The 57671-nt window shown below is 49.4% G+C and carries 46 protein-coding genes (2 of these 46 running past the window's edge); 27 read left to right on the top strand and 19 right to left on the bottom strand.

Translation table 11 applies throughout. From position 1 onward, the window contains the following. Positions 1–455, top strand: partial view of a patatin-like phospholipase family protein gene (locus tag UF06_RS15175; RefSeq protein ID WP_045571276.1) — the final stretch only. Its footprint begins 1825 nt before the window's first position; 455 of the gene's 2280 nt are visible here — the last part of the coding sequence; its start codon lies off the left edge, out of view; the stop codon is at positions 453–455. A gap of 268 nt (positions 456–723) precedes the next feature. After that, the gene (gene acnB, locus UF06_RS15170; RefSeq protein ID WP_045571184.1) at positions 724–3321 is read left to right on the top strand and encodes a bifunctional aconitate hydratase 2/2-methylisocitrate dehydratase; all 2598 of its coding nucleotides are present in this window, start codon (positions 724–726) and stop codon (positions 3319–3321) included. Between the two features lie 58 nt (positions 3322–3379). Here acnB and UF06_RS15165 read toward each other — a convergent pair whose 3' ends face one another. Next, a complete protein-coding gene (locus tag UF06_RS15165) occupies positions 3380–4516 on the bottom strand; it encodes a glycerate kinase (RefSeq protein WP_045571275.1) in 1137 nt (378 codons plus the stop codon). 114 nt (positions 4517–4630) lie between these two features. On the opposite strand from UF06_RS15165, the gene UF06_RS15160 reads away from it, so the two are divergent. The 18 genes from UF06_RS15160 to UF06_RS15075 all read left to right on the top strand — a co-directional run bounded on the left by UF06_RS15160 (position 4631) and on the right by UF06_RS15075 (position 21972). After that, the gene (locus tag UF06_RS15160) at positions 4631–4996 is read left to right on the top strand and encodes a YacL family protein (RefSeq protein WP_045571183.1); all 366 of its coding nucleotides are present in this window, start codon (positions 4631–4633) and stop codon (positions 4994–4996) included. A gap of 200 nt (positions 4997–5196) precedes the next feature. Beyond that, the gene (locus UF06_RS15155) at positions 5197–5823 is read left to right on the top strand and encodes a PepSY-associated TM helix domain-containing protein (protein ID WP_045571182.1); all 627 of its coding nucleotides are present in this window, start codon (positions 5197–5199) and stop codon (positions 5821–5823) included. 28 nt (positions 5824–5851) lie between these two features. Beyond that, complete coding sequence (locus UF06_RS15150; RefSeq protein ID WP_045571181.1) at positions 5852–6361, top strand: DUF2271 domain-containing protein; 510 nt, start codon at positions 5852–5854, stop codon at positions 6359–6361. Between the two features lie 48 nt (positions 6362–6409). Then, positions 6410–7231, top strand: a complete 822-nt coding sequence (locus UF06_RS15145) for a DUF4198 domain-containing protein (protein WP_045571180.1) — start codon at positions 6410–6412, stop codon at positions 7229–7231. Continuing rightward, positions 7231–7527: a hypothetical protein gene (locus tag UF06_RS15140; protein WP_045571179.1), complete on the top strand. Its 297-nt coding sequence runs from the start codon at positions 7231–7233 to the stop codon at positions 7525–7527. The genes UF06_RS15145 and UF06_RS15140 overlap by 1 nt, the downstream gene beginning before the upstream one ends. Beyond that, positions 7511–8098: a hypothetical protein gene (locus UF06_RS15135; RefSeq protein ID WP_045571178.1), complete on the top strand. Its 588-nt coding sequence runs from the start codon at positions 7511–7513 to the stop codon at positions 8096–8098. The genes UF06_RS15140 and UF06_RS15135 overlap by 17 nt, the downstream gene beginning before the upstream one ends. Positions 8099–8130: 32 nt before the next feature. Then, the gene (locus tag UF06_RS15130; RefSeq protein ID WP_226972195.1) at positions 8131–9039 is read left to right on the top strand and encodes a zinc ABC transporter substrate-binding protein; all 909 of its coding nucleotides are present in this window, start codon (positions 8131–8133) and stop codon (positions 9037–9039) included. Beyond that, a complete protein-coding gene (locus tag UF06_RS15125) occupies positions 9036–9800 on the top strand; it encodes a metal ABC transporter ATP-binding protein (RefSeq protein WP_045571176.1) in 765 nt (254 codons plus the stop codon). The genes UF06_RS15130 and UF06_RS15125 overlap by 4 nt, the downstream gene beginning before the upstream one ends. Beyond that, on the top strand, positions 9797–10675 hold the full coding sequence (locus tag UF06_RS15120; RefSeq protein ID WP_045571175.1) for a metal ABC transporter permease: 879 nt from the start codon (positions 9797–9799) through the stop codon (positions 10673–10675). Before UF06_RS15125 ends, UF06_RS15120 begins: the two co-directional genes overlap by 4 nt. Positions 10676–10679: 4 nt before the next feature. Further along, complete coding sequence (locus UF06_RS15115; protein ID WP_193157528.1) at positions 10680–11594, top strand: zinc ABC transporter substrate-binding protein; 915 nt, start codon at positions 10680–10682, stop codon at positions 11592–11594. A gap of 90 nt (positions 11595–11684) precedes the next feature. Continuing rightward, complete coding sequence (locus tag UF06_RS15110) at positions 11685–12365, top strand: response regulator transcription factor (RefSeq protein ID WP_045571174.1); 681 nt, start codon at positions 11685–11687, stop codon at positions 12363–12365. Further along, positions 12358–13737, top strand: a complete 1380-nt coding sequence (locus UF06_RS15105; RefSeq protein WP_045571173.1) for a sensor histidine kinase — start codon at positions 12358–12360, stop codon at positions 13735–13737. Before UF06_RS15110 ends, UF06_RS15105 begins: the two co-directional genes overlap by 8 nt. Before the next feature lie 124 nt (positions 13738–13861). Then, positions 13862–16126, top strand: a complete 2265-nt coding sequence (locus UF06_RS15100; protein WP_045571172.1) for a TonB-dependent receptor — start codon at positions 13862–13864, stop codon at positions 16124–16126. A gap of 329 nt (positions 16127–16455) precedes the next feature. Next, a complete protein-coding gene (glnK, locus tag UF06_RS15095) occupies positions 16456–16794 on the top strand; it encodes a P-II family nitrogen regulator (protein WP_039430416.1) in 339 nt (112 codons plus the stop codon). A 26-nt stretch (positions 16795–16820) separates the two neighbouring features. Then, positions 16821–18050, top strand: a complete 1230-nt coding sequence (locus UF06_RS15090) for an ammonium transporter (protein WP_045571171.1) — start codon at positions 16821–16823, stop codon at positions 18048–18050. A gap of 154 nt (positions 18051–18204) precedes the next feature. Next, the gene (locus UF06_RS15085; protein WP_045571170.1) at positions 18205–19218 is read left to right on the top strand and encodes a Fe(3+) ABC transporter substrate-binding protein; all 1014 of its coding nucleotides are present in this window, start codon (positions 18205–18207) and stop codon (positions 19216–19218) included. 100 nt (positions 19219–19318) lie between these two features. Beyond that, a complete protein-coding gene (locus UF06_RS15080; protein ID WP_045571169.1) occupies positions 19319–20944 on the top strand; it encodes an iron ABC transporter permease in 1626 nt (541 codons plus the stop codon). Continuing rightward, a complete protein-coding gene (locus UF06_RS15075) occupies positions 20944–21972 on the top strand; it encodes an ABC transporter ATP-binding protein (protein ID WP_045571168.1) in 1029 nt (342 codons plus the stop codon). The genes UF06_RS15080 and UF06_RS15075 overlap by 1 nt, the downstream gene beginning before the upstream one ends. Before the next feature lie 63 nt (positions 21973–22035). Here the strand turns inward: UF06_RS15075 and UF06_RS15070 are convergent, their stop codons facing one another. The 14 genes from UF06_RS15070 to hemL form a co-directional block, all read right to left on the bottom strand. Then, positions 22036–23451 carry a phosphoglucomutase/phosphomannomutase family protein gene (locus UF06_RS15070; RefSeq protein ID WP_045571273.1) on the bottom strand — a complete coding sequence of 472 codons (1416 nt, stop codon included), beginning with the start codon at positions 23449–23451 and terminating at the stop codon, positions 22036–22038. 70 nt (positions 23452–23521) lie between these two features. Further along, entirely contained in the window at positions 23522–25927 is a 2406-nt protein-coding gene (locus tag UF06_RS15065; RefSeq protein WP_045571167.1) for a N,N'-diacetylchitobiose phosphorylase, read from the bottom strand. Positions 25928–26016: 89 nt separating this feature from the next. Further along, on the bottom strand, positions 26017–27936 hold the full coding sequence (locus UF06_RS15060) for a family 20 glycosylhydrolase (RefSeq protein ID WP_045571166.1): 1920 nt from the start codon (positions 27934–27936) through the stop codon (positions 26017–26019). A gap of 9 nt (positions 27937–27945) precedes the next feature. Next, the gene (locus UF06_RS15055) at positions 27946–28836 is read right to left on the bottom strand and encodes an N-acetylglucosamine kinase (RefSeq protein ID WP_045571165.1); all 891 of its coding nucleotides are present in this window, start codon (positions 28834–28836) and stop codon (positions 27946–27948) included. A 4-nt stretch (positions 28837–28840) separates the two neighbouring features. Next, a complete protein-coding gene (locus UF06_RS15050) occupies positions 28841–30562 on the bottom strand; it encodes a glycoside hydrolase family 9 protein (RefSeq protein WP_045571164.1) in 1722 nt (573 codons plus the stop codon). A gap of 66 nt (positions 30563–30628) precedes the next feature. Continuing rightward, positions 30629–31624, bottom strand: coding sequence for an ABC transporter ATP-binding protein (locus UF06_RS15045; protein ID WP_045571163.1), 996 nt, complete (start codon positions 31622–31624; stop codon positions 30629–30631). A gap of 38 nt (positions 31625–31662) precedes the next feature. After that, positions 31663–32646 (bottom strand): ABC transporter ATP-binding protein, encoded by a 984-nt coding sequence (locus tag UF06_RS15040; RefSeq protein ID WP_045571162.1) that lies wholly within the window; start codon positions 32644–32646, stop codon positions 31663–31665. A 2-nt stretch (positions 32647–32648) separates the two neighbouring features. Next, positions 32649–33674: an ABC transporter permease gene (locus UF06_RS15035; protein ID WP_045571161.1), complete on the bottom strand. Its 1026-nt coding sequence runs from the start codon at positions 33672–33674 to the stop codon at positions 32649–32651. Between the two features lie 2 nt (positions 33675–33676). After that, positions 33677–34663 carry an ABC transporter permease gene (locus UF06_RS15030; RefSeq protein WP_045571160.1) on the bottom strand — a complete coding sequence of 329 codons (987 nt, stop codon included), beginning with the start codon at positions 34661–34663 and terminating at the stop codon, positions 33677–33679. A 166-nt stretch (positions 34664–34829) separates the two neighbouring features. Then, positions 34830–36503, bottom strand: a complete 1674-nt coding sequence (locus UF06_RS15025) for an ABC transporter substrate-binding protein (RefSeq protein ID WP_045571159.1) — start codon at positions 36501–36503, stop codon at positions 34830–34832. Between the two features lie 771 nt (positions 36504–37274). Further along, entirely contained in the window at positions 37275–40664 is a 3390-nt protein-coding gene (locus UF06_RS15020; RefSeq protein WP_045571158.1) for a response regulator, read from the bottom strand. Between the two features lie 252 nt (positions 40665–40916). Continuing rightward, positions 40917–41939: a 16S rRNA (guanine(1207)-N(2))-methyltransferase RsmC gene (rsmC, locus tag UF06_RS15015; protein ID WP_045571157.1), complete on the bottom strand. Its 1023-nt coding sequence runs from the start codon at positions 41937–41939 to the stop codon at positions 40917–40919. A gap of 71 nt (positions 41940–42010) precedes the next feature. After that, a complete protein-coding gene (locus UF06_RS15010; protein WP_045571272.1) occupies positions 42011–43096 on the bottom strand; it encodes an AI-2E family transporter in 1086 nt (361 codons plus the stop codon). A gap of 241 nt (positions 43097–43337) precedes the next feature. Then, positions 43338–44633, bottom strand: coding sequence for a glutamate-1-semialdehyde 2,1-aminomutase (gene hemL / locus UF06_RS15005; RefSeq protein WP_045571156.1), 1296 nt, complete (start codon positions 44631–44633; stop codon positions 43338–43340). A 281-nt stretch (positions 44634–44914) separates the two neighbouring features. On the opposite strand from hemL, the gene erpA reads away from it, so the two are divergent. The 3 genes from erpA (at position 44915) to UF06_RS14990 (ending at position 49627) form a co-directional block, all read left to right on the top strand. Continuing rightward, positions 44915–45256 (top strand): iron-sulfur cluster insertion protein ErpA, encoded by a 342-nt coding sequence (gene erpA / locus UF06_RS15000; protein ID WP_045571155.1) that lies wholly within the window; start codon positions 44915–44917, stop codon positions 45254–45256. 117 nt (positions 45257–45373) lie between these two features. Further along, the gene (locus tag UF06_RS14995) at positions 45374–46468 is read left to right on the top strand and encodes an efflux RND transporter periplasmic adaptor subunit (protein ID WP_045571154.1); all 1095 of its coding nucleotides are present in this window, start codon (positions 45374–45376) and stop codon (positions 46466–46468) included. 9 nt (positions 46469–46477) lie between these two features. Further along, on the top strand, positions 46478–49627 hold the full coding sequence (locus UF06_RS14990; protein ID WP_045571153.1) for an efflux RND transporter permease subunit: 3150 nt from the start codon (positions 46478–46480) through the stop codon (positions 49625–49627). Between the two features lie 68 nt (positions 49628–49695). Here the strand turns inward: UF06_RS14990 and UF06_RS14985 are convergent, their stop codons facing one another. Continuing rightward, entirely contained in the window at positions 49696–50988 is a 1293-nt protein-coding gene (locus tag UF06_RS14985; protein ID WP_045571152.1) for a peptidoglycan DD-metalloendopeptidase family protein, read from the bottom strand. A gap of 129 nt (positions 50989–51117) precedes the next feature. Here UF06_RS14985 and tyrS point away from each other — a divergent pair, with 129 nt between their 5' ends. Continuing rightward, positions 51118–52305, top strand: a complete 1188-nt coding sequence (gene tyrS, locus UF06_RS14980) for a tyrosine--tRNA ligase (protein WP_045571151.1) — start codon at positions 51118–51120, stop codon at positions 52303–52305. A gap of 114 nt (positions 52306–52419) precedes the next feature. Here the strand turns inward: tyrS and dacB are convergent, their stop codons facing one another. Both dacB and UF06_RS14970 read right to left on the bottom strand, forming a co-directional pair. Next, positions 52420–53853 carry a serine-type D-Ala-D-Ala carboxypeptidase gene (gene dacB / locus UF06_RS14975; RefSeq protein ID WP_045571150.1) on the bottom strand — a complete coding sequence of 478 codons (1434 nt, stop codon included), beginning with the start codon at positions 53851–53853 and terminating at the stop codon, positions 52420–52422. Between the two features lie 101 nt (positions 53854–53954). Further along, complete coding sequence (locus tag UF06_RS14970; protein WP_045571149.1) at positions 53955–54986, bottom strand: porin; 1032 nt, start codon at positions 54984–54986, stop codon at positions 53955–53957. Positions 54987–55534: 548 nt separating this feature from the next. Here UF06_RS14970 and greA point away from each other — a divergent pair. Beyond that, entirely contained in the window at positions 55535–56008 is a 474-nt protein-coding gene (gene greA / locus UF06_RS14965; RefSeq protein WP_039430391.1) for a transcription elongation factor GreA, read from the top strand. Between the two features lie 78 nt (positions 56009–56086). Here the strand turns inward: greA and yhbY are convergent, their stop codons facing one another. After that, positions 56087–56383 carry a ribosome assembly RNA-binding protein YhbY gene (gene yhbY, locus UF06_RS14960; protein ID WP_045571148.1) on the bottom strand — a complete coding sequence of 99 codons (297 nt, stop codon included), beginning with the start codon at positions 56381–56383 and terminating at the stop codon, positions 56087–56089. Between the two features lie 138 nt (positions 56384–56521). On the opposite strand from yhbY, the gene rlmE reads away from it, so the two are divergent. Continuing rightward, positions 56522–57151: a 23S rRNA (uridine(2552)-2'-O)-methyltransferase RlmE gene (gene rlmE, locus UF06_RS14955; protein ID WP_045571147.1), complete on the top strand. Its 630-nt coding sequence runs from the start codon at positions 56522–56524 to the stop codon at positions 57149–57151. Positions 57152–57250: 99 nt separating this feature from the next. Next, positions 57251–57671, top strand: the start of a protein-coding gene (gene ftsH / locus UF06_RS14950) for an ATP-dependent zinc metalloprotease FtsH (RefSeq protein WP_082069714.1). Its footprint extends 1538 nt past the window's final position; the window shows 421 of its 1959 coding nt (coding positions 1–421); its start codon is at positions 57251–57253; the stop codon falls past the right edge of the window.

Raw genomic sequence — 57671 nt, 5'->3', positions numbered from 1 at the left:
GCGACACTGTGTATGAACTGTCGCTGCTAGGTAAGGTAGCGCAGAGTTATCAGCGTCATACTTTGGTCGCAAGCGCCGAATATGAGATTGTCGAAAGCAAAAATGACTACACACCGCTGGATCCGAAAAGTATTGGCGGCTTCTTGAATCTGTCGGGTATTCCGCGTAATAGCTTGATTGGTCAGAACAAGTTTTTTACCAGCTTGATTTATCGTTATCGCTGGTTTGACAATGATTTTGGTTTATTTGAAGCGCCTGTCTACCTCGGCGCGTCGCTGGAATATGGTGGCGTCTGGTCGGATACCACACTCAAACTTAATGAGGCACCACTGTACAATGCCGCATCGATTTTTGCAGGGATCGATTCGCCGATAGGTCCAATTGTGCTTGCTTATGCAAGGACTGAAGAGCAACTGGATGCTGTCTATTTTATCATCGGTACGTCGTATCGTTGATCAGCCATCTGCGAAAACAGGGCAAATAAATAGTTAAAAATTATGGGACTTTAGTCTTAACTTGCTATGTTGGTCAAAGTGAGGAGATTTTAATTTCTCGTTAAATTTGCTATTCTGCTGCCCACAGTTTGGCCTCTGCGGCGCTGTTTCTCAATCAGAATTGAATGAAAACATGGGCAATAGGGAGCCAAGTTTCCATGGATGTTCACTCCTTTACTTTGGACAAATAGTATTAATAAAGGAGGAACCGCAATGAGAGGAAAAAGTCGTGCTTGAAGCCTACCGTAAACACGTCGAAGAGCGTGCCGCAGAAGGAGTTGTTCCTAAACCTCTGGACGCAGAACAAGTTGCCGGACTTGTTGAACTTCTAAAAAATCCCCCACAAGGTGAGGAAGAATGTCTTCTCGACCTGCTGGAAAACCGCATCCCACCCGGTGTTGACGAAGCGGCTTATGTGAAAGCCGGTTTCCTTGCGGCCATTACTCGTGGTGAAGCGAGTTCTCCTCTGGTGAGCCGTGAGCACGCTGCGAAGCTTCTCGGCACCATGCAAGGTGGTTACAACATCGAGCCGCTAGTGGCGCTGCTTGATGACGAGGCGCTGGCGCCAATCGCGGTTGAAGCGCTGTCTCATACACTGTTGATGTTTGACGTGTTCTACGACGTTGAAGAAAAAGCTAAAGCGGGTAACCAATACGCACAGCAAGTGCTGCAATCTTGGGCCGATGCAGAGTGGTTCCTATCTAAGCCACAATTGGCAGAGAAAGTGACCCTTACCGTCTTTAAAGTCACTGGTGAAACCAACACCGATGACCTATCACCAGCACCAGATGCGTGGTCTCGCCCTGATATTCCAGTGCACGCGTTAGCGATGCTGAAAAACGAACGTGATGGCATTGTGCCAGATCAGCCAGGCAGCATCGGTCCAATCAAGCAAATCGAAGCACTGAAAGAACAAGGCCATCAATTGGTTTATGTTGGTGATGTTGTGGGGACCGGTTCATCGCGTAAATCGGCAACCAACTCCGTGCTTTGGTTTATGGGTGATGACATTCCTTACGTACCCAACAAACGCGCTGGCGGATATGTGTTGGGTGGCAAAATCGCTCCTATCTTCTTCAACACCATGGAAGATGCTGGCGCACTGCCAATTGAAGTGGATGTCTCCAAGCTCAACATGGGCGATGTGATCGATGTCTACCCATATCAAGGTAAAGTGACCAACCATGCAACAGGTGATGTTCTCGCTGAATTCTCACTAAAAACCGATGTACTGGTTGATGAAGTACGCGCTGGTGGCCGTATTCCGCTAATCATTGGTCGTGGTTTGACTGAGAAAGCGCGTCAATCTCTAGGTCTCGCGCCTTCAGATGTGTTCCGCAAACCCGCAGACGTTGCCGATTCGGGTAAAGGCTACACGCTTGCTCAGAAGATGGTCGGTAAAGCATGTGGCGTGACAGGCATTCGCCCTGGGACTTACTGTGAACCTAAAATGACCACAGTGGGTTCGCAAGACACTACTGGCCCAATGACGCGTGATGAGCTCAAAGACTTGGCGTGTCTTGGCTTCTCGGCAGACCTTGTGATGCAGTCTTTCTGTCACACCTCAGCGTATCCAAAACCTGTCGACGTGAATACGCACCACACCTTGCCTGATTTCATCATGAACCGTGGCGGTGTGTCACTGCGCCCTGGCGATGGTGTTATTCACTCTTGGTTAAACCGCATGCTACTGCCTGATACTGTAGGTACCGGTGGTGACTCGCATACTCGTTTCCCATTGGGCATTTCATTCCCTGCAGGCTCTGGTCTTGTGGCGTTTGCCGCAGCGACCGGTGTGATGCCACTGGATATGCCAGAGTCTATCTTGGTGCGCTTTAAAGGCGAAATGCAGCCAGGTATCACACTGCGTGATTTGGTCCATGCAATTCCTTACTACGGCATCAAGCAAGGCCTGCTGACCGTAGAAAAAGCGGGTAAGATCAACGAGTTCTCTGGTCGTATTCTAGAGATCGAAGGGGTTGAACATCTGACGGTGGAACAAGCATTTGAACTGTCTGATGCGTCAGCTGAGCGCTCTGCAGCAGGCTGTACGGTGAAACTGTCTCAAGCGTCGATCGAAGAATATCTCAACTCGAACATCGTGATGTTGAAGTGGATGATTTCAGAAGGTTACGGCGACCGCCGTACCATCGAGCGCCGCATCGTTGCGATGCAAGAGTGGTTAGCAAGCCCAGAATTGATGTCAGCAGACAGCGATGCAGAATACGCTCACGTGATTGAAATCGACTTAGCAGAGATCAAAGAGCCAATTCTTTGTGCGCCAAACGATCCGGATGATGCTCGTTTACTCTCTGATGTTCAAGGCACGCAAATCGACGAAGTGTTCATCGGTTCGTGTATGACCAACATTGGCCACTTCCGCGCTGCGGGCAAGTTGCTAGAGAAGTTCAAAGGCCAACTGGATACGCGTCTGTGGATTGCACCACCTACCAAGATGGATCGTGACCAACTGACTGAAGAAGGTTACTACGGTATTTACGGTCGTGCTGGGGTGCGTATTGAAACGCCGGGATGTTCTCTATGTATGGGCAACCAAGCCCGCGTAGCAGACAAAGCGACGGTGATGTCAACGTCGACACGTAACTTCCCGAACCGTTTAGGTACGGGTGCGAACGTGTATCTATCCTCAGCAGAATTGGCTGCGGTCGGCGCGATTCTTGGCCGTATCCCAACGGTGGAAGAGTACATGGAGTACGCGAAGCAGTTGGATGCAACGGCGGCAGATACCTACCGTTACCTCAACTTCCACCTGATGGGGCAGTACACCAAAAAAGCCGACACGGTGATTTTCCAACAGCCGGCTTAAGTGTCACTGATAAAAAAACCGCTGAATCTTCAGCGGTTTTTTTTACGTTAAGCAAAGTTCAACGGCGCGACATACAAAAAGCAGCGGCAACGTTTCTGGCCGTCAGCTCTACGTTTTCCGCCGCTTCTGCCAGCGCGGTAGGTAAATCGACTGGGCTATTGACCACGGCAAAAACGGCATCGAGGCCATGTTCATGCACCACACCGCAATCGGCCGAGAGACACCCCGCGATGCCAATAACCGGTAAGCCGTGCTTCTTCGCCGTGCGAGCGACTCCGATTGGCGTTTTGCCGTGAATGGTTTGATTGTCAATACGGCCTTCTCCGGTGATCACCAGATCCGCATCAGTAACGATCTCATCTAAGCGAACCGCATCCATCACAATCTCAATACCCGGGCGAAGATCTGCGTCGAGCAAGCCTAGCAGCGCCGCACCCATGCCACCGGCTGCACCTGCGCCCGCCATATCGCGAACATCCTTGCCCAATTGCTGTTTGATGATCGCAGCGTAGTGTGCCAAGTTTTCATCCAAGATCGTAACCATCTCAGGGGTTGCGCCTTTTTGCGGGCCAAATACTGCAGACGCGCCTTTTTCGCCGCACAGTGGGTTATCAACATCGCACGCCACTTCTATGTGAACCTCAGCTAAACGCGGATCGAGATCGCTGCAATCGATTGTCGCCAATCTAGCCAGTTCACCACCACCATAGCCAAGCGCTTTCCCTTGAGCATCAAGCAGTTTGGTGCCCAGCGCTTGCGCCATGCCGATGCCACCATCGTTGGTCGCGCTGCCGCCGATGCCAACAATAATGTGTTCTACACCGTGATCGAGTGCGGCTTTGATCAGCTCTCCCGTACCATAGCTGGTGGTGATGAGCGGGTTGCGTTGCTCAGGCGTAACAAGATGAAGGCCAGAAGCCGCCGCCATCTCAATCACCGCAGTCTTTCCCTCACCGAGTAAGCCGAAAAAGCCACCAACAGGGTGACCAAGTGGGCCGATTACTGTGTGCTTGATGATGGTGCCGCCAGTGGCATCAACCAAGGATTGCACGGTGCCTTCACCACCATCGGCCATGGGCAGTTTGATGTATTGGGCATCGGGTAAGACTTGCTGAAACCCTTTTTCAATCGCGATGGCGACCTGCATTGCCGTTAAGCTTTCTTTGTAGGAGTCCGGCGCAATGACGATTTTCAGCGTATTTTTTACCCTCTGCTGAAGGGGCGGATGGTTTTGCTTCATCTTGGCAGTGGCGTCTTGTGGGCAATTTCCCGATAATATCACCCGAGATCGTCATCAATAGAGAAAAAGATGGATTACGAATTTAAGAAAAACGTGCTGGATGGTAGCTACTACTGCCATTGTTCAATGGGTCATGAAATCCTCGGCCGCTGGGTGCAAGAGGAGATGGGGAAAGATCAGGCTAAAGTTCGAGAGGTACTGGCTTTGCTTGATCAAGCCCGAGTCAACAGCGCGAAAGAGTGGAGCAGAACAGGCCCTGAGATCAGTTTGCTCATCTGCGGTGATGAAGTGACCATTCAAGACAACGCTTTGCTGATGGCGTACGACGACGAAGAGAGCGAGTTTGAGTTGTATGAGAGCGAAAGTATCGCCTGTTGCGGCTTAGAAGATTTTGAACAACTAATGCTGCAATGGCTGGAATTTATTCAACGCTAACCTTTTCGGTGCTCTATCTCTGTATCTGAGGTAGAGCGCCTTTTCTCTTCTTTTCCGGTTTTTTCCTCCCCGCTCGTTGTTAGCAGCTATTGCTCTCCTTCGCTGCGAACAGTACAGCAAACGTAAATAATGTAAATTAAATACAAGTGATAGTGATTATCATATAGCTTTTGACCAATTATGTTTGTTGCTCGCCGATTATGTTTTATAAACACCGCGCTTTTCAGCTGTGGGCTCGCCGCCTGCACATCTACGTTTCCATGGCCTTGCTTGGCTTGATGCTGTTTTTTGCGCTGACGGGCATTACCTTGAATCGCCCAGATTTGTTCGTTTCCAGCCAACCTCAATCTTCTTCTGTTCAGTTGAGCATTCCACAGGAACTGCTGTTTCAAAATGGCAAAGTGGCCGTCGATAAACGCACCTTAGCGCAATTTCTGACCGAGCAGACGTTTATTCCGGGCGCGATGTCGGATCTGGATATCTATAGCCGATACGAAGGTGAAACGCTTAAACAGGGCGAGGTGAGTGCCAGCTTTAATGCGCCCGGTTACAGCGCGGCGCTGTTTATCGATTTGGTGAGCGCGCAGGCAGAGCTTGACGTCACCGACTATGGCTGGGTTGCACGTTTGAACGATCTGCACAAAGGCCGTCACAGCGGTGAAGCTTGGAAGTGGTTGATCGATGCGTCGGCGCTGCTGATGTTGGTGTTTATCCTCTCTGGCGTGGCGCTGCTGCTCCCGAAAAAAAGCACCTTGAGCTACGCACTGCGCTGGTGCTCGGCTGGGTTGCTATTGACGGTCGCTGTTTACCTTTGGCTGGTGCCATAACGCACTCAAATAATGCAATAGGAAAAATATGAAAGGATTAATCAAGCAAGGCTGCGCCTTGTTTCTGCTGGCGGCGTTTTGCTCACCACTACAGGCCAAAACTCTTGGCACGTTGGAGATTGAGTTTAGCTTGCCGAAAATCGAGGGTGGCATGTACGCCAGACCTTATGTCGCGGTGTGGATTGAAGACGACCAAGGCCAGCCAGTGCGCACCGTCGCGCTATGGCAAAAAGACGATACCTGGCTGAAAGACTTGCGTCAGTGGTGGCGAAAAGTGGGCCGCTACGATCGTGATCTGGTGGATGCCATCACTTCAGCCACTCGACCAGCAGGGCAATATCGCCTGCAATGGGACGGCAAAGATCAGCAAGGCAACGAGCTTGCGCACGGCCAGTATCATTTCTTTGCCGAAGTGGTGCGCGAACATGGCGGGCGAGATGTGATTCGCCAGCCGATGAACCTAAGCCAAGCGCCAGTCAACTATCAACTTGATGCGACGCATGAAACGGGCCAAGTTCGGCTCTCTTACCAGCCTTAAGCCGCAACCAGCGGCTCGTGAGCAACCATTCATCAATAGGAAAGGATTATGTTTAACCGTAAATTTTCGACCGGTTTACTACTACTTGCTGCGCTGACCTCTGGCGCGGCTTCGGCTCATCCTCGCTGGCTGCTGCCGAGCGAGTTCAGCATCTCTTCACAAGAGGGCGACTGGATCACCACCGATGCGACGGCTTCGCATGGCACGTTTGTGTTTGACAAGCCGCTGAGTGTGGATTCCGGCTACGTGCTCACCCCCTCTGGCAAGCGTGAACGTTTTGCCTTTAGCGCCAAATTTAAGCGTAAATCCAGCTTTGATTTTTTCTTTAGCGAAGCCGGTACACACAAGCTGGCGCTGACGGGCGAACCGATGTACTTCACCAGTTACACCATCGGCAAACGTGAAACCGCGCGCCGCATTCGTGCCAGTAAAGCTGACCGCGCCGCGCAGTTACCTGAAGGGGCAGAAAATGTCAAAAGTACCTTGATGTTTAATCGCACCGAAGCGTATGTGACGGTCAATCAGCCTTCAACGCAAGTGTTCGCCTTGGAGAATCGCTATCTAGAACTGGTGCCTGTGACTCACCCGGCTGACATGATTGAAGGCGAGCCAATCGAGATGCAATTCTTCTTCAATGGTCAACCACAAGCTGGGGTGGAAGCGGAAATTCGTCAAGACGGCACTTTATACCGTAACCAGCAAGAAGCGGTGATGCTGCGCAGCGATCAAGACGGAAAAGTGCGTTTTACCCCAAGCAAAGCGGGGCGTTATCTGCTGATTGCTGGACACACCAGCCCACTGAGCAATGATGCCATGGCCGATGAAGCGCGCTCTAGCATTCATCTGACCTTTGAAGTGGTGTTGAAGTGATGCGTGTTGGCTTCACGTTCGCCACGGCAATGTTCAGTGCCAGCGCATTAGCGCACTTTCCTCTGATGGAGTGCAGCAAGCAAGGCAATGAAATTCACTGCCAAGCGGGTTACAGCGATGGCAGCACCGCCAGTAACGAAACCATTCGCCTGTTTAGCTACGACGATGTGCTGCTTGAAAGCCAAAAGACGGACGAGAAATCAAACGTGATTTTCACCCTACCAAGCGGCGATTATTACATCGTCTTTGATCCGGGGCATGAGTCCGCGGTTGAGGTTGATGGCGTTGAGCTTTGAGATAGAAAAGCCACAGAGCAAGGCCATTAGTGTGCCAGTGCGCGCAAACCGCGGCGACCAAGAGACGCGCTGGGTTGTTGCTGCGATAGCGCTGATCTTACTCTGCGCGTGGTTGGCTCTGCGCGTTTTTTACCCGGCAGAGGGGGCGCTTTCAGTCAATGCGCCCACTTGGCAGTTGCCTAATGAGGCCTTGAATGAAAAGCAGAAAAGCGTGGTGACGGAACTGTCACTGGCCGACTATGAGCTGCGCGACTACTGGCAAAGCCATGGGCAACTGCCTGAAGTCAAGTGGCTTGCCGAGCAAGCCATCGCCCCTTTTGTCGCTGATGCCAGTTGGCAATTTCTCGGCGCGCACCAATGGCAGCGGTTGAGTCAGGGGTATCTCGGCCAATCGACTCGTGCTCAGGGCACCGGGCATGTGCTGATCTGGTATGACGATGAGCTGCAAGTGCAAATCTGGTTTTTGCCCGACGAAAGTGCCCCTAATCGCGCTGATTTTGCCACTCACGCACCTTTGCAATGGATCTCGACTGGCTGGAAACGCTGGGCCCCGCAACCGCATATTCACTGAGGAGAAATGACTCGATGCGATATCTTCCACTAATGCGCCGAGCGATGACGTTTTGTCTTGGCCTGCTGCTCATCGGCACTGCCACGGCCAGTGACAAGCTGACCATCGGCATCACTTTGCACCCTTACTACAGCTATGTCTCGACCATAGTTCAAGATAAAGCGCAGGTTCTGCCGCTGGTGGACGAAGGCTTTAACGCGCACAACTATCAACCTCAGCCAGCGGATCTACTGCGCTTGCAGCAAATGGACGTGATTGTCGTCAATGGCATTGGTCATGATGACTATGCGATCAAAGTGCTTGATGCGGCGCAGCGTAGCGACTTGGCGGTCATCTATGCCAATCAAAATGTGCCACTGCTGGCGGCAATGGGGGCGAGTATCGGCAGTGGGGCGAAAAATCCGCACACATTCGTTGGCATCGCAACCTCGATTCAAAAGGTTTACACCATCGCGCAAGAGCTGGCGAAGTTAGACTCCGCCAACGGCGCGTTTTATCTTGCCAACGCGCGCCAGTTTGCCAAGCAGATGAGACAAATGAAGTTTCAGGCGATGCAGCAACTGAGCGATGACAATGTGCAGGCGCTGAAAGTGGCCACCACGCACAACGCCTACAACTACTTCCTGCAAGAGTTTGGGATTGAAGTGAGTGCGGTGATCGAGCCTGCTCACGGTGTCGAGCCGAGCGCCAGTCAACTGCAAGAGACGATCGAAAAGATCCGCCGCTCTGGCATCAACGTGCTTTTTTACGAACTTGAAATGCCCAATCGCTTTGTCGAAACCATTGAGCGCGAGACCGGGGTGAAACTGTACCGTTTTTCTCATATGACTCACGGCGCTTTTGAGCGCGACAAGGTGCAACGAGAGATGGCGGAAAACACCGCGACATTAGTCGAAGCGATTCGCTACGCCAGTCGCTTGGCCGCCGGAGAGTCGGCATGAAACACGGGCCAGAGATTGAACTGTGTGGCGTAGCGCTGCGTTATGGCCAGCAGCCTGTGCTGAGCGAGATGAATCATCGTTTTGCCGCCGGGCAGTGCCATCTGATTATGGGGCCGAACGGCGGGGGTAAAACCTCGTTGCTGCGCTCCATCATGGGGTTAACTCCGTTTGATGGCAAGATCACCCTGCATTGGCCCTCAGAGGCTAAGCAGCGTATTGGTTATGTGCCACAAAAAGCGCTGTTTGAATCCAGCCTGCCGATCAGCGTGCTCGATTTTATGCTGTTGAACATCAGCCGCGCGCCGCTGTTTTTGCAAAAATGGCTGCCTAGCTACGCCAGTCATCAAGCCTTGGTCTACCGAACGCTCGCTCGGGTGGGGATGGAGCAACGCGCCCATTTACGCCTTGGTCAGCTTTCGGGCGGCGAGCTACAGCGGGTGATGTTTGCCCAAGCCTTGTGGCACGAGCCAGAGCTGTTGATCTTGGATGAACCTGCGACCGGAATGGACGAGCAAGGGGTGCAATATTTAGAGCAGTTGATGGCCCAATTAGTCGCACAAGGGGTGACCTTGCTCGCGGTTCACCATGATATCTCCGCTGTAAAGCGCATTTTGCAACATACACCCGGTCAGGTGCATGTGGTCAATCGTGCCATGGTCGATTCTGGCAGTGTGCAGCAGGTGTTGAGTGTCGATAAGCTGGAGCGCTTGTTTCAACACCACTCGCAACAGCGCTTGCTCGAAAGAGGAAAAGCGGCATGAGCAGTCTGCAAACTTGGCTGATGGAAGCGGTGCAACAGGGGTGGTTGGCCGAGAGCTTTCAGTACGCCTTTATGCTCAACGCGCTGATTGCCGCCGTGATTTTGGGTCCGCTGCTGGGCGGCTTAGGCACCTTGGTGATTGCCAAACGCTTGGCGTTTTTTTCCGAAGCGGTCGGGCACGCGGCCATTACTGGTATTGCCATCGGTATCTTGCTCGGGGAAGATCCGCAATCGCCGATGATCGGTTTGTTCAGCTTCTGCCTGATTTTTGCTTTGATGCTGCACTATGTGCGCAGCCGCACTCAGGTCCCATATGACACCTTGGTTGGGGTGTTTTTGTCTTGCGCGCTGGCGCTCGGAGCGGCGCTGCTGATGTACGTGGCGCGTAAAATCAACATCCACTTGCTGGAAAATGTGCTGTTTGGCTCGATTCTGACCGTGACCGAGCAGGATATCGCGCTGCTGGCTCTGGTCTGCTTTACTGTGTTACTGGTATTGTTTTTTACCTACAACCGCATTTTGCTTTGCTGCCTCAGCCCAGATGTGGCGAAAGTGCGCGGCCACAGTGTCGCCTTTTATGACTATTTGTTTGTGCTGATGATCACCTTAGTGACGATTGTGGCGGTGAAAGTGATTGGCGCTGTGCTGGTTGGCGCGCTGCTGCTCATCCCCGGTGCAACGGCGCGCCTGATAGCGCGAGATAACCGCCGCTTTGTGCTGCTGTCGGCACTGTTAGCGACCTTAGCCTGCTTGGGCGGTACGCTGCTGCCTGTGCTCTATCAATGGCCGCTACCTTCCGGCGCTGCAATTATTTTACTCTCCTCCTGCTTCTTTGTGCTCGCTACTCTGTGGCGCGTGATGAGGCCCAATGGATAATACGATGAAACAATTATTGCCAGCGCGTATGACGCGCCTTCTTTCGCCAATTTTGTTGCTTGGTTGTGCTTTGGCGAGCTTGTCTGTGCCTGCCTTTGCTAAGGAAAGCGTGCTCACGTCACTGCCCGTCAATTATTGGCTGGCGAGCGATTTGCTTAAGCATACTGAGGTGGAGGTGCGTTACCTGCCGTCACCGCGTTTTAGCATGTCGCGCCATCAAGCCTGGTTCGAGGCCGAGCAAGAGGCAGTGGCTCAGGCCGCGAAAGACGCCAAAGCGGTGGTGACGATTCGTTCGGTGTGGCCACAAGACCCGATCTTCCCGCAGGTGCGTCAGCACAATATTGGCGTGATCCAGATTGATTCTGCCCAGTCGCTGTTACCAAGGGCGCAATCGGTGGCGTTGGTGCAGTACCAACAGCAGGTCTCTCCGTATGTGTGGCTCAATCCAGCCAACTTAGTCACCATGCTTGGCATCCTCAGTGATGACCTACAACGTGTTTTCCCCAAGTGGCAAACACAGATCCGCCACAATCAGCGCGAAATTGCGCTGGCAGTTCAGCAACTGATTTTGACCAATCAGCAGCGATTGATGGCACAAGATATTGAAAGTGTGCTGCTGCTGGATGAAGCCTTGATTGATTTTGCTGCCGGGTACAGTTTGCATGTGCAAGGCGTACAGGCAAAATCGGAGTTGGAATGGGATGCGCAAGATGTGGCGCAGATCAGAGCTTGGATCGCGCTCAACCCCAATCTCTGGATCGCGACAACTCGCCCAGTGAGCCCCAAATTGCGCGAGCTGTTACCTGAATTTTCGCACTATTTGCAGGTAGATGCCGTCTCGCGTCTTGGTTCGAGTAAAAGCGGCGTCACGATTGAGCGCTGGCGGATTAAAGCGCTTGAGCAAGAGGCTGCAAGATAAACTCATCGATAATATTAATGATTTTCCACTATTGCATCGGTCAAGGTTGTTGATAAAATGATAACCATTATCATTTATTCAGTTTAAACTATGCCCACGATTTTGATTGCCGATGACGATCCCCTCATGTGCGAGCTCATTGACTCTGTCTTGCAGCAAGAAGGCTATCAGGTTAGCTGTGCCCACGATGGCGAGCAGGCGCTCAACTGGCTCGCCCGTGAGCCTTTTGATCTGGTGCTATTGGATGTGATGATGCCCAACCTCAATGGACTGCAAGCGGCGCGCCGTATTTGCCAGCGTTTCTCTACACCGATCATCATGATCAGCGCCTTTGCTGAAGAAGCCGATAAGATTGAAGGTTATGACTCAGGTGCCGATCACTACCTTGCCAAACCTTTTAGTATTGCCAAGCTTTTGACCCTGATTAAAGCGACCTTGCGCCGTGTTGCTTTGGAAAAGCAGCGCCATACTCATGTCAACACTTTAAGCGGTAGCGAGGCGGTGAGCGATGTTCTGACCACTCTCGGGCGTTTTCCCTTCACCCAAACGGAGCAGGAACTGCTGGTTTATTTGGCCAACCATCATCAGCAAGCCATCACCAAAGCGGAGTTGCAACACCAAGTGTTGAAACGCGAGTTGTGCCCGTTTGATCGCAATCTCGACATGCATATCAGCAATATTCGCCGCAAACTGACCCAAGCTGGCTGGTCAAAAAATACCATTCGTACCGTGCGAGGGATTGGTTATCAGTTTGAACTTACCCATGGCTAAACTGCGCCGTTGGCTCGCCTTGCCAAAAAAACTGGCTGTGCGGCTGTTTGTCGCACTCGCGCTTGGAGTGGTGTTGGTAGTGAGTGCGTTTAGCTGCGTGGAAATGTTGCTCTACCAGCGTCTACTCAATCTTTCCAAACAGCAGCACCAAGAATTTGTTGATTTGGCACACCAGGCGGGGCAGTGGGTCGCACGTAAAGAGTGGTCGCAACTGGCGCAATGGGAAGCCAAGCAGCGTTACGTACTGTATGTGGTTGATCAACATTTTCATCCGCTCAGTGGCCGAGATGTTCATCCGCATGTGTTGAAAAAAATGCACTTTTATCGCCGTTTAGATCAGCCGATGGGCGATCGTGTTTCTCGCCCTATGATTGGCATTCGTCTTGATCAAGAACATCAACTGATGATTCAACTGCCTTGGCAGCAGCACCCGGCCGCCAAGGCGAGCTACTATTTGTGGGCAGTGAATGCGATTGTCGGCGTGTGTATTCTTGCCTTTATCTCTTGGGTGCTGACGCGCTATCTGCAAAATCCGCTCACCCAGTTGCAGGCGGCAACGCGCGCATTGGCGCAAGAAAAAACCGACACCCGCGTCGCGCATACCCTTGGTCACAGCGTGAGCGAATTTCGTGAATTAGCGCTGGATTTTGACCGTATGGCCGAGCGCATCCAAATTTTGGTGGAAGAGCAGCGACAGTTGGTGCGTACTTTGTCGCATGAGCTCAAAACGCCGCTCACCCGCCAGTTGTTGGCCACGCACCTTTGTCAGCGAGCCAAAGAGCCTGAGCAGCGCACACTCTGGCTCGATAGGGTCGAGCAGGAAGCGCAATTGATGAACTCGATGATTGAAAAAATTCTTGAGTTGAGCCAGTTAGAGAGCAGCCAGTTTTCTGTATCGCTCAAGCCTTTGGACATCAATGCCTATCTCACCGAGCAAGCGGCTCTATTTGAGCCTCATCTTTTGTCTGGGCAACAGATTGAATTAGCCTTGTGTCAGCAAGCGGCTTGGATTGAAGCGGATCCTGTACTGCTGGGCAGTGTGCTCAACAATCTTCTCACCAATTGCGTGAAATACGCAGGCGAGGCGTGTACTATCTGTTTGTCCACCTTCGTTGAACAAGAGATGTTGATGATTGAAGTTGCCGACGATGGTCCGGGCGTTGGCGAGCAAGAGCTAGCCAAGTTGTTTACGCCATTTTATCAAGTCAAGCAGTCGCCAAGCTCAGCGAGTGGCTATGGGCTTGGCCTCTCGATTGTCGCGCAAGCGGTGAAAAAAATGGCGGGCAGCCTAAGTGCGCATAGTGAGAATGGCTTACAAGTTCGCCTGCAATTTGCTTGTTGGCAGCAAGCAGCAAAAAGTTCCGTAAAGTAATGTAAAGATTGTAAATCGAATACAATTGATAATTATTATCATATAAATTCCATTCCCAGTAAAACCAAGGCCGCCATTGATTGAAGCAGGCCAAGGGAGACTGACTAGGAAAGGAATAAAAACCATGTTGTTAACACGTAAGACAAACTTGGCGATGGCCGTTGCATCGCTCTGCGCGATTTCTACTTCTGCCCAAGCAGAAAGCAAAGCCGATGAAGTGATGGTAGTAACTGCTTCTGGATTTGAACAAAAACTGGTTGATGCGCCTGCCAGCGTAACGGTGATTACCGAGGAAGATCTCCGTGCCCGCCCGTACACCAATTTGCTTGATGCGCTGCGCAATATCGAAGGGGTTGACGTTGGTGAAAGCCAAGACAAAAGCGGCCAGAGCACCATCAGTATCCGCGGAATGGGGGCGGACTATACCTTGGTTTTAATTGATGGTAAGCGTCAAAACAACAATGGTGACCTCTATCCGAACAACTTTGTCGGTTTCCAATCGGCACACATTCCGCCACTGGATATGATTGAGCGTATTGAAGTGGTGCGCGGTCCTATGTCAACTCTGTACGGTGCAGATGCGATGGGCGGCGTGGTCAACATCATCACCAAGCGCGCCAGCACAGAGTGGCACGGCTCGATTTCAACCAGCCGCACCTTCCAAGAGAACTCAAAGCTGGGTGATGTTAACACTACCGATTTCTATGCCTCTGGCGCCCTGATTGAAGACAAACTCGCGCTGTCGTTGCGCGGAAGCTACTACGACAAAGCGGAATCCAACCCGACTTATGCGGCAGAACTTGGCCCGGATGGACAAATGCATACGCCTCCAACCACTTTTGGTGGCGGTGGCAAAACCTCAGACAACCAGAACTGGACTGCGGGCTTTGGCCTAGCTTGGTATCTCTCTCAAGATCATGAGCTGTTGTTTGATTACGACGTGTCACGCCAAAAGTACGACAACAGCGAATCGCAATTCGGCACCACCGATAGTGCCGCAACCATCTATAAAAATGCCCGTGTAGGCTATGCTCCGACTCAGCGCACGCTGCGTGACCAATGGTCTTTGACGCACAAAGGCAAGTGGGAGTTTGGCCGCAGTGAAGTCTCGCTATCGCATGTTAAAACAGAAAATTTAGGCCGTTCACTGCCGCTCTCGCTACAGCAGCGTCAAGAGTTGGCGGATAAAAAAGCCAATTTGAGCCAAGCCGAAGTGATAGCCTGGATCGAATCTGAATTGATGTCTCGTCCTAAACGTGAACTGCGCAACGAAAGCACTACGTTGGATGCCAAACTCGAGCTGCCTTTGGGCGATCACTTTGTGGTTGTGGGCGGACAACTGATTGATTCCGAAATGGAAGATGGCGTGTTTGGCATGCAAGGCTCGGGCTATCAAGCGGGAGCGATGCAAGAGCAAACCCAATATTCGCTGTTTGTCGAAGACAGCTGGCGAATCATTGAACCATTGACGCTGACCGCGGGTGTGCGCTACGACGATCACGACACTTTTGGTAGCCATGTTTCACCGCGTCTGTACGGTGTCTACACCTTTAACTCAAACTGGACAGTGAAAGGCGGTGTTTCAACGGGCTATAAAACGCCGAAAACCACCGATCTTTACTCCGGCATTACCGGTTTTGGCGGCCAAGGCACCAGCCCGTGGGTCGGCAATGAAAACCTGAAACCGGAAGAATCGGTCAACAGCGAAGTGGCGGTGTACTACACCCATGAAAAAGGCCATACCTTTAACGCGACCTTCTTCCATAACGATTTTAAAAACAAGATCGAAAGCAAATACAACTGTATCGCCAATCCAAACAATCGCGCGTGTGCCAATGCCGATGCCGCAGGTTGGAATGCGTTAAATAGCCGCTATGTGTTGACTTACAAAGACAACGTTGGTGATGCAAGAGTGCAAGGGATCGAACTGGCCGGAAAATTGGTGTTGCCTTACGACTTATCGCTGAGTGCTAACTACACTTACACCGATTCTGAGATCACCAGTGGGGCAAACAAAGGTGAGCCGCTGACCAGTAATCCAGTGAAGCACATGCTCAACACGACCTTGAACTGGTACGCGACCAACGATATTTCGCTCTACTTGACTATGGAGGCCAATTCCGATCGTTACAATGGTCAAGATGACAGTGGTAAGGATCAATACTACAAAGATTTCGAGATCTTCCATTTAGGTGGCAGTTGGATGCTGTCAGAGGATTTGACTCTTTCTGCTCGCGTGAACAACTTATTTGACAAAGACTTTACCACCTACGATGTCACCAACTGGCAAGATAACGGCGATGGTACCTACGACATGTCTAAAGAAGATCACTACAACGTGAAACACGCGTCGCGTAACTTCTGGATCTCGGCCAACATGCGCTTTTAAGCGGCTAATGGCAGATTAACGGATTCACAGTCCGGTTATGCTAGAAACATAAAAAATCCCCAGATGAAAGTCTGGGGATTTTTCTTATCTTCACAATAATGTCACAAGTCTTGGTGGTAAATAAGCTTATTGTTGAACGGTTGCACTGAATTAGGCCGAAATTGGGCCGATGCTTTATTTTTGTGAATGCGATGCACCAAGCTGGTGCTATCAATTTTATTTTTAGTGCTATTTTTCTAACAAGTACTTTAAAAACAATAAGATAAAAAGTTGGCACGTACCTTGGATTACTTGGTATGTAACAGGATGACGTTTTCAGAGAGGATGCAATGAAACTAATCAACGCCATAATTAAACCATTTAAACTGGATGATGTTCGTGAAGCGCTGGCGGATGTCGGCATTGAAGGGATGACGGTTTCAGAAGTGAAAGGATTCGGCCGCCAGAAAGGGCATACCGAGCTGTATCGCGGTGCCGAGTATCAGGTTGATTTTCTGCCGAAGGTAAAACTTGAGATTGCCACTCAAGCAGACAATGTGGACCGAGTGATTGAAGCGATCACCAAAGCGGCGCATACCGGAAAAATTGGTGACGGCAAAATTTTTGTGTACGACTTAAGTCACGCGGTACGTATTCGTACTGGCGAGACTGATATTGAAGCACTGTAACGATTCAAAGGACTGGAGAACTTACTATGGAATTAACAACAACCGTGACTGAGTTACGCTACGCGCTCGATACCTTTTTCTTTCTCATTTCCGGCGCGCTTGTGATGTGGATGGCGGCTGGTTTCGCCATGTTGGAAGCGGGGCTGGTGCGTTCAAAAAACACCACTGAAATTCTAACCAAAAACTTCTGTTTGTACGCTATCGCCTGTACGACCTACTTGGTGGTTGGTTATAACATCATGTACGTCGACAACAGCGAAGGCGGTTGGCTACCTTCGCTTGGTGCGCTGATTGGCAGTCAATCGGAAGGGGCGGATCACTCGCTTGAATCTGACTTCTTCTTCCAAGTGGTCTTCGTTGCCACCGCGATGTCTGTGGTATCGGGTGCTGTCGCTGAGCGTATGAAACTGTGGTCTTTCCTTGTGTTTTCGGCCATTTTGACCGCGTTTATCTACCCAATGGAAGGTTACTGGACTTGGGGTGGTGGCTTCCTGTCTGCGGCTGGATTTAGCGACTTTGCGGGTTCGGGTATTGTGCATATGGCGGGTGCGTCTGCGGCTCTAGCGGGTGTGTTATTGCTCGGTGCACGTAAAGGCAAATACGGTAAAAACGGTGAAATCTACCCAATTCCGGGTTCTAACATGCCACTAGCCACCTTAGGTACCTTCATCTTGTGGTTTGGTTGGTTCGGTTTCAACGGCGGCTCACAATTAATGCTGTCGGATTTTGAAAACGCGACAGCGGTAGGTCAAATCTTCCTTAACACCAACGCGGCTGCGGCTGCGGGTGCTATCGCTGCACTGCTCGTGTGTAAAACCACTTGGGGTAAAGCAGACCTGACCATGATTCTCAACGGCGCGTTGGCTGGTCTAGTGGCGATTACCGCAGATCCTCTTTCTCCATCGCCAGTTTACTCGGTGGCGATCGGTGCGGTAGCAGGTGCGCTGGTGGTGTTCAGCATCATCGGTCTGGATAAAGTGAAGATTGACGATCCAGTGGGTGCTATCTCTGTTCACGGCGTGTGTGGCTTCTTTGGCCTGATGGTGGTTCCGCTAAGCAATGCCAACGCGACTTTCTCAGCTCAGCTTCTCGGCGCTGCGGTCATCTTTGCTTGGGTGTTTGGCGCAAGCTTAGTGGTGTGGGGCATCTTGAAAGCGACCATGGGTATCCGTGTTAGTGAAGAAGAAGAGATGGAAGGCATGGACATGCACGATTGTGGTGTCGGCGCTTACCCAGAGTTCGTTACCGTCAAATAAGACACAAATCCTTACAAATAAAGCTATCAAAAACCCGCCGTTGTTGGCGGGTTTTTTATCATTTAAGCGTTGTTTTAAAAATCGACATGCTTATAATGACGCAACTGATAAACGTTATCATTCTAGTTCAAATCTGGCTCAAAGGACTCTCTTGATGAAAAAACTGCTTACTCTGTCTGCGCTGGCGTGCGCGACACTGGCACCGACAGCCATGGCTGCTGAAGAAGTGAACGTCTACTCTTACCGCCAACCTTTCCTGGTTGAACCCATGTTTAAAGAGTTCACCAAAGAGACGGGTATTAAAGTGAACGTGATGTTTGCGAAAACCGGTATTGCAGAGAAGCTAGCGCAAGAGGGCGAATACAGCCCGGCAGATGTGATTCTTACCGTAGACATCAGCCGTCTTGCTGAACTGACCGACAAAGGGCTAGTTCAGCCTGTAAACAGTGACATTATTGAAAAAAATGTCCCAGCACAGTACCAAGATAAGCAAAACGAGTGGTTCGCTTTGACCACCCGTACGCGCAGTGTTTACTCATCACGCGATCGCGTTGGTCTGCTGGGTGAAGATTTTGACTACGAAGATCTGGCGAAACCAGAATTCAAAGGCAAAATTTGTACTCGCAGCGGTAAACATCCTTACAACGTTTCTCTGGTATCAGCAATGATTGCTCATCACGGTGAAGCGGAAACCAAAAAATGGCTGGAAGGTGTGAAAGCGAACCTAGCGCGTAAACCGCAAGGCAACGATCGCGGTCAAGTGAAAGCGATCAAAGAAGGCCTTTGTGATGTTTCTCTCGGCAACAGCTACTACCTTGGCGCAATGATCAACGATCCTGAGCAAAAAGCGTGGGCGGACTCGGTGTATATCAACTTCCCGAACCAGAAAACTCAAGGTACACATGTCAACATCTCTGGCATGGCGATGGCTAAATACGCGCCAAACAAAGCCAATGCGCAGAAGTTGATGGAGTTCTTGACCGACGACGTAGCACAGCAAATGTATGCCGAGGTGAACTTTGAGTACCCAGTTAAAGAAGGCGTGAAACGCTCTGAGCTGGTGGCATCTTGGGGTGACTTTAAAGCCGATACGCTTTCTCTAGATGACATTGCATCTCACCATGCAGCGGCAATTAAGCTTCTCGACGAAGTGAAATTTGACCTTTAAATGAAACAAGGGGTATAACTGTACCCCTTGTAAATTAAAGTGATATGAGATGTATTTGCGAGCGCAACTGTATTTCATACAGCCTTGCAGTAATTAGGCGATGAAAGAACAAAAATACACCTGGAAAACCAGCAGTGGGGCATTAGCCGTACTGCTGGTTTTGCCGATCTTAGCGATCTTCTACACGGCGGTTGGCTCAAGCGACGAGCTGTTTGCTCACTTGTTGGCAACCGTGATGCCTTCCTACATTGTTAACACCATTACTTTGACCTTGGGCGTGATGCTGCTCTCGTTGTTGCTTGGCATTCCGAGTGCTTGGCTCATGGCGATGTGCAAACTGCCTAGTGAAAAGTGGCTGCAGTGGGCGTTGGTGCTGCCATTGGCGATGCCCGGTTACATCATCGGCTACATTTTTACCGATTGGTTTGACTACGCTGGCCCAGTACAGATTTTGCTGCGTGACATCACGGGCTGGGGCGCTGGGGAATATTGGTTTCCCGATATTCGAACTGTCCCGGGGGCGGTTTTCGTCCTGTCGCTGGTGCTCTATCCTTATGTCTATCTGCTGTGTCGCGCCGCCTTTATGGAGCAAAATGTCTCTTTGCTGCAAAGTGCGCGCCTGCTTAAATGCAGCCCGTGGGAGAGTTTTTGGCGTATTTCGATGCCGCTGGCGCGTCCTTCCATCGCCGTAGCCTTGTCACTGGTTGCGATGGAAACCATCGGTGATTTTGGCACGGTGAGCTATTTCGCGGTCAATACCTTAACTACCGCGGTTTACGACACTTGGCTGGGCTATTCCAATCTCAATGCGGCGGCGAAAATCTCCGCGTTGATGCTGGTGATCGTCATCTTACTGCTCAGCGCTGAGCGCTACAGTCGTCGTCGGCAAAAGCTGTTTCAAGCGCAGTTTAATAGCCATGAAGATTTTCGCTATCAACTGCATGGCTGGAAAAAATGGGCGGCACTGTGTTGGTGCTGGGGGCTGGTGGCCGTGGCGTTCCTGTTTCCACTGTTGCAACTGCTTGACTACTCGCTGACCTATTTCGCGCAAAGCTGGACCGAAGAGTTTCGCCGTTTTGCACTTAACAGCTTGCAAGTCTCTTTATCTGCGGCGATTGTCGCGGTATTGGTCGCGTTGGTGGTGAACTTCAATTATCGACTTCACAGCCAGCGCTCGAGCTTAGTGTGGATGCGCATGTCGTCGCTCGGCTATGCCGTGCCGGGAACGGTTTTGGCCATTGGTGTGATGGTGCCGGTGTTGTCGCTCGATCATTTGGTCAACGACTTGGCCAAGCAGTTTGCATGGGGAAGGCCGGGGCTGATTTTTTCCGGTTCTATGTTTGCCATGATTTTTGCTATGGTGGTGCGTTTTGCCGCGGTGGCGATTGGCAGTATTGAAAGTCATCTCAACAAGGTTTCCCCTTCGCTCGACATGGCGGCCAGAACCATGGGCTGTAATGCCAATCGCATGTTGTGGCGGGTGCATTTCCCTTTGATCAAACGTGGCATGCTCATAGCGGCCTTATTGGTGTTTATTGAGTCGATGAAAGAGCTCAATGCGGCTTTGCTTTTGCGACCCTTTAACTTCGAAACCCTTGCGACCTACGTTTATAGCTACGCCTCCGACGAGCGCTTGGAGATCGCAGCGATGCCTGCGGTACTGTTGGTGCTGGTCGGTTTGATCCCTCTTGTCATTGTTAACCGTTCACTGGAGCAGAGTCACTAATGAGCTGTGCGTTATCTATCCGAAATTTGACCTGCCAATATGATCAACAGACGATTTTAGAATCGCTCTCTTTGCACGTTGAACCGGGGCAAATTGTCTGTTTGCTTGGCGCGAGTGGTTGTGGCAAAACCACTTTGCTCAAGGCCATTGCTGGCCTCTTGCCGCTCAGCGCGGGCGAGATGTGCCTCAATGGTGTGACGATCGACAATGGCCAGCATTGGCTGCCACCTGAGCTGCGTAATATTGGCATGATCTTTCAAGACTATGCACTCTTCCCGCATTTGACGGTAGCGGACAACGTTGCATTTGGTTTGAAAGGGAGTAGTCAGCAAGACAAACAGCGTCGAGTGGCCGAAATGTTGGATTTGGTGCATCTGAGCGCCTTTGCCCAGCGCTACCCGCACCAGCTTTCAGGTGGTCAGCAGCAGCGAGTCGCCATTGCGCGCTCATTGGCTTACAAGCCAGATTTACTGCTGTTGGATGAACCGTTTTCCAATATCGACACCCAAGTGCGCCATGAGCTGATTGGTGAAATTCGCAAATTGTTCAAAGCGCAAGGGGTAACGGCGATTTTTGTTACTCATTCTCGCGAAGAGGCGTTTGCCTTTGCCGATAAAATGGCGGTGATGAACCACGGCGTAATTGAGCAATATGGCACGGCGTCGGAGCTTTACTATCAACCATCAAGCAAGTTTGTGGCGGATTTTCTTGGCGGGGGGGGTTATTTGCCCGCAACGCGTCTGTCTGAGAGCGAGTTCGAAACGCAGCTTGGTGTGGTAGAAGCCCAAGCGCAGCAGCCAATAGAACTCAACGCTCGCTGCGAACTGTTGCTGCGCCCGCAGCACATTCAAATCAGTGCCGCCGCAGAGAGCAGTATTTGCATTTTAGAACAGCAGTTTATGGGCGATCACTGTCGCTATGTGATTGAAAGCAATGGCAGTCAGCTGTTAGCCAGTTCCTCGCAAGCGCTGAGTGTCGGACAGAGCGTGAGTGTCAAAGTGGATACGCAAGGGATCTTGGCATTTTAAGAGCAAAAAAAAGCCCGACTTGGTGTCGGGCAATCGTTCTTCAGGTGAATCCTCTTGGCAGGATCAGTTTAAAGCCAAAAATTCTTTAAACTGTTGAAGAACAAGCTCAGCAGTCTCTTTATCCTGCATCTCGGCAAAAATTCTCAGCAGTGGCTCTGTGCCGGAGAAGCGGGCAATCACCCAGCCGCCATTTTTGAAGTAGACTTTGGCCCCGTCGTGATAACTCACTTTGTCGATGGCAAAATCAAACTCAGGTAGCTGCTTCTCAACATAAATTTTGTTGTACAAGGCCTCTTTCTGCGCGGCTTTAAATTTGCAATCGCCTTCGGCCATGTAAGCGTAGCCGTATTTGCTGTAGATCTCATCGAGTAGCTCAGAGAGCTTTTTACCGGTCACAGATAACATTTCCACCAAAAGGCTAGAAGCGAACACGCCATCTTTGCCCTTGATGTGACCACGAATGGTTAAGCCGCCAGAGCTTTCACCGCCAATCAAAGAGTCGTCGGCTTCCATTTGCGAGCTGATGTGTTTAAAGCCAACAGGAACTTCAAAGCACACTTCACCATGATCGGCGGCGATCTTGTCGAGAATATGCGTCGTGGCGATATTGCGTACCACCGAACCTTTCCAGCCTTTATATTCAAGCAGGTAGTAGTAAAGCAGCATCAACACTTCGTTAGGGTGAATGAAGTTGCCTTTCTCATCAATGATGCCTAACCGGTCGGCATCACCGTCAGTGCCGATGCCAATGTCGTAGCCCTCTGCGGCCACTAAGTGCTTGAGACGATAGAGCGTCGCGGCACTTGGCGAAGGCATTAGCCCGCCAAAGTCTGGGTTTTTGCCATCGTTGATCACGTCGACATCGCAGCGGCCATTAATCAGGACGGTTTGCAGTGCGTTTTTCGCCACGCCAAACATAGGGTCAATCAACACGCGCAGATTGGCACGTTTAATCGCTTCAATATCGATAAAATCGATGATCGAATCGACAAACTCATTCATCGGATTGATGATATTGATCTGTTTGTCTTGCACCGCTTGTTCGAAATCGACGCTTTTCACTTGAGCTAAGGTAAGATGCGCAATCTGTGTTTCGATTTTTTGCGTGATCACTTCATCGGCATCGCGTCCGCCTTCAATGAAGATTTTCACGCCATTGTAATCGGCAGGGTTGTGTGATGCCGTGATACAGGCAGAGTAAGCACAGCCCATTTCTTTGGCTTTGAACATCACAATCGGCGTTGGGACAAACTTGTTGATGAAGCTCACCACAACACCATTTGCCGCCAATACTTCGGCAAACCATGCCCCCGCTTTGTCTGACAAGAAACGGCGGTCATAGCCAATCACGAAACCACGCTCGGCAACCTTTTCGTTGTTGATGATATTGGCCACGGCTTGAGCAACTAAACGAACGTTATCTTTGGTGAACTCTTCGCCAATAAAAGCGCGCCAGCCACCCGTTCCAAATTTGATCATAACTTGATCTCCAATCGGAAGTGGCAACTCGGCCACTTCCAAAATTTTTGCTAGCGATACCGTGATGGGGTTATCCCAACACGACCACAACCTCATTCACCGTACCTTGCGCTTGCGCAGGAACCGCACCTGCGATCGCTTGACCGTTTAAAGTGATCGATTTCACTCCTTTTGAAACGCCTTGCGGGTTTTCTACCTTGATTTGGTAAGTGGCGCCGCGCCATTGACGAGTCACTTCAAAGCCAGGCCATGACGTTGGGATACAAGGATCGATCTCCAGTGCATCGAAGCCCGCTTTGATACCCAAGATATAGTTGGTGGTCGCGTGGTATGCCCAGCCAGAAGTACCGGTTAACCATGGGTGGTTTGCGCGGCCGTGATCTTGGTGGTCACGTCCCATGATGAACTGTACGTAAGAGTAAGGTTCAGCAATACGGGTTTCGATGATGTCGTTTTGGTTGTATGGGTTGAGCGCGTCGTAAAGCTCTATCGCGCGATCGCCGCGGCCGAGCTTCGCTTCTGCCACCCATGCCCATGGGTTTGGATGCGAGAAGATCGCGCCGTTTTCTTTCACGCCTTGGTAAACGCGAGTGACGAAACCGATGTCATCATTTGGTGTGGCAAACGATGGTGCGTTTAGGTGTAGGCCATATTTCGAGAACAAGTACTCGTAGACTGCATCCATCGCCTTGATACCGCGCTCGTGGCTGACGGCACCAGAAAGGACCGCCAGTGAGTTGGACTCAAGGTGTACTTTACCTTCCACTTGGTCGAAGGTGCCGATCTTGTCGCCATCTTTGGTCAGGCCGCGGATGTACCATTCGCCTTTCTCATCCCATAGGTGGGTTTCACATGCTTCACGAACGCCGTTTGCCATCGCTTGGTACTTATCGGTTGCGGCGTCATCGTTGCGGAAACGAGACAGTTCCAAGAAGGCTTCCAGTGCCCAGAAGTGCAGGAACGACACCATGGATGACTCACCGCCGCCGAGGTTTAGACAGTCGTTCCAGTCGGCACGTAGCCCTTTACAGATACCGGTTTGACCGACGTATTCTGCGGAGAAATCCAGCGCCGCCATCATGTGTTCGTAAACGGTCGCGTTGCCGCCGTCTGCGTAAGGGATCAGTTCGTCAATAAAGCCGATATCGCCCGTCTCTTTCACATAGTTCAAGATGGTTGGCACGATCCACAGGTGGTCGTCTGAACAGGTGTCTTTAATACCGTGGATCTTATCGTCGTCAGACGGTGTTGGAACAACGGTGGGTGATTTCGATGGTTTAACATCGGCTTTTTCTGGATCAAACCAGTCAGGATCGAAGAGGTGCAAACCGTAGCCTGCTTTCACTTGGCCGCGCAGCAGATCAACTAGGCGTTTGCGCGTCATTGCTGGGTTGGTGTGCGGAACTGAGATCGCATCTTGTGCGGTATCACGATAACCCAAACCGGTACGGCCACCGACTTCTATGAACGAGGCAAAGCGCGACCATACCACACAGGTTTCTGCTTGGTAGAGTGTCCATGCGTTGATCATGGTATCCAAACCAGCGTTTGGTGATTTCACCTGGAACTTCTCACAGCGCTCGTCCCAGTGTGCTTTGATACCGGCAAACGCTTGATCCACTTGGTTAAGATCTTGGTATTTTTCACGCAGTTTTGCGCCGTTGCCTTTACCTACACCTAAGATCACCGCAAAGCGCACTTTCTCGCCCGGTTGTAGCACAAATTGCTTATGCAGCGCACCACAGTGGTTGTAACAAGTTTGCGCGCTGTTCGAGCACTGACCTTGCGCGACTGCAATTGGGTTGGCTTCGTCGCGGTACATGCCGAGGAACGTATCGCGCTGGCCATCGTAGCTGTCGGCATCAAATGTGGCCGTCAGATAATAGAAACCAAGGAAGTCGTCGGTGTTGTAGTATAAGTCATACTCAATCACGCCATCTTTGAATTCGGTGCCCGCAGAGTAGAGTGACATCTGGTGGTTTTGGTTATCTGATTTGATGTGGCTGAAAGAAAACTCAACATAGTTGAATGCACTGATGGTGCGCACTTCATTTGACGTGTTTTCGATCTCAACATCCCAAACTTCGGCATCTTCGCCTTTTGGCACGAAGAGCGTTTTTTTCGCCACGATGCCATTGTACTCACATTTAAATTTTGAGTAGGAGAGGCCATGACGAACTTCGTAGCTCGCTTGTTCAAGGCTTTTTGCCACAGGTTGCCAGGAAATAGACCAGTAGTCGCCAGTGGCATCATCACGCAGATAGACGTAATGTCCCGGGCGATCTTGGGTAAAGTTGGGGCGGAATTTGGTCACGCGGTTGTACTCGGGCGAGTGATAGAAAGAGTAGCCGCCCGCGTTGTGTGAGATGACGGTACAGAACTTTTCTGTGCCCAGATAGTTCGTCCAAGGTGCTGGTACATCTGGACGGGTGATGACGTATTCACGATTGTCGTTATCGAAATAGCCGTATTTCATTGTCATTTCCTTTTCAACAAACTGCCGCATAGGCAGTCAAAAACTAAAGCGAGTAAAACAGCCTGGCGCTTTTGCCCCCGGCGGATTGTCTATTTCCAAGGCTGACGATATTGCACGCCTTGTTTGTCGAGCAGCGGTAAGTGGCCTTTGAGTCTTGCTAAGTAGTCGGGCCAGTCGCGTTGCTGTTTTTCGGTCCAACACGCTTCGGCCAGCGCGGTTAAGCGTGGGAAGATCATGTAGTCCATGCGTTGTGGGTTATTAATGATTTCGCACCAAAGAGCCGTTTGGATTCCCCAAATTCGTTTATGAATTGGGTCGTCAGCCGGTATATTGGCAAGCGGCTCGTAGGTATAGGCTTTTTCAAGTGGCAGTGGATTGGCCCAATCTACCCCCGGCTCTTCCGGTGCGTAATCTTGTGTCATATCGAGATAGGTGGTTTGTGCAGGCTGGAGCACCACATCAAACCCTTGGCGAGCGCAGTTCACCGCCGCATCTTCACTCAGCCAAGAGTAGATAACGGTGTCTTTGCTGACTTTGTCGCCGTGTTGTGCTTCTTCCCAGCCAAGCATGCGTTTGCCTAGTGAGCGCAGTTTTTGTTCCGCGTGGCGTAGTAAGTGTCCCTGAAGCTCTTTGTAATCTTGGTAGCCACATTCCGCCATCAACGCTTGGCAGCTCGGGCTGTTTGACCAAACGCCATGTGGCACTTCATCGGCGCCGATATGGACATAAGGAGAAGGAAACAGTGCCGTGACTTCTTCTAAGACGCGATCAAGGAACTGGTAAGTCCCTTCTAACGCAGGGTTTAACACGTTGTCAGAGTAGTTTTGAATGCTGCGATAGACGGTGGTGTCTTGTTCTTCAACCAGTAAGTGTGGCAGTGATTTGATCGCCGAGCGGCAGTGCCCCGGCACATCAATTTCAGGAATGACATTAATGCCTCGTTGCTGTGCAAACGCGACCACCTCTTTGATCTCTTCTTGGCTATAAAAGCCACCGTAGCGCTGCGAAATATGGGTGTATTGCGGCTCAATGGCTTCATCGACGCCGCGCCAAGCGCCAATTTCGGTCAGCTCAGGGAACGCTTTGATCTCAATTCTCCAGCCTTCATCGTCGGTCAGATGCCAATGGAAGGTGTTGAATTTGTAGTGCGCCAACAAGTTAATCAGACGTTTAACTTGCTCGATACTGTGAAAATGGCGTGAGCAATCGAGCATCATGCCGCGATAATCAAAGCGTGGTTGATCGGCAATCGTGCAGCACATCAGTTCAATCGGCTGACTCTCTTCAGGGCAACCAATCCATTGCAATAAGGTGGCGCTGGCGTGGACGAAGCCAGCCTGCGATCCTGACTCGATCGAGATGTGCGACTCACTGATATTGAGGTGATAAACCCCTTCATCCAAGGTAGGATTCTTTTTATATACCAGCTTGCCATGCTCATCGGCGCGAAGAGTGATGTGGTGAATACGTTGCAGCTCGTCAATAAACCACAGGGCTGCGCTTTGCGCTGCATCGCATTGCCAAGCTACGCCGCTCTCAGCGGTAAGGGTAAAGATCCCTTTATTAAGAGTCATCGCGTTCGGTTTAGGTAGCAGGGCGTGCTCACTGGCTAAAGTATGTGGCAGCACCTCGCGTTCACGATAAGGGGAAGCAAGTACGATAGGAGGGACATCCACCGGGTGGCGAACCCGTGTATCGCTTTGCTGAAATTCAATAAAGGCTTGATTTAAACCATCGGAATAGTAGCGAAATGGATTGGTTTGCACGCTAAATTCACAGTAAAAGTGGTGATTTGCCGCTAACACTTGCGTTTCCGGCTTTAGCTGGCAATAGCTACCAATTTGCGTCAGTGTGCCATGTGAGACGCTACCAGGCTGAATGAAGCGATTGAAAGCAAAAGTGAGCGACCATGCGGGCAGATCCTGGTCACTGAGATTATGCAAAGTGAGCCCAAAACGACAATTCTGTTTCTGCTCCGAAAGGACAACCAGGTCAATACGATATTCCATGAACAATTCCTATTGTTGGGTCATAGCATAGAGGTTGTGTTTGTCTTGACCGGCAAACATCAAAGCCCCTTCTATAGCGTCGTGTTGTGGCTCGACGATCCATTGCTGAACGGGTGGTGATAACCATTGCAAAATACGTTCTGCGATACTGCCCATTAAGCAGATGCGCGTTGCGCCGCGTTTATGTAAAGCGATGAGAAACATCTCAATGTCCTGCGCCGTCTGTTTTAACAGCTCAATTGCCAGCGAGTCGGCCTGTTCCGCGTGCTGGAAAATAGCGGGAGAAAAGCAGCCATAGTCTCGTGGCAGTGCCTTTTTGGACCATTCAACAATAGCGTCGACATCTTGGTTAAAATGCGTCATCACGTGCAGGCAAAGTGGGGTTTTCTCGCGAATGCCGTCTTCGGCGAGTAACACTTGTTGGATAAGTCTCAAGCCCATAACAGCACCACCACCTTGATCGGAGATAGGAAACTCGCGTCCTCCCACCACATGCTGCACACCCTCTTGCAGATAGATGCCGCACGATCCTGTGCCTGCGATCATGATCGCGCCGTTCTTACCGTTGTGCGCCCCAAGGCAAGCGCCGTACGCGTCCGTATTCAAAGTGACACTGGCAAAAGGATGCGGCTGTTGCATAAATGCGTGCCAAGAGGCTTTATGCTCTGCTCCCGCCAGTGCTAAGCCCAAATGCATACTGGCGAAATCCTGCTCGGTTAGGCCACCTTGCATCGCGGCTTGGCGAATGGCCGAGATGATGGATGTCATGGCGAGTTCCGCGCCGAGCATGATATTGGCACTGCCACTTCTGCCCTCGCCAATTAGCGTACCTTGCGCATCGCGGATCCGAGCGCGGCACGAGGTGCCTCCGCCATCAATCCCCACGTAAAATTCTTTCATTGGCTCACTCCTGATCGAACTGAGTGTGGTGATGTACTTGACACATCATGGCGAGCAAATACCAAGCGCCGTGAGGGATCCATTGCTCCCCCCAACGCCAGTTCTGCAACATGTCGTCTTTTTGCCCGTCAGGGTTGAAGGCGATATCTTCTTCGTCCTCAAATCCAGCAGTAATCCCGTTGCATACCCCGCCTTTGGCGTTGAAAAAACCTATATGCGGAAGGTAATCCGGATTGTTATGGCCGTGGCCATCAAGCATGCACATATCGTATGGATTTAGCCCTAAAATCCAGTTCAAGGCATCTTGCGCTAGGAGTGAAAGTGCGTCTTTGAGCGCCTCATCGCGGAGGTGTTTTTGCGCTAAAAAGCCCATCACAGCAAGCGATCCAAGACGGGCATTTTCACCCTGCCACCAATAGCCCGATTCGTTTTGCTGGGCGATAAAAAAGGCGTCACGTTTGGCTTGTTCAACCCCTTTAACGTACTGGCGAGGATAACCAAAGGGGTTGGTCACTTTGTTGGTGATAGTCACTTCAAACCAGCACGCGTTGTGCACCACTTGACGCAGCGGCTCGCTGTATTGTTCATCGCTTTCGATAGCCAGATATTCACACAGGGCAATCACGGGCAGCCCCGCTTCGGCCGCGTGGAAATAAGGGCGAGAACCATCTTGATTAGCTGACCAGAAATGGGCGAACTGCTCATCGTTGTGTTGACGCACCGCAAGGCGAGCTGCCCAAGCGCGACTTTCTTGTAGATATCGACGCTCTTGCGTTGAACGATATAGCTCGACACATGCCAGCAGAGCGCAGTACTCGTCAATGATGTTCTCTTCACCGTCATTGAGATAATAGCGATTGCTTTCTTTCAGATGCCAGTAGCCATTTTCGGCTGCGTTGAGGTACTTCTGCTGATCATACTCGCCGTGTACATCCAATCTTGCGGCAGCCGCCAGCGCCGCTATTGCGATGCCGCCACCTTGGCGAAATCCCGCTTGGTAGTCGTCAGACTTGTGACCCTGTTGAGTTGCGTAAGTACAAATTTCCCGTTGTTTGACGTCTTTACTCCACTTGTCGAAGACCGTGGTGTAAAAGAATCCTTTAGGGTTTTGCATTCTGACCAAAAAATCAGCGCCATGCAGCGCTTCCTCTTTTAGTCGCACTTGACTAAATGCCGGAAAATCCGAGCTTTCGCTCATCAACTCTAAACCTTTGAGCATGTTCCACACCACCATGGGGGTTTGCTGTGGGTTGAGATAGTTGGCATAAGAGAGATGGCTGAGATATTTACTCACATCGCCCGAGGCGTCGTACCAGCCTCCTCGTACATCCACAGTTTGCTCGCTGTGCAGCAAAGGAACGGCTTTATCTTGTTGGTCAAAAACTCCGCCGCAGCGTTGTGATTTAAAGTAGTGTAATACGTCGGAAAAGGTTCGCTTGAACAGTAAAGTGTCGCCGATGGTAAAGGTGGCTGAACATAGGTTGTCAAAGCGCAGATAGAACTCACCAACGTGGTTAAAGTCACTAAAATCAATGGTGTAAAAATACCCTTGATGCCAGTTGGCGACGCGACCGACTTTTTGTATTGAAAGGGTAGTGATTGTTTGATGCTCGTTGGCACAGACCAGCAAGGCGGTGTCAGACGACAGACGTGCTTGACGCGTCTGAAGCACGGCTTTCTTGGGGCCGTTTCGTTCGTAGCCTATATGGTTAGTGAGTAGCAGCATTGCAAATCTCCGACAAAGGATTTCTAGTTATTGCCAGAGCCAGGACGAGTCCTGGCTCTATTGGGCTTAATTGTCAAATAAATAACAACGAACAAAGTGGTTTTCCGAGAGCTGCGTTACTTCAGGTAACTGCTCGCGGCATCGGCTGGTGGCGTGTTCACAGCGACCCGCAAAAGGGCAACCAACGGAAGCGGGTGTCCAGAGTGGGATTTCCCCTTTGTTGCCTTTTAACTTGTCGTGAATCGATTTGCTTGGATCGGGCACCGCAGACACCAACAGTTGTGTGTAAGGGTGTTGAGGATCATGAATGATCTCTTCCGTATCTCCCCATTCCACCATGTGACCGACGTACATCACGGCCAGATCTTCGGCAATATAGCGTGCGGTTGCGATGTCGTGCGTGATGTAGAGAAGCGACATCTGTTTCTCAAACTTCATCTCCTCCATCAAGTTAAGCACGCCAGCACGAATCGATACATCCAGCATTGAAGTCGGTTCGTCCGCCAATACCACTTCAGCGCCTACGGCAATATTGCGCGCTAAGTTAACGCGCTGACGTTGGCCACCAGAAAGCTGATGGGGGAACTTCGCTGCTGTCTCTTTCGGTGGAATAAGGCCGACCTGTTCCAGCAGATCGTAAACACGCTCTTCCAGCTCTTTTGGGTTGCCCGGGGCGATCTTTTTATGGATCAGCAATGGGCGAGCGATGTGGTGGAAGATATTGTGTGTTGGGTTAAGCGAACCAAACGGATCTTGCCACACCATCTGAATGCCTTCGCGGTAAGCGATCAGATCTTTTCTTGAGGTTATCTCTTGAATGTCTCGGCCTTTGTATTCGATGACTCCGTTGCTTGGCGCGTACATTTTGGCGATCATTTTGGCGGTGGTTGATTTACCAGAGCCTGATTCACCCACTACCGATAACCCGCGAGCTTTGTACATTTTGAATGACACGTCATTGAGGGCACGCATCTTAGATTGTTTGATTGAGTTGCTATTGAGCGGGAAGTCTTTGACGACATTTTTGCCTTCAATCAGCAGCTCACCATATTCTTTGCTCATAATTGTCTCCAGTATCCTTAACAGCTTGTCCGTGGTCTTTACAGCTTGTGTTGAGCAATCGGCTCGCCATAAAGGTGGCAGTTGGAAAAACGGCCTGGCTCGATTTGTCGTAAGCTGGTGGCGACCTTGGTACAAGTGTCGTGAACACGACTGCAACGGGCTTGGAAACGGCAACCTTGTGGAACATCAAGCAGGTTCAACGGGTTACCAGGTATGCCAGTCAGTTTGGTTTTTGGCCCTGTCAGCGGTGGGAATGAACTGCCCAGCCCTTTGGTATAAGGGTGGAAAGGGGATTGCAGAATTTGTTTCGCTGGCGCAACCTCAATCAGCTCACCGGAGTACATGATGCCGATGCGGTCGGAAAACTCGACCATCAACGACAAGTCATGTGTGATGAAGAGGATTGAAAAACCAAACTCTTCTTTCAGTGCATAGATCTTTTGCAAGATTTCGCGCTGTACCACCACGTCCAGTGCAGTGGTCGGTTCATCCATGATGATCATCTTCGGATTAAGCGCGAGGGCAATGGCAATCACTAGGCGTTGGCGCATACCGCCAGAAAACTGGTGCGGATAATCTCTTAGACGGCTGGCGTGAATATCAACGATCTCCAGTAACCCCTCTGCGCGGCGTTTGGCTTGCTCACGAGTCATGTTGGTGTGACGCATGATCACATCGCAGAACTGATCTTCCATGGTCAATACAGGGTTGAGCGCGTTCATCGCGCTTTGGAATACCATGGACATTTGGCTCCAGCGAAATGCCTGCATGCGATCGTCACTGTATTTGAGAATGTCTTCACCGTTGAAAATCACCTCTCCGCCAGTAATAAACGCAGGCGGCTTGTGCAGTCGCATCAAAGAGAAGGCGACGGTTGATTTACCACAGCCAGATTCTCCAGCGAGACCAAACACTTCACCGGGTGCAATGTCGAAGCTGACATTGTTACAGGCGCGGACATCGCCCGCATCGGTGATGTAGTCAACGCATAGATTGCGGATTGAAATAAGTGGCGTCGTCATAGTTATTTATCCCCGCTGCAAAGTGCATTTTGTGGTTCAATCGCTGGTGCACGTTCTTTCTTGTCTTGGTTTGCCAGTTTTTTCCAGCGTTTCATACCTTTATGAGAGCGAAGTTGTGGGTTGGCAATTTCATCAACGGCAAAGTTAAGCAGCGCCAAGCCAGTCACCAGTAAAGTCAGTGCAATACATGGAGCCAGTAGTTCCCACCAAGCACCGATAAGCATTGAAGAAGAGGTTTGTACGTTGTACAGCATGATGCCCCAACTGATGGTGTTTGGATCGCCAAGTCCAAGGAAGGAGATGATGGATTCCATGGTGATGGCGTACATTACTGAGCCGATAAAGCTTGCACCGACAATTGGAACAAGGTTCGGCAGAATCTCGACAAAGATGATGCGCCAAGAGGATTCACCTAGCACTTCAGCGGCTTTGACAAACTCTTTTTCACGCAGTGCGAGTGTTTGCGAGCGAACTACCCTCGCGCCCCATGCCCAGGAGGTACAGCCGATAATAATCGCGATTGTTACAGGTCCAGCTTCGCCGATAAAGGCGGCTAAAACGAACAGCAGGGGATATTGCGGAATGACCAGCATGATGTTCATCGCGGCGGTGAGAATATCGTCGATACGACCACCAAAGTAACCTGCCGAAATGCCGATAACGGTCGCCAAGAAACAGACGGTAATGCCTGCACCAAAGCCAACGGCGAGTGATACGCGAGCACCGTAAGCCAGTTGAGACCAGATATCACGGCCCATACGCGATGTGCCTAGCACATGATCGGCCTTTTTGGATAGTTGCAGCGTACGGCGATCATCGGCAAGGTTTTTCGCTACCCAACCATCAGGATTGGCTTTCGTTGCTTTCACGACGAAACTTGGGTATTCGTGTGGGTTACCCGTTCTTTTATCTGGCGCATGTTTGGTGATAAGTGGTGCGCCCACTGCCGTGAAAATAAATAGGCTAACAATCACCAGACCGATACGTGCGACTGAGTTACCCAGAATAAGCTTAAATAGATTGTTCATGATTATTTACCTCCCTTGCGTAGGCGAGGATCGAGCACGACATATACCATGTCGGCAATCAGGTTAAACGACAGCATAAACAGCGTCATAATAAGCAACTGACCTTGCAGAACTTGGTAGTCACGTGCGTTGATTGCATCAAGCAAAACCTTACCTAATCCCGGGTAGTTAAAGATGATTTCAACGATAAGTTGACCACCGATCGCCATACCGAGTGACATGGAAAGCGCCGTGACACTGGGCAGTAGCGCGTTGCGCGCAGCGTAGTTGAACACCACACGGTTTTCGCTCAAGCCTTTGCCTTTGGCCATGGTGATGTAGTCTTCCGCTAGCAGGTTGATCATGTTGTTACGCATGTTGACCAAGAAGCCACCGATTTGCACGATAGAGGCACATAGGAGAGGCAGAATGGCGTGATAAGCAACATCTTTGTAGTAGTCCCAGCTTGTCCAATCCGGAATCGTGCCCGGTGTGTAGGCGTAACCGGTTGGGAACCAACCTAGGCCGATAGCAAACGTAAACAAAGCGAGCATCGCGATTACGACTTGTGGAACGGCTTGGATAATCAGCATTCCCGGCGTAATGAACGCATCGTATTTACTACCGCGACGCCAAGCAGCGAAGATCCCTAAGATAGAACCAATCGAGAAAGAGAGAATAACCGCACTGCCTGCTAAGAACAGTGACCAGCCAAAAGCGCTGCCTAACAGTTCATTCACACTGAGTGGATAAAACTTGATTGACGTGCCCAGTTCCCAACTCACAATACTCTTAATGTAGGTCAAATACTGGACATACAAAGGACCGTCGACGAAACCGAGCAGCTTTTTCATCGCTTCGATGCGCTCTGGGGTAACCTGTGTGGTTGCATTCGCAAACATCATGGTGACCGGATCGCCCGGCATCGCCCTCGGAATAATAAAGTTTAATGTCGCTGCAACTAAGAGAGCGACTAAATAAAATGACAAACGTCTTAAAAAATAACCCATAACTTACACCTTACTCACCCAGCGTTTTCCCTGTTCCTGGTTTCAGGTCGCTCATGACCGAATTCAGAGCGAAAAATCCCCTGACGACTGGCGCCATAAACAAACAAGGTTTGAAAAGGATTTATAGCGGCGCACGGGATGCGCGCCGCGGGAGATGAACTTCTACTTAGTTAACTGGTTTTAGGTCCAGTACGTGCAGTAGACGCTCAGGGATGCCTGCCCAAATGTTTGGACGGCCCTTAGGATTTTCTTCGTTCCACCAGCCAGTAAAGCGCTTGGTGTTGTATTGGTACATGTAAGCACCAGACATTACAGGGATGGTGACCTGATCTGCAGCGATGATTTGCTGGATACCATGAGCGATAGCGATTTGCTCTTTCTTCTCAGCGGTTTTGTAGAAGCTGTCAAGTAGGTTGTCCAGTTTTTCATTTTTGTAGAAGTGCATCGCGAAGCGAGGCATGCCTTCACCTTTCTGTAGTGCTGAGTTATATGCACTGTTCCAATACAAGTGTGGATCTGCACCGTGGAAGTAGTTGGTGTATGCAACGTCGTAAGTACCCTCTAGCATGGCTTGGTTGTATACCGCAAACTCAGGGGTACGCGCTTTTGCTTTGATACCGACTTCAGCGAGCTGCTCAACCGCAAGTTGCACGGTGTTGTTAAAGTCAGTCCAGCCGTTTGGCGATTGGACCAGTAGCTCGAAAGATTTGCCTGACGGAGTGTCGACGAAGCCGTCACCATTGACATCTTTAAAGCCTGCTTTAGCTAGCAGCTTCTTCGCGCCTTCCACGTTGTAGGTATTATAACCTTTGTACTTGTTGTGCACTTTTTCATCAGACCAAGCTTCGAAAGCGTAGCCAAGACCTGATGCGAAGTCATTCACTGTACCGCCGCCGTAAAACGCGATGTCAATGATGGTTTGACGGTCAAGTGCCATCGAGAATGCACGACGGAAGTCAACATTGGTCAGTGCTTCTTTTTTCACTGGATCTGGGTTTTTGAAGTTTACCACAAAGGCTTGAGTGCCTGATGGTGGATACCAGTATTGGTGGTTAGGGCTCGCTGCTGCATAAGTACGGTCAATGTCTGGAACGAACGAGGACGTCCAATCTAGCTCAGAGTTAACAATTTTACCTAGCAACTGGTCGTTGTTGGCGATTTGAGGTACGCGTAGACAGTCTACGTCCAAGTTTGCTTTATCCCAGTAATTTGGGTTACGACACTGAATGTAAAGTTGTGGAGTAAAAGTGTCGATTTCAGTAAATGGACCAGTACCAACAGGATTTTCGTTGGTGAACGTGGTTGGATCTTTCACCTCTTTCCACACGTGCTCAGCAACGATAGGAACCAATGAAATTTCGTAAGGGACGTTAGAGTTTGCTTCGCTTAGGCGGAAACGAACTTGGTATTCGTTCAGTTTCTCAACACTGGTCACCCATTTGTTGATGCCGCGTTGGTCAAGCTCAGGTTTTGCTTTCAGTAGGCCGTAAGAGAACACGACGTCATCTGCAGTAAACTTCTGACCATCAGACCATTTTACACCTTTACGGATGTCAAAAGTCACGCTCATCAAGTCGTCAGACATGCGGAAATCTTCAGCGAGACGCATCACTGGGGTATTGCCATGCATTTCATTAAAGATAACAAGTGGTTCATAGATGAAATCCGTTGTCGTGCGAAGGTTAGTCGCTAGATACGGGTTAAAGTTACGTACCATGGTAGGGTAGAAATCAGGTACGATAGTTAGCTCACTACGAGCTGCCGCTGGTGCGGAAATGCTGGTCGCAGCTGCAGCGATTACTGCAGTAGCTAGAGCTGTTTTTTTAATATTGGCAAGCATAGCTGTTCCTTACTATTTTGCTTTCATTTCACATTGTTTGGAATGTCATCAATTTATAAACACTCTCCAAGACCTACCTTTGAAGGTTTGATCAAAGTGGCCTGTAGGCCTTAGGCAGGAGTAAGAAAACACCTTACTAAGTAAATAATCAAACTCGTTTCCCGTTAAAAACGTTAAAATGGCCACCAACTCCGTCATAAACGTCATTTCTATCTAGGCTGAGTTGTTTTTGCTGAAATTTTGCGCATTGATGTGCGTCGCATACCTAAGGTGTTCAATTGCTTTTTGTTAGTGATTGCTAACCACTCAAGCCTTGTTTTAATTGCCATTTAAGGCTGTTGTTAATATTGTAGATCTTGCTCACATCTGAAAAATGAGTTAATTAATCAGACAAAATTTAATCTGCCGTTCTGTTGTGATTGAACTCGCAAACTGCTTTAAAAGTCCACGATGAGTCAGTGGAAAAGGCATTTTTACGTTGATAATCGCTACTAGTCAGTCATGAATCTGCCATTAATTCTTCAAGTAAATTAAGCGTTCTGATGTGAGTTTTTGAGTGAAATTATCTCGTTTGACCGACAGAACAAACGCGCCTTAGGCAGCCTGAGTATCCGTTGAGCAATGTGGTTCGGGATGAGAGGTGTTGATAGATGATCGACGTTGATTGAGCTGTTAGAACAAAAGGTAGAGGGTATGGCTATTGCGCTCAATATCAACCGATATAAAAAAAGCCCAAAATACATTTTGGGCTTTTCGGCGCAGTTCTCACCACTAGCTGGTGAGTAGACGTTGCAGCTTATCGCGCTGCATTTCAATGTAGCTACGCTCTGGGCTCTGCTCTTTACAATGCGCGAGAATAAACTCAATAGAACTGAGTACCGTACGCCAACGAGGCGTTCTTGGTAATGTTTCAATGCGCATGTATTTGTCGAGAGTACGGGTTTGCAGCGTACTTCGGTCGAGATAGACGCGCCACAAGCCGCTTTTCTCAGCAAAAGCAAACTTATTCTCACCCGAGACTGACTCCCAGTAGTCTAACGCATGAGTCATCACATCGACCAAAACCTCACGCATTATCTCTTGTTTGTTTTGGCTGCTCCCTAAAGCTTTGTCAGCCAATCGAGTGAACTCTCCGCCCAGTTCTTTCAGGCTTTGAAGTTTCTCTTTATCGCCATCAAAAGCATAGCTTGAGAGCACCTCAACGGCGGTTTCTAAGTTGTGAATGCGCGACGCGGTTGCGCCGCCGCCGACGTTGAAGATATACATGGCATCTAAACCTGATCCTTCAGGTAATTTGAGAATGTCGGTTTCAATGTGCTGTCTTACATCTTCGACGTAAATATCAATGTGGCCGCAATAGTGTGGTTGTTTGACGGTTAGGTACTTGGGCGCAATCAATTCCTCTGCGTTTGAACGCCTGAGTTGTTCCAAATTGCGTTTAAACAGTTTACAAGCGGCTTCGTTGGCAAAACGGATGCGTTTGTCTTCCCGGATACAGATGATGGCTTCAGGGGCGGATTCCAGTTGCTCCAGTAGCCGTCCTTGTGTCTCCAGTAAACTTGCTTCGACCATGGCACGCTGCTTTAATTCGGCTTCCAAGCGGCTATTTTCCAAGCGTCGCTCTTCGGCTTTACTCGCCATTAGATGTGCCTTGATTCGCGCGGCAAGCTCATGCTTATTAAACGGTTTGGATAAGTAGTCGTTGGCACCCGCTTCAAAGCCGCGCACGCGATCTTCACTTTGATTGAGTGCGGTCAGCATGATGACGGGCAGTTCAGCCAGATCGAATTCTTGACGTAACTGATGACAAACCTGATAACCACTCATACCCGGCATCATGATATCGAGTAGCAATAACGCTGGCTTCTCTTGCTTGATCAGTGCGAGAGTTTCTGGGCCATCGGAAGCGGTTTTGACGCGATAACCTTCAATGCGCAGGAAACTTTCCAGTACACGTAGATTAACGGGTTCATCGTCAGCCACCACTAATAAGGCGCCCTGCGGATTTTCTGGAAGCGACGATTGGTCGAGAGAGAACAATTCGTTGCTGTCAGGTGCTTGGAAGTGATGGTATTGCGACATCTTCGCTGTGGTATTGATCTCGTCATCACTTGCCAAAGGCAGGGTAAAACTAAAGGTAGTGCCAACCATTGGCTGGCTGCTGACATACAGTGAGCCGCCCATCAGCTCAATCAACTGACGGCTAATCGAGAGGCCAAGACCAGCGCCTTGCCGGTAACGACCTGCATCTTGCCCCGCTTGGATTAACGGCTCAAAAATGTGCTCCAACTGTTCTGCTGGAATGCCCTGTCCAGTGTCTACGACTTGGATTCTTGCTTTGCCGTCTACCACGTTGGCGGAGATGACGATTTTGCCTTCACTGGTGTATTTGATAGCGTTGCCAATCAAGTTGTACAACACTTGCTCCAAGCGTTGTGGATCGGCGGAAACGGGGGCGAGATCGTTTGGAACTTGATTAATGATTCGTAGTGTTTTATTGCCGAGCAGATGACTGGAAAGCTCAAGCACTAAGCGTGTGGCACTGGCCAAACTGACAGCCGATTTATGAATGTCCAAGCTGCCGTAGCGCATTTTGTGATAATCAAGTAGGTCGTCGACTAGGTTTGCAAGCCTTTGGCCGCTTTTGATGATGATGTCTAGCTGATATTTTTGGCTGCCAGGAATCGGACCATTGGCACCGGAGACTAAGGTTTCGGCAATGCCAATCATACCATGCAATGGAGTGCGCAATTCGTGTGAGGTGGTCGCGAGGAACTCATCTTTGAGTTTATCGGCTAATTGCAGCTCATCGTTTTGTTTTTGGATCAATTGCAGGCTTTTTTCCAACTCTCGGTTCTGCGTTTTGATTAACTGAATTTTGTCGCGAATGGAGCGCTGCATACGTTCAAAGCTGACCGCCAAACGGCCAATTTCATCCCGGCGATCTGTATTGATCATATTCTCGTCAAGATCGCCAGCAGAGACTCGTTCTGCTGCCCAAGTCAGTTTAAGCAGCGGAGAGGTAATGAAATTGGATAGATAATGTGAGCAGATAAACACCAGAATGATGGCAATCAGCATGGCGATGACAAACAGTTTCTCCAACTGTTGGATGCGAGCAAAGGCTTCGCTTTCAGGCAATTGAACTACCAACGCCCAAGTTTGTCCTTTCATGATAATGGGGGTAAATGCGGCAATGGTCGCTTCGCCTAAGCCATTAATGTAGGTTCCAACCGAGGTTAATCCTGCCAATGCTTTGTTGATCACTTCCGCACTTTGGCTAATGTCGTCCTGTTTGGTACTCATGGTGCGAGGTGAGTGGTCACTACCTACGAGTAAAGTATGGATAACCGCATCTTTGCTTACATCGGCAACCAGTTTGGTTAAGCCATTGTTGGGCAAACGGAACATCGCATAGCTGTGCAAGTAGCCTTGTTGAATGATGGGCGCACCTAACCAAGCGACCTGTTTACCATCCTCCTCGGCGAAGTCGGAAATCAGTACTGGGGTGTAATCTTCGTTGTCCTTGCGCTTTTCAGTGACGTCTTTGGCAAGCTGGCGAAAGCTCATTCCAAGCAAAGTGTCTTTGTAGGGCCCCGTTTTCAGGTTGGTACCAAAATTATCGTATTTGTAGATGGAGTAGGTCACGTTACCATCCAAGTCGATGAGCAGGATGTCGTCAAAATCGGAGCGTTTGAGTAGCTCTAGGTAGGCCCAGTGATAGCGCTTATGCAGCAGTCGGTAACGTTCACTACCGACATAACTGCTGGATTCAGGCAAGATTGACGTTTTGATCTGATCGCCCGAGCCAGGAATATAGCGTTGCTGGGCGTTTTCGCGTGCTTGCTCGATATCCAAACCAAGGCTTTTAAAGGCGTTGACGAGGCCATAAAAACGCCCGCCACTGGCATAAGCCAACTCTGAACGGACAAACCCCATCACTTCGGTTTCTTGTGCCTGAAAATAATCCATCACCTGTTGTTGCTTGGTATCGCGCACCGAAAGTAGGTGGGAAGTGCTTTGCTCTTGCAGATCCTTGCTATGAGATTGCAAAAAGAAAATCGCAATGATGGTCAATGGTGTCAGGCTCAACACCAAAAAGGCCGTCATCAGGGTGCTTTGCAGACGTTTGAATTTCTGTTTCCGGTAAAACTTAAACATACAATTTCGTTAAGGCTCTTGAAAGACGAGGACTCAAGCTTGGAGAGTCATGAATGCGAAACGGATAAATGGTTAATGAACAGTACTTGATACAACAAAATAGACCATTTTGAATTTAACGAAATTAACGAGTTTTTTTACTTTGACAAGTAAGTTGTTTACAAAGCGTGGATGGAAACGCAAAAAATCGCTCTAACGGGGTGAGTAGGTCACAATGTCATGCTGGGGCTGCGGAGATTGTGACCAATGTGCTTACTTGTGTGCCTGATAAATGGCGAACTTGCTGGTCTTATTTAGCGTCGCACAATTACCGAATGATTGCTCTATAATCGGAGGATAGCGCAGGAAGCTGTTGGCGACGATGAGCAGTTCACCGTTGGCATTAAGGTATTGTGGCGCCTTGCCCAATAAGGTTTCGGCTGCGTTATAACTTGTTTCAAGACCACTGTGAAATGGTGGGTTAGATATGATGAAACGGTAATCACTGGCGGTATCAGAGTAGATATCGGAAGCAAACACACGACCTTCCAAGCCATTCGCTTGCAAGGTTGCTTGGCTTGATGCTAATGCATAAGCATTGATGTCACACATTTCGAGGCTAATCTGTGGGTTGGCTTTTGCCATGAATGCACCAATGACTCCCGCACCACAGCCAAAATCCAGCACCTTACCGCTTAATGACGGCAAGGTTTCGAGTAATAGTTTACTGCCTAGATCAAACTCGCCGTGGCTAAATACACCTGGTAAGCTTTTTACTGTGATTGTATGACCGTTGAGCGTCAGTTGATAGCTGGCAAACCAGTCTTGTTGAGCAAAGGGGGCGGGAATCTGTTCGCATTGTCCCCAATAAAATGAACAGCGACGAGCGGAGTCGTACTTGTTGATTGGCCCGTAGTCGCTAAACATTTTCTCTATACTTTTTATCCCGGAGCGGTTTTCACCCACCACGACTATCTCACACCCTTGGCCTAACTTGGCCATCAGCATCGACAGTAAGTAGTTCGCCTCTGCTTTGGCCTTTGGCCAGTAGAGCAGCAACAGGTCCGCTTGCGTCGCTTGGTCAAACTCAGCGCCAAAGTAACTCTTCACCTGATCGGATTGCTGAATTTGACGAAAGTAAGCGTAATTGGAGGTAAACACAGTCACCGTTTGGCAATGTTGCGCCAGTTCGATGGGGAAAGTGTCTTCGATCTCTCCGGCTACCAGAACGTGTTTACCTTTGAAATAATCGAGTTGACGTTGGGCGATTTGGCTTGGGGCGGTGTATGCAGACATGTGGGTACGCTATCTATAAAAATTGGGCAGATTTTCGCACACTCTGCCCATGACTTGAAGTCTATCTGAGGTTAGCTGTTGTCTTGTTGGTCGAGAAAGCTCTTAAACTCTTCCTCGTAAATATTGAACAGCACCATAGTGACGGCAAAAATGAGCGGTCCATAAATAAGGCCGATGAGGCCAAACAGTTGAATACCGCCCAAGAGAGAAAAGAAGATCATCAGGGTATTCATTCCCGCGCTGCCTTGCATCAAAAACGGCCGCAGCAGATTATCAATCGAACCGACTACTGCAATGCTCCAAATCGCCAAGAAGATGGCCCAGCCCGTTTCTCCGGTCAGCAGCAGATAGAGTGTCGCCGGAATCCAAATCAGCGCCGTACCTACCACCGGAATGAAAGAGGCGAAGCCCATCATGGTGCCCCAGAAAAGTGCAGGGAAGCCCGCGAGCCACATGCCGATACCGCCAGCGACCCCTTGAGCTATCGCGGTGAGAAAAGACCCCATCACGGCTGACTTCGAGACTTTCTCAATTTCGTCCAGCAGTTTGTCTTCCTGACTGCGTGACAGAGGCAAAATGTGGCGGATGGCGGCGATGATCTTATCGTGGTCACGTAACAAGAAGAACAGCACAAACAGCATGAGGAAGAAATCCAGCAAAAAGTTGGTGGCGTCCCCCAAAATTTTGGCGCTAATTGCAACTAAATTGGATCCGAGTGCACTGGCCAGTTGCCCCACTTTTTCGGCAATCGACTTGGCGTCAATATTGTCAAAAGGCAAATATTCATTGAGCAGTTCCAGCCCTTTAGTCACCCAAGGATGAGCGAACACGGTTTGAATGCCGCCGTGCGTAACCCATTTGTAAGTGTTCTGAGAAAACAGAGATCCTTGCTGTACGATGGCAGCGAATACAAACAGCAGCGGCACCACGATAATGAAGGTCAGCACAATGCAAGAGAGTAATGAGGACAGATTTTTCTTCTGCGGCATCTTATGCTCAAACCATTGGTGAACAGGAAACATCAGCAGAGAAATGATAAATGCCATAATGATCGAATTGATGTAGGGCTCGACCAGCAAATAACAGGCAATGCCAGCGGCCAGTAGCGCGACGATCAAAACCCGATGACTGGAAGTAATTTTGACTTTTTCTGACACAGTTGCCATCCACGATAGATTGATATTGCGGTTATAATGACGCCAAATCATGACGTTATCAATGCGGAGAGTGGATGATGGGCTGTTGCAATAAAGATAAAGACTGTGAAAAACAGCAACGAAAAAGATCCATTCCTTGGTTTTCTCTCGTCGTAGTGTTGCTGGCACTACTGGTACTTTTCAACTGGCAATAAAAATGGGCCACTTTGTTGTGGCCCATTGAACTCGGTTGACAAGGATATTATTGCTGTTCTTGCGCCAAGATGGCAAAACAGCGATCCGCCGCTTCGAGCGTTGCATCGATCTCTTTTGAGCCGTGCGCTAAAGACGTAAAGCTGGCTTCAAAAGCAGAAGGCGCCAAATAGACACCGTGCTCAATCATCAGATGGAAGAAACGTTTAAATCTTTCAACATCGCACTTGGTCACATCTTCATAGCAAGTAATTTGCTCTTGTTCGGTGAAGAAGAAACCGAACATGCCGCCGACTTGGTTGACCACTAGAGGGATGCCGTGTTTGTCGGCTAACGATTTGAAACCGTCAGCCAATTGTTTGGTTTTCGCCGCTAAACGTTTTTCGTTGCCTTCTTCTTTTAACAAATTCAGGCAAGCGTAACCCGCTGCCATCGCAACAGGGTTGCCCGATAGCGTGCCAGCTTGGTAAACCGGACCCGTTGGTGCGATAAACTGCATCACATCCTTACGTCCACCAAACGCACCAACTGGCATACCACCACCAATGATTTTACCCAGCGTGGTGAGATCGGGTTTGATGTCGTAATACGCTTGCGCGCCGCCCAGTGCTACACGGAACCCCGTCATCACTTCATCAAAAATTAACAGCGCGCCCTCTTGGTCGCAAATGTCACGCAGCCCTTGGTGGAAACCTTCCACTGGTGGAATGCAGTTCATGTTACCAGCGACAGGTTCGACGATGATACAGGCGATTTCGCCTGAGTTGGCAGCAAACAGTTCACGCACTGAATGCAAATCGTTGAAGCGAGCGGTCAGCGTATGTTTGGCAAAATCAGCAGGGACCCCAGGCGAGCTTGGTTGACCAAGGGTTAATGCGCCCGAACCAGCTTTGACCAGCAAGCTGTCTGCATGGCCGTGGTAGCAGCCTTCAAATTTGACAATTTTGTCGCGGCCAGTAAATCCACGTGCCAAACGAATCGCGCTCATGGTCGCTTCAGTACCTGAGCTCACCATACGCAACTGTTCCATCGATGGCACAAGCTGTGAAACCAGTTCGGCCATTTTGATTTCCATCTCGGTCGGCGCACCAAAGCTCAAACCGCGCTGTGCTGCGTCAATTACTGCTTCACGAATCACCGCGTGGTTGTGACCGAGAATCATAGGCCCCCATGAACCCACGTAGTCGATATAAGCTCTACCGTCCGCATCAAAGATCAACGCGCCATCGGCTCTTTCAACAAAAATTGGCGAACCGCCAACGCCATTAAAGGCGCGCACCGGAGAATTCACTCCGCCAGGGATGGTCTGTTGGGCTTTCTGATACAGCTCGGATGATTTGGTCATGGGTTTATCCTCTTCTGATTGCTCGGGACCAAGTGGCGGGCATTGTACCTCTCTAAGAGGCAGTTAGAAATATTTTGCTGAGCTTTATGACTCCTTTCACGAGTTTACGGAAAATATTCAGGCTAGAATGTATTGCTTAAGAGCGAACTATAAAGTGGTGAATACTTGAACGTATTGGTCAGGTATTGGATAATCGCTCTCATATCAACAAAGATACGTCCGTCGCGTGAGTTATTTGGAATACTCATACCGACGGCATTACACGAGTGAGAGAGGTCGTCGTGAGCGATATGAATGTACCAATATCCTTTTCGGATGCAGCAGCGGCACGGGTAAGAATGTTGATTGCTGAGGAAGAAAATCCTGCGCTGAAATTGCGTGTCTATATTACTGGCGGTGGTTGCAGCGGTTTCCAGTATGGTTTTACTTTTGATGAAAACGTCAACGACGGTGATATGACCATTGAAAATAGTGGTGTCATTCTGGTGGTTGATCCTATGAGTTTGCAGTATTTGATCGGCGGTGTAGTCGATTACACGGAAGGGTTAGAAGGATCGCGTTTCTTCATCGATAACCCAAATGCCAAGACCACCTGTGGTTGCGGCGCCTCGTTTAGCGTGTAATCCGGTTAGACTTTTCTTCAAAGGTAGTTGTATTGCGCAACTACCTTTGTTTTACGCCGCTAGGATATTGCGTAAAACACGCTCCAGACTCCGGGGAGCAAACAAAAAGGACTTTTTATGTCTATCAAACAACAAGGCCGCTTTTTTTTGCAGCGTCCATGGCTAGTTTCTCTACTTATTATCCTCGCATTAACCACGTGGCTTAGTGTGGGTTCTCTGCAAGCCGAAGAGCCGGCTCCCCTCACCAAAGAACAAGCTATTCCACTCGCGAGTGTCGTTTTTCAAACCTTTAACGCGCAAAATACCGCCAAGAGTATTGATCTCTATGGCCGTACTGCGCCCAATCGGCAAGCCAAGTTAGGCGCTGAAATCGCTGGAAAAATTGTGCGCTTAGACGTTGAGAAGGGCCAAGCGGTACGTAAAGGTCAAGTGGTCGCCGTGATAGACAAACGCGATCTCGAATCCCAGTTGCAGCGTGCCAAAGCCATGCTGGACGTTCGGCAGAAAGAATTCAAAGCGGCGCAATCGCTCAATAACCGTGGCCTACAAGGTGAAGTGGCCTTTGCCACGGCCGAAGCGGCCTTAGTGGAAGCGAAAGCGAATCTGGTGACGGTGGAAACCGAGCTGCGCAACACCGAAGTAAAAGCCCCTTTTGATGGCATTCTAGATAGTCGTTTTGTCGAACTCGGCGATTTTGTTGGCATTGGCGACCCAGTAGCGACGGTGATTGACTTGGATAAGCTGGTGATAGAAGCGGATGTCAGTGAGCGCCATGTGCAATCGCTTGCCAACTCGCAAACGGCGAAAGTCCGTCTCCTCAACGGGCTGGTCTTGGACGGTAAGATGCGCTACGTAGGGCAGGTCTCGTCTCCCGCCACTAATACCTTCCCGATTGAAGTCGAAGTGGATAACCGCATGCAGAGAATCCCGGCAGGGGTGAGCGCTGAAGTGCATCTTACTCTAGATGAAACCTTAGCCATCAAAGTAACGCCTGCCATGCTGGCACTGGATAACAATGGCAATCTAGGCGTGAAGACTTTGCAAGACAGTGTGGTGCGTTTTGTGCCTATTCAACTGGTCAAAGCGGAGCAAGATGGCGTTTGGCTCTCAGGGTTGGGAGACAAAGTTGACATTATCGTCCTTGGTCAAGGGTTTGTGCGCGATGGTGATAAAGTCCATGCGACGCGCCAAGCCAGCGTAGCGGTCAATTAAGGAGGCGATATGTTTTCTATCATAGATGCGGCCTTATCGCGTTCGCGCACCATGATCAGCTTGCTGATCTTGATTTTGATTGCCGGTGTGGGCACCTACATGACGATTCCCAAAGAGTCGAGCCCAGATATCACCATTCCGATTATCTATGTTTCGGTGAGTCATCAAGGCATTTCGCCTGCCGACGCTGAGCGGCTGTTGGTTCGGCCGATTGAGCAGGAGCTGCGCTCGATAGAGGGCGTAAAAGAGATGACGTCTACGGCTTCAGAGGGACATGCTTCTGTGGTGTTGGAGTTTACCGTTGGCAGTGATTTGGCCAAAGCCATGGCGGATGTGCGTGAAGCGGTCGATTTGGCTAAGCCAAAATTGCCGACGGAGAGCGATGAGCCAACGGTGAACGAAGTGACGCTCGCCTCGGAAGAGCCTGCTTTGTCGGTAGTGTTATATGGCACGGTGCCGGAGCGCACGATTGTTCAGGTAGCCCGTCAGCTTCGTGACAAACTCGAAAGCTTTCGTCAGGTGCTGGAAGTGGACATTGCCGGTGACCGAGAAGATATCGTGGAAATCGTCGTCGATCCGCTACTGATGGAGAGCTATGGTCTTGATCAGGGCGATATCTATAATTTGATCGCCTTGAATAACCGCGTCGTTGCGGCAGGTTTCGTCGACACCGGCTACGGCCGTTTCTCGGTGAAGGTACCTTCGGTTTTCGACTCACTTAAAGATGTCTTAGAGCTGCCGATCAAAGTGGACGGCAAGCAAGTGATCACCTTTGCCGATGTCGCAACGGTGCGCCGCTCTTTTCGCGATCCGGAAAGTTTTGCCCGCCTCGATGGTAAATCTGCCGTGGTGTTGGATGTCAAAAAGCGCGCAGGTGAGAACATCATCGAAACGGTTGAGTTGGTAAAACTGGTTATCGAAGAGGGGCAAAAAAGAGACGACTGGCCTGCGAACTTGTTGGTTAAATACACTTGGGATCAGTCAAAAGACGTTGAGTTGATGCTCAACGATCTGCAAAACAACATTTTGTCGGCCATTATTCTGGTGGTGATTGTCATCATCGCCATCTTAGGTGTTCGCACCGCGTTTTTGGTTGGCGTATCGATTCCGGGCTCATTTTTAACTGGTTTACTGGTGCTGGCCGTGTTTGGTTTAACCGTCAATATTGTGGTGCTGTTTGCTCTTATCATGGCAGTTGGCATGTTGGTTGACGGCGCGATTGTGGTGACGGAGTTTGCCGATCGACGCATGCAAGAAGGCGTGGACAGGCGCAGTGCCTATCTTGATGCCGCCAAACGTATGGCGTGGCCGATTACCGCTTCCACCGCGACCACGCTCGCCGCTTTTGCCCCTTTGCTCTTCTGGCCAGATATTACTGGCGAATTCATGAAGTATTTGCCGCTGACCTTGATAGCAACGTTAGCGGCTTCTCTGATTATGGCGCTGCTGTTTGTACCCGTACTCGGTGGTTTGATTGGTAAACCACAAAATGTTTCCGCTGAAAATCAACGTCGTATGGTAGCACTGCACAATGGTGAGTTTGATAAGGCAACGGGCATTACTAAGCTTTACTATCAAACCCTAGCCATTGCGATTCGTCACCCGCTGAAAATTCTGTTGAGTGCGATCTTACTGGCGGTTGGTATCGGTTTTACCTACAGCAAAGCGGGGCTTGGAGCGGAATTCTTTCCAGAGGTTGATCCGCCTTTCTTTACCGTTAAAGTTCGCTCTTATGGCGATCTCTCTATCTATGAGAAAGATGTCGTGATGCGTGGCATTGAGCAAGTCATGCTCGGTCACGATGAGTTTGAGAGTGTTTACACACGAACAGGGGGCGATGATGAGATAGGGCAGATTCAGATCACGCCAGTCGATTGGCAATACCGTCGCAAAGTGAAAACCATTATCGAAGAGTTAAAGCAAACGACGTCGAAATTTGCTGGGGTGGAAATTGAGTACAAGTTCCCAGATGCAGGGCCGCCAGTGGAACATGATCTCGTGATCGAAATGTCTTCGCGTGTGCCCGATTACTTAGACGAAGCCGCGAAAATGGTGCGTCATTGGGCGGATAACAATCCCGCTTTGACCAATCTCAGTGACTCTTCGAGTAAAGATGGGATTGACTGGCAGATCGATATTCGTCGTGATGACGCTGCTCGCTTTGCTGCTGATGCCACCTTAGTCGGTAATACGGTGCAGTTTGTCACCAATGGCTTGAAAATTGGCGATTATTTGCCAGATGATGCGGATGAAGAAGTCGATATTCTAGTACGCTATCCCGAAGACAAACGCGATATTGGCCGCTTTGATCAATTGAGGGTGAAAACGGCAGCGGGATTAGTTCCCATCACCAACTTTGCGGAGATCAAACCCAATCATAAGCAAGATACCATTAAGCGTATTGACGGGCATCGCGTGATTAACGTGATGGCGGATATGGCTGAAGGCTACAATTTGGCGTTGGAACTGCCGAAAATTGAACAAGCGCTCAGTGAACTCGGCCTTCCTTCTGGGGTGGAGTTTAAAATCCGTGGGCAAAATGAAGAGCAGGAAAACTCGTCTGCCTTTTTGCAAACGGCGTTTATGGTGGCGCTGGCCGTGATGGCTTTGATTCTTATCACTCAGTTCAACAGTTTCTATCAAGCGTTTCTAATCTTAAGTGCGGTGTTATTTTCAACCGTTGGCGTGTTTGCTGGGTTACTGATTTTCCAAAAGCCCTTTGGCATTATCATGTCTGGAATTGGGGTTATCGCCCTAGCGGGCATTGTGGTGAACAACAACATTGTGTTGATTGATACTTACAACCAACTGAGAAAACGTGGATTGGAGAGGGAAGAAGCGATTCTCAGAACCGGGGTTCAGCGTTTACGCCCGGTAATGTTAACCACCATTACGACCATTTTGGGTCTGCTGCCAATGGTGCTTGAGATGAACATCGATTTGATCAATCAGAAAATCGAGTTCGGTGCACCGAGTACTCAATGGTGGTCGCAATTGGCAACGGCAGTTGCGGGTGGGTTGGCTTTCGCGACCGTTCTAACGTTAGTGCTTACGCCCTGTTTGTTGATGTTGGGCCGCGAGAAAGCCTCACCCATTGTGCCTGATGAATATGAGCAGCTGATTGCGGATGAAGAAGCGGCAGATACTGCGGTAAAATAGCGCTGTGAGAGGTATTGGGTGAATTAAAAAGAGGCAATTTGAATTGCCTCTTTTCTTTTGCCCGAAGGTTATTGCATTGCCAGCAGTTTGCTGTAGCGCTCCAATTTTTCCAGACTCAGTGTGGAGTTGGCGATAAAGGTCTGCTTTGCACTTCCGCTCAGTGATTGCGCCTGAGGCAAACTTACCGTTCTGGGGTTTTTATGCACCCCATTCACCAAAAATTCGTAGTGTAAGTGCGGACCCGTGACGCGACCTGTTCCACCAAGCGTGCCAACCGTCTGCCCTTGTTTTACCCGTTGGCCCGTTTTGACCAGACGCTTTTTCATATGCAGATATTTGGTGATGTAAGTATTGCTGTGTTTGATAAACACGTAATTACCGTTGAACTGGTTGTAGCCAGATTGCAAAACCACGCCATCTCCCGCCGCCCAAATAGGAGTGCCCACTGGCGCAACGTAATCCGTGCCACGGTGTGCTTTAACTTGGCCAGTCACAGGGTGAAGGCGACGTGGATTGAAATTGGAACTGACACGGCGAAAATCGATCGGTGCCCGAAGGAAGGCTTTTTTCATCGCACGGCCATTCTCATCGTAGTAATTGTCGGTTCTATCATCATAAATCGCAGTGAATGTTTCGCCTTGGTTGTGGAAAATCGCTGCGATGATCCGTCCGCGACCAATCACTTCTCCTTCAACGACTTGTTCTTGATACAAAACGCGAAAACTGTCTTTTTCACGAATATCTAACGCAAAATCGATATCCCAACCAAAAATGCCCGCCAGTTCCATGATTTGGTTAGGGGTTAAATTAGCGCTGATTGCTGCGTTCCAGAAATTGGAAGTAATCGTGGCTTCGGCGTAGGCGTACTGATAGTTGACCTCTTTGCGATCCAATTGTGAAACAAATTGCTCGCCTTCTTTCTGTATGGCAAAGGTTTCGAACGCGTTTAATTGTCTTTTGAGTTGCAGCAGATTGTTTTGCTCATCAAAGCCAAATTGCAACAGATCGCCAGGGCGCAGCTTGGTTAACTGCTCTTGAATATCGCTGTTGGTGCTGATCAGTTGGTGAAGCAAACTGGCCGACAAACCAATACGGCTAAAGAGCAAGGCGGCGCTTTCGCCTTCTTTCACTCGGTGCTGTTCCCAACGACTGATGGCCGACTCGGCGCTAAGTGGCGTTGTAAGAGAAAAGCTTTGCGTATTGAGTTCAATCGGATAATGCAATCCGACTTGCAAATGATTTTCCTTGGGGCGCAAATCGTTCACATCGGGGAGCAAAAAGGCAGCGCTGAATATAATTGCACTAAAAAAGCCGATGAACATTTTGTGCAGCAGTGGAAGACGGGTAAAAATCGAAAGCATGTCTGGTTTTTAATGATATCTAAGAGAGAAAAATAACCTTGGATTAGTCTAACTTGTTTCAAAATGCAGTGCTATTCAAGTAAGATGTCCAGCTATTATATTTTGCCAAATTTGTGGGAGTGAACAAGCATGGCGAGCATTGAAGCTGCACTAGCCGAGATTAAACGCGGTGTTGAAGAGCTGATTCCAGAAGAAGAGCTCATCGCAAAATTAAAAGAAGGCCGTCCTCTACGGATCAAATTGGGGGCGGATCCGACCGCACCTGACATCCACCTTGGCCACACGGTGATATTCAATAAGCTTCGCTTGTTCCAAGAATTAGGTCATGAAGTGACATTCCTGATTGGTGATTTTACCGCTATGGTCGGTGACCCAACGGGTAAGAACAGTACGCGTCCGCCGCTCAGCCGTGAAGATGTACTTCGTAACGCTGAAACTTATAAAGAGCAGGTGTTCAAAATCCTTGATCCAGCGAAAACCAAAATTCAGTTCAACTCTGAATGGCTTTCTGAGCTGGGTGCGGAAGGGATGATTCGTCTTGCAGCGAACCAAACTGTGGCGCGTATGCTTGAGCGCGATGATTTTAAAAAGCGTTACGCGGGTGGTCAGCCGATAGCCATTCACGAATTCATGTATCCACTGTTGCAAGGCTGGGACTCGGTTGCGATGGAAACCGATGTTGAGCTTGGCGGTACTGACCAGAAATTTAACTTATTGATGGGCCGTGAACTGCAAAAATCTCACGGCCAGAAGCCGCAAGTGGTACTGATGATGCCACTGCTTGTTGGCCTTGATGGCGAGAAGAAAATGTCGAAATCGTCGTGCAACTACATCGGTATCAGCGAAGCGCCGAGTGAGATGTTCGGCAAGATCATGTCGATATCAGACACTTTGATGTGGAGTTACTACGAGCTGCTCTCTTTCCGTCCTTTGGAAGAGATTGCACAGTTCAAAGCAGACGTTCAAGCGGGTAAAAACCCACGCGATATTAAAGTGCTGCTGGCGAAAGAGATCATTGCTCGTTTCCATAGCGAAGCGGATGCAGACGCCGCTGAGCAAGAGTTTGTCAACCGTTTTGCTAAGAACCAAGTGCCTGATGACATGCCAGAGTTTACGTTTGCCGCAGGTATCGCGATTGCGAATCTGTTGAAAGACGCCGAGCTGTGCGCATCGACCTCGGAAGCGATACGTATGGTTAAACAAGGCGCAGCGAAGCTGGATGGTGAGAAGATCGACGATGCTAAACTTGAGCCGGTTGCTGGCACTTATGTGTTCCAAGTTGGCAAGCGCAAGTTTGCTCGTGTCACCATCGCCTAAACTCGGCTGATTGTATTAAATTGAAAAAGCGCCTTTCGAGGCGCTTTTTTTGTTGGCTGCTACCCCTACCCCTAACCCTACCCCTAACCCTAACCCTACCCCTAACCCTAACCGTTAGGGGCGCTGAGTCGTGACTTGGCTAAACTGCAGCAAATCACGATAGAAGGCGTTTTCAAATTGGGTAATCGGCGCCACTGGCGTGCTTTCCTCTGACGGGTAGTAGTCAGTGATAAACTGCACAAAAGCGGATCTCGGTTGGCCGCTTTGGTCTAGTACAAACCCGGCCATGTTATAGCTGCCATACAGTGAACCACTCTTGGCGAGAATTTGCCCTTTCACGGGTTCTTGGCGCATGCTTTGGCGGTATTTTAATGTCCCAGAGACACCGGATTTCGGTAGCATGGAGAGAATTCGCAGCTGGGCATCGTGTTGCCAGAGATATTTTAATATCGCCATCATATCTTGTGGGCTCATGCGGTTATTGCGTGATAATCCCGAACCATCAGCAAGCTGTGCTCTGGAGAGATCGATGCCCGCCTTGGCGAATAAGACTTGCTTGATCGCTTCGGTGCCGTTGTTAAAACTTCCCGGCTGAAGATAGAAGTGGGCGCCGAGCGCTTTGGTCAGGTTATCGGCGATCAAGTTGTCAGAATGCTTGAGCATTGAATCGAGTAAAGTCGGCAATGGAGCGGATTGATGCGTCGCGATCAAGATGGCCGAGGTCGAGTTTGGTACACCAATACGAATCTGTCCAGTGAACTTGATATCGAGCTGTCGTAGTAGGGTGTAAACAATTCGTGTCGCGTACTGTGTTGAGTCCTGCACTGCAAATTTAAGAGGTAACGGCTTATCGCGTTCGACTAGACATCCTTGGAGTTGATACTGGTTGTTGCTTGAGGTCAAAAGTTCTAAATCACAATGGCTGGCTTCTTTGATCGTTTTGGAAACGGTTTTTACGTCAGTCGTCACATAGATAGGAAAGTGCTCTGGTACGTAAACGCGTGTGTTTCCATCATCTTGGGTATAAATAGATGCTTGGACACAGTTTTCATCCAGAGTAATGGCACTCGATGGCGCACTGTAGCAAACGCCCAAAATATCCCACGGCCAACCCACGGCGCGTTCATAGCCCGTAAACACACTGTTATCCAGCCAAATATCGCCCGAAATTTGCGTTATCCCCTGTGCTTTTGCCTCAGCAAAAAGGGTTTTGAGCCGGTCTGTTGTGAGCGTGGGATCACCAGAAAAGCGTAAAATAACATCCTGCTTATCGCGCAGCAGTTGGGTGGTAAAAACAAAATCGTCTCCCAACTCTAATTTGGCTGCCAGTGCAGTGGCTAATTTTAAGGTACTCGCCGGTGGAAAAAGCTGTGGATTGCTTGGTAAGCTACTCAGGCTGGTTTGGTTTTGTAAGTTCTCAACCCACAAGCTGCTTCGACTACCCTCAGGCAGGTAAGCCAAAGGCGCATAATTGTCCGCTTGTACCGAGGAGATATGAGCAAAAAAGCCGCAGCCGAGAAGATACAATGATTGAAGAAAAAAGCGCATGCGTATTGCCTGTTGAATATCAAAGTGACAACAGTATAGCGGGGATAAAAAACGCCTGCTAGTTGAGCAGGCGTCGAGAGTCGTAGGCCGAATAAGGCGTATTAGAAGTCGTAACGTAGACCAATAGCCAGTTCGTCTTCTGCTTGTGCTTTGGTTGCTGTCGCAACGGTGCTAGCAACAGTACCGTACTTATCACCTGCATCAATCAGGTTAAAGTTGTAAGAAACATAACCACGGAAGTTTGGTTTGAAGTAGTAAGTGGCATCCAGTGCTACGTTATCTGCAGAAGTGTTGCTGTTGGTTTCTGCATTGTTATAGGTGGTAGTAAAGACGGTTTGACCCATAGTGTAGCGAGCAGCCAGCTCGTAACCTGTGTAGTCACCACCCGTTTTCGCTAACTCACCATCGGTGTAAATGCCTGCGAAGTACAGATCACCCATAGTGTAAGACGCTGCTAGCATGTACTCATTTTGATCTTTTTGATCGGCGTAACCACCACCAAGCGCCAAGCCAGTATTACCGATAGCGTAGATGGCTGAAAGTGAGTAGCCATCTTGACCATTATCTGTGTAGTAATCAGTGATGTCGTTTTCACCCGCAATTGAACCGTCATTTTTCCTGTTTTCACGATCTGCAAAGCGGTAGCTCGCTTTCACCGTTAGAGCGTCAAATTGACCAGCATAGGCAACCATATTATCTACGCGGTCAGCTGCTGCAATTTTCTGTGCTGCAGAGTTACCGTGGTAAGACATGATATCGGTAAAGTCAGTGATGATGCCTAGCGCGCCATCATTTTTACCATAAGTGATCTCGCCAAAAGTACCGCCAATACCTGCATAAGTGTAGCGATTATCTAGATGGTTGTTCTCTTTGTTGCTGCCGTTGTCAGCCGTTGTAAATTCGCCCTCAAAAAAGCCCACACCATACAGACCATCTTGGATGTCAGCTTTACCCAATAGGTTCACTCGGACACGTGAGTTGTCTTGTGCTTTGCCATCTTTTATTGAAAGACGCGCTTCTGCACGACCACCTATATCTAGAGAAGCACCGTCTTGGTTGTAAATTTCAGTTGCATTCACACCCGTTGCCACTGCAGCAGCAGATACCGAAAGAGCAATTAATGTCTTTTTCATCGTTTTATAGTCCTAGTTTTAGCAGTCCATATATCGCTATGAGTGAGGCTTAACGCTCTCGTAACAGATAGCTTTGTTTTGGTTGAATCTTCGCTGCGGCTACCCATAAACGTTTGAGGAGTAACGCATATAAGAGCGAACAACGTCGTTTGACTGCCATGTTGTACTGCCAAACCTCACGAGGTGGTTAGTAAAATGATATAAATTCTAATAATGAACACTGTTCGATTTTTGATTTTTGCTTTTAATTTATTGAATGTAAATGTTATTTGTTTTTTCTGCGTGTGGGGTGGCTTAGTTTTTTTTTATCTTTTTTTAGTTGTTTTCCTGCAACTTAATCGTTAGGAATGTTGTCTATTACAGCAGGCTATGGCTATTTTCGCAGGCTATACATGTTTGTTTGAGGCAGCGAAAAGCGATAGAACAAATTAAGATGATTTGGTGATAAAGTTTGTTTACACTAAACACATAAATGTTCTGTAACTACCTACTCCTATGAGTGGGTAGATTTTTTTTGTCCAAAGGACACTTTGGCATAGAGGTAGAAAATGGAAAAAGTTCCAATGACAGCTCGCGGCGAACAGTTGCTGCGCCAAGAATTAGAAAGATTGCTCAAGTTGCGTCCACAGATTTCCGAGGCCATTGCTGAAGCCCGTGAGTTGGGCGATCTGAAAGAGAACGCCGAGTATCATGCTGCTCGTGAAGAGCAGGGGATATGCGAAGCGCAAATTCGTGATATTGAGTATAAATTGTCCGTGGCTCAGGTGATTGATGTGAGCAAAATGGAAAACACAGGTAAGGTTATTTTCGGTTCGACCGTGACATTGATCGATTGCGATACCGACGAAGAAAAAACGTATCAAATTGTTGGTGAAGATGAAGCTGACATCAAGGCTGGGCGCATTTCTGTCAGTTCGCCAATTGCACGTGGCCTGATCGGTAAAATGGAAGGTGATGAAGTGGCAATCACCACGCCTGGCGGCACGAAAGATTTTGAAATTGACCGCGTGGAATACATCTAAGCGTTTGATAACTAAAATGACGAGAAAGGTCGCACTGCGCGACCTTTCTTTTGTTCGTTTCCTACGTAAATATCGTCATTACTTACGTGGAAGTTCAATTTTACGTTGTTCCGATTGACGGAAAAGTACCAAAGTTTTACCAATCACTTGTACTTTCTCCGCGCCAGTTTCACGAACAATCGCATCGACAATCAGCAGCTTAGTTTCTCGATCTTCAGAAGCAATTTTAACTTTGATCAGTTCGTGAGAATTAAGTGCAATTTCGATTTCGGCAAGCACGGCTTCTGTAAGTCCATTTGCGCCCATGAGCACAACAGGTTTTAAACTGTGAGCTAGGCCTTTTAGGTGCTGCTTTTGTTTGGTGCTTAGGTTCATTCCGCCGCCATTTTTATTTAAACTAAGGGTTGAAAAAACCTATTTTAGCGCCATCTATTGCTGAAGACTATAATTTATTGAGCGATAGAGTCTGCCTATCAAAGTAATAGGTCTGCAAACAGCTTCGTTGAGATTAGAATGAGTAAACAGAAACATTCGGCCAGTTCTGGTCGTTGGTTAAAAGAGCATTTTGATGATAAGTATGCAAATGAGGCCAGAAAAAAAGGCTATCGTTCCCGTGCTTACTTCAAAATTGAAGAGATTCAAACGAAAGATAAGTTGTTGAAACCAGGTATGACTGTGGTGGATCTAGGAGCTGCACCTGGTGGGTGGTCTCAGTATGCGGCTAAGATTCTCGGTGAACAAGGGCAAGTGATTGCTTGTGATTTGTTACCCATGGATCCGATTGCGGGCGTTAGCTTCTTACAAGGTGATTTTCGCGATGATGCTGTACTAGAAGCGCTTTTAGAGCGAATACAACCTTCGATGGTGGACGTAGTCATGTCAGATATGGCACCAAATATTGCGGGCAATAACTCGGTTGATCAGCCACGTGCTATGTACTTGGTTGAATTAGCTTTAGATATGTGTCGACAAGTTCTGGCGCCTAATGGTAGCTTTGTGGTCAAGGTTTTCCAGGGGGAAGGCTTTGATGAATACGTTAAAAACGTTCGCGACATGTTTAAGGTCGTAAAAATCAGAAAACCAGAGTCATCGCGAGCGCGTTCACGCGAAGTCTTTGTTGTAGCCACTGGTTACAAAGGTTAACTATTTAGCTCAAGCTGGGCAAAGTTAACACTATAGATACAGGTTACAAACTGTAGTACCCTACCTTTAATTACAATTAGTTATCGAGAGGCTGACACCTTGAGTGACATGGCAAAAAATCTAATTCTGTGGCTGGTTATCGCTGTGGTTTTAATGTCGGTATTTCAGAGCTTTGGCCCTGGTGAAAGTAACGGCAGAGCAGTTGATTACACCACATTTGTACAGGAAGTTGGCCAAGGCCAGATTCAGGAAGCAACCTTTAATAATGGTGAAATTAGTTTTGTTCGCCGAGGCGGAGGTGCGAAGTTCGTCACTTATATGCCTGTGTACGATCAAAAGCTACTTGATGACCTGATTAACCAAAATGTGAAAGTGCAAGGCACGCCTCCAGAAGAGCAGAGTCTACTTGGTACCATCTTTATCTCTTGGTTCCCAATGATCCTTCTGATTGGCGTATGGATTTTCTTCATGCGTCAGATGCAAGGTGGCGGCGGCAAAGGCGCCATGTCATTCGGCAAGA

This window comes from Vibrio sp. S234-5 (genome assembly GCF_000960595.1).
Taxonomy (GTDB): Bacteria; Pseudomonadota; Gammaproteobacteria; order Enterobacterales; family Vibrionaceae; genus Vibrio.
Note: the sequence above shows the minus strand (reverse complement) of the source record. Positions and strands in the feature narration are given on the sequence as shown.

What these genes read in the sequence shown, in the direction of transcription:
- UF06_RS15040 (WP_045571162.1), bottom strand. Translation starts at nt 32,646, where the DNA reads ATGACGACGCCACTTATTTCAATCCGCAATCTATGCGTTGACTACATC.
- UF06_RS15035 (WP_045571161.1), bottom strand. Translation starts at nt 33,674, where the DNA reads ATGAACAATCTATTTAAGCTTATTCTGGGTAACTCAGTCGCACGTATC.
- UF06_RS15160 (WP_045571183.1), top strand. Translation starts at nt 4,631, where the DNA reads ATGGATTACGAATTTAAGAAAAACGTGCTGGATGGTAGCTACTACTGC.
- UF06_RS15120 (WP_045571175.1), top strand. Translation starts at nt 9,797, where the DNA reads ATGAGCAGTCTGCAAACTTGGCTGATGGAAGCGGTGCAACAGGGGTGG.
- UF06_RS15030 (WP_045571160.1), bottom strand. Translation starts at nt 34,663, where the DNA reads ATGGGTTATTTTTTAAGACGTTTGTCATTTTATTTAGTCGCTCTCTTA.
- dacB (WP_045571150.1), bottom strand. Translation starts at nt 53,853, where the DNA reads ATGCGCTTTTTTCTTCAATCATTGTATCTTCTCGGCTGCGGCTTTTTT.
- glnK (WP_039430416.1), top strand. Translation starts at nt 16,456, where the DNA reads ATGAAACTAATCAACGCCATAATTAAACCATTTAAACTGGATGATGTT.
- UF06_RS15115 (WP_193157528.1), top strand. Translation starts at nt 10,680, where the DNA reads ATGAAACAATTATTGCCAGCGCGTATGACGCGCCTTCTTTCGCCAATT.
- UF06_RS15105 (WP_045571173.1), top strand. Translation starts at nt 12,358, where the DNA reads ATGGCTAAACTGCGCCGTTGGCTCGCCTTGCCAAAAAAACTGGCTGTG.
- UF06_RS15080 (WP_045571169.1), top strand. Translation starts at nt 19,319, where the DNA reads ATGAAAGAACAAAAATACACCTGGAAAACCAGCAGTGGGGCATTAGCC.
- greA (WP_039430391.1), top strand. Translation starts at nt 55,535, where the DNA reads ATGGAAAAAGTTCCAATGACAGCTCGCGGCGAACAGTTGCTGCGCCAA.
- UF06_RS15075 (WP_045571168.1), top strand. Translation starts at nt 20,944, where the DNA reads ATGAGCTGTGCGTTATCTATCCGAAATTTGACCTGCCAATATGATCAA.
- UF06_RS15110 (WP_045571174.1), top strand. Translation starts at nt 11,685, where the DNA reads ATGCCCACGATTTTGATTGCCGATGACGATCCCCTCATGTGCGAGCTC.
- UF06_RS15090 (WP_045571171.1), top strand. Translation starts at nt 16,821, where the DNA reads ATGGAATTAACAACAACCGTGACTGAGTTACGCTACGCGCTCGATACC.
- rlmE (WP_045571147.1), top strand. Translation starts at nt 56,522, where the DNA reads ATGAGTAAACAGAAACATTCGGCCAGTTCTGGTCGTTGGTTAAAAGAG.
- UF06_RS15145 (WP_045571180.1), top strand. Translation starts at nt 6,410, where the DNA reads ATGTTTAACCGTAAATTTTCGACCGGTTTACTACTACTTGCTGCGCTG.
- UF06_RS15130 (WP_226972195.1), top strand. Translation starts at nt 8,131, where the DNA reads ATGCGCCGAGCGATGACGTTTTGTCTTGGCCTGCTGCTCATCGGCACT.
- UF06_RS15045 (WP_045571163.1), bottom strand. Translation starts at nt 31,624, where the DNA reads ATGAGCAAAGAATATGGTGAGCTGCTGATTGAAGGCAAAAATGTCGTC.
- rsmC (WP_045571157.1), bottom strand. Translation starts at nt 41,939, where the DNA reads ATGTCTGCATACACCGCCCCAAGCCAAATCGCCCAACGTCAACTCGAT.
- UF06_RS15070 (WP_045571273.1), bottom strand. Translation starts at nt 23,451, where the DNA reads ATGATCAAATTTGGAACGGGTGGCTGGCGCGCTTTTATTGGCGAAGAG.
- UF06_RS15140 (WP_045571179.1), top strand. Translation starts at nt 7,231, where the DNA reads ATGCGTGTTGGCTTCACGTTCGCCACGGCAATGTTCAGTGCCAGCGCA.
- UF06_RS15055 (WP_045571165.1), bottom strand. Translation starts at nt 28,836, where the DNA reads ATGAAAGAATTTTACGTGGGGATTGATGGCGGAGGCACCTCGTGCCGC.
- UF06_RS15060 (WP_045571166.1), bottom strand. Translation starts at nt 27,936, where the DNA reads ATGGAATATCGTATTGACCTGGTTGTCCTTTCGGAGCAGAAACAGAAT.
- UF06_RS14990 (WP_045571153.1), top strand. Translation starts at nt 46,478, where the DNA reads ATGTTTTCTATCATAGATGCGGCCTTATCGCGTTCGCGCACCATGATC.
- UF06_RS14970 (WP_045571149.1), bottom strand. Translation starts at nt 54,986, where the DNA reads ATGAAAAAGACATTAATTGCTCTTTCGGTATCTGCTGCTGCAGTGGCA.
- UF06_RS15065 (WP_045571167.1), bottom strand. Translation starts at nt 25,927, where the DNA reads ATGAAATACGGCTATTTCGATAACGACAATCGTGAATACGTCATCACC.
- UF06_RS15150 (WP_045571181.1), top strand. Translation starts at nt 5,852, where the DNA reads ATGAAAGGATTAATCAAGCAAGGCTGCGCCTTGTTTCTGCTGGCGGCG.
- UF06_RS15050 (WP_045571164.1), bottom strand. Translation starts at nt 30,562, where the DNA reads ATGCTGCTACTCACTAACCATATAGGCTACGAACGAAACGGCCCCAAG.
- UF06_RS15025 (WP_045571159.1), bottom strand. Translation starts at nt 36,503, where the DNA reads ATGCTTGCCAATATTAAAAAAACAGCTCTAGCTACTGCAGTAATCGCT.
- UF06_RS15135 (WP_045571178.1), top strand. Translation starts at nt 7,511, where the DNA reads ATGGCGTTGAGCTTTGAGATAGAAAAGCCACAGAGCAAGGCCATTAGT.
- UF06_RS15085 (WP_045571170.1), top strand. Translation starts at nt 18,205, where the DNA reads ATGAAAAAACTGCTTACTCTGTCTGCGCTGGCGTGCGCGACACTGGCA.
- UF06_RS15125 (WP_045571176.1), top strand. Translation starts at nt 9,036, where the DNA reads ATGAAACACGGGCCAGAGATTGAACTGTGTGGCGTAGCGCTGCGTTAT.
- UF06_RS14985 (WP_045571152.1), bottom strand. Translation starts at nt 50,988, where the DNA reads ATGCTTTCGATTTTTACCCGTCTTCCACTGCTGCACAAAATGTTCATC.
- UF06_RS15155 (WP_045571182.1), top strand. Translation starts at nt 5,197, where the DNA reads ATGTTTTATAAACACCGCGCTTTTCAGCTGTGGGCTCGCCGCCTGCAC.
- yhbY (WP_045571148.1), bottom strand. Translation starts at nt 56,383, where the DNA reads ATGAACCTAAGCACCAAACAAAAGCAGCACCTAAAAGGCCTAGCTCAC.
- UF06_RS15100 (WP_045571172.1), top strand. Translation starts at nt 13,862, where the DNA reads ATGTTGTTAACACGTAAGACAAACTTGGCGATGGCCGTTGCATCGCTC.
- UF06_RS15020 (WP_045571158.1), bottom strand. Translation starts at nt 40,664, where the DNA reads ATGTTTAAGTTTTACCGGAAACAGAAATTCAAACGTCTGCAAAGCACC.
- tyrS (WP_045571151.1), top strand. Translation starts at nt 51,118, where the DNA reads ATGGCGAGCATTGAAGCTGCACTAGCCGAGATTAAACGCGGTGTTGAA.
- UF06_RS14995 (WP_045571154.1), top strand. Translation starts at nt 45,374, where the DNA reads ATGTCTATCAAACAACAAGGCCGCTTTTTTTTGCAGCGTCCATGGCTA.
- hemL (WP_045571156.1), bottom strand. Translation starts at nt 44,633, where the DNA reads ATGACCAAATCATCCGAGCTGTATCAGAAAGCCCAACAGACCATCCCT.